43 protein-coding genes (1 of these 43 only partly in view) are annotated in these 46,984 nt (G+C 61.2%); 28 read left to right on the top strand and 15 right to left on the bottom strand.

What is annotated here, in order from left to right:
- Positions 1-53: 53 nt before the first annotated feature.
- Together GH769_RS28325 and GH769_RS28320 are read right to left on the bottom strand one after the other, a co-directional pair.
- Positions 54-1,547 (bottom strand): CoA-acylating methylmalonate-semialdehyde dehydrogenase, encoded by a 1,494-nt coding sequence (locus GH769_RS28325; RefSeq protein ID WP_014716778.1) that lies wholly within the window; start codon positions 1,545-1,547, stop codon positions 54-56.
- A gap of 39 nt (positions 1,548-1,586) precedes the next feature.
- Complete coding sequence (locus GH769_RS28320; protein ID WP_003188272.1) at positions 1,587-2,936, bottom strand: aspartate aminotransferase family protein; 1,350 nt, start codon at positions 2,934-2,936, stop codon at positions 1,587-1,589.
- A gap of 126 nt (positions 2,937-3,062) precedes the next feature.
- On the opposite strand from GH769_RS28320, the gene GH769_RS28315 reads away from it, so the two are divergent.
- The 6 genes from GH769_RS28315 (at position 3,063) to GH769_RS28290 (ending at position 9,055) form a co-directional block, all read left to right on the top strand.
- The gene (locus GH769_RS28315; protein ID WP_003188270.1) at positions 3,063-3,983 is read left to right on the top strand and encodes a LysR family transcriptional regulator; all 921 of its coding nucleotides are present in this window, start codon (positions 3,063-3,065) and stop codon (positions 3,981-3,983) included.
- Between the two features lie 88 nt (positions 3,984-4,071).
- Complete coding sequence (locus GH769_RS28310) at positions 4,072-5,466, top strand: uracil-xanthine permease family protein (protein WP_032902919.1); 1,395 nt, start codon at positions 4,072-4,074, stop codon at positions 5,464-5,466.
- Positions 5,467-5,553: 87 nt separating this feature from the next.
- Positions 5,554-6,213, top strand: coding sequence for a TetR/AcrR family transcriptional regulator (locus GH769_RS28305; RefSeq protein WP_014716776.1), 660 nt, complete (start codon positions 5,554-5,556; stop codon positions 6,211-6,213).
- A 12-nt stretch (positions 6,214-6,225) separates the two neighbouring features.
- Complete coding sequence (locus tag GH769_RS28300) at positions 6,226-6,807, top strand: YigZ family protein (protein WP_014716775.1); 582 nt, start codon at positions 6,226-6,228, stop codon at positions 6,805-6,807.
- Positions 6,808-6,863: 56 nt separating this feature from the next.
- Entirely contained in the window at positions 6,864-7,550 is a 687-nt protein-coding gene (locus GH769_RS28295; protein WP_014716774.1) for an SDR family oxidoreductase, read from the top strand.
- Positions 7,551-7,696: 146 nt separating this feature from the next.
- Entirely contained in the window at positions 7,697-9,055 is a 1,359-nt protein-coding gene (locus GH769_RS28290; RefSeq protein WP_032902915.1) for an 8-oxoguanine deaminase, read from the top strand.
- A 134-nt stretch (positions 9,056-9,189) separates the two neighbouring features.
- Here the strand turns inward: GH769_RS28290 and GH769_RS28285 are convergent, their stop codons facing one another.
- On the bottom strand, positions 9,190-10,281 hold the full coding sequence (locus GH769_RS28285) for a calcium:proton antiporter (protein WP_003188263.1): 1,092 nt from the start codon (positions 10,279-10,281) through the stop codon (positions 9,190-9,192).
- Positions 10,282-10,474: 193 nt separating this feature from the next.
- Here GH769_RS28285 and GH769_RS28280 point away from each other — a divergent pair, with 193 nt between their 5' ends.
- Entirely contained in the window at positions 10,475-11,428 is a 954-nt protein-coding gene (locus tag GH769_RS28280) for an adenosine deaminase (protein ID WP_032902913.1), read from the top strand.
- Between the two features lie 126 nt (positions 11,429-11,554).
- Here GH769_RS28280 and GH769_RS28275 read toward each other — a convergent pair whose 3' ends face one another.
- The 3 genes from GH769_RS28275 to GH769_RS28265 all read right to left on the bottom strand — a co-directional run bounded on the left by GH769_RS28275 (position 11,555) and on the right by GH769_RS28265 (position 14,878).
- Positions 11,555-12,925 carry an MFS transporter gene (locus GH769_RS28275; protein ID WP_020301941.1) on the bottom strand — a complete coding sequence of 457 codons (1,371 nt, stop codon included), beginning with the start codon at positions 12,923-12,925 and terminating at the stop codon, positions 11,555-11,557.
- Between the two features lie 201 nt (positions 12,926-13,126).
- A complete protein-coding gene (locus tag GH769_RS28270) occupies positions 13,127-13,813 on the bottom strand; it encodes a helix-turn-helix transcriptional regulator (RefSeq protein WP_020301942.1) in 687 nt (228 codons plus the stop codon).
- 135 nt (positions 13,814-13,948) lie between these two features.
- Positions 13,949-14,878: a LysR family transcriptional regulator gene (locus tag GH769_RS28265; RefSeq protein WP_032902910.1), complete on the bottom strand. Its 930-nt coding sequence runs from the start codon at positions 14,876-14,878 to the stop codon at positions 13,949-13,951.
- 117 nt (positions 14,879-14,995) lie between these two features.
- Here GH769_RS28265 and GH769_RS28260 point away from each other — a divergent pair, with 117 nt between their 5' ends.
- From GH769_RS28260 to GH769_RS28250, 3 genes are all read left to right on the top strand, one after another.
- The gene (locus GH769_RS28260; protein ID WP_003188253.1) at positions 14,996-15,289 is read left to right on the top strand and encodes a putative quinol monooxygenase; all 294 of its coding nucleotides are present in this window, start codon (positions 14,996-14,998) and stop codon (positions 15,287-15,289) included.
- A gap of 136 nt (positions 15,290-15,425) precedes the next feature.
- A complete protein-coding gene (locus GH769_RS28255) occupies positions 15,426-16,439 on the top strand; it encodes a zinc-binding alcohol dehydrogenase family protein (RefSeq protein ID WP_014716768.1) in 1,014 nt (337 codons plus the stop codon).
- Positions 16,440-16,585: 146 nt separating this feature from the next.
- Positions 16,586-16,765 (top strand): hypothetical protein, encoded by a 180-nt coding sequence (locus GH769_RS28250; RefSeq protein ID WP_014716767.1) that lies wholly within the window; start codon positions 16,586-16,588, stop codon positions 16,763-16,765.
- A gap of 8 nt (positions 16,766-16,773) precedes the next feature.
- Here the strand turns inward: GH769_RS28250 and GH769_RS28245 are convergent, their stop codons facing one another.
- Together GH769_RS28245 and GH769_RS28240 are read right to left on the bottom strand one after the other, a co-directional pair.
- Positions 16,774-17,967, bottom strand: coding sequence for a multidrug effflux MFS transporter (locus tag GH769_RS28245; protein WP_014716766.1), 1,194 nt, complete (start codon positions 17,965-17,967; stop codon positions 16,774-16,776).
- An 87-nt stretch (positions 17,968-18,054) separates the two neighbouring features.
- Complete coding sequence (locus GH769_RS28240; RefSeq protein WP_014716765.1) at positions 18,055-18,252, bottom strand: heavy-metal-associated domain-containing protein; 198 nt, start codon at positions 18,250-18,252, stop codon at positions 18,055-18,057.
- 147 nt (positions 18,253-18,399) lie between these two features.
- Here GH769_RS28240 and GH769_RS28235 point away from each other — a divergent pair, with 147 nt between their 5' ends.
- From GH769_RS28235 to cueR, 3 genes are all read left to right on the top strand, one after another.
- Complete coding sequence (locus tag GH769_RS28235; protein WP_020301945.1) at positions 18,400-18,780, top strand: hypothetical protein; 381 nt, start codon at positions 18,400-18,402, stop codon at positions 18,778-18,780.
- Positions 18,781-18,846: 66 nt separating this feature from the next.
- A complete protein-coding gene (locus GH769_RS28230) occupies positions 18,847-21,048 on the top strand; it encodes a cation-translocating P-type ATPase (RefSeq protein WP_032902909.1) in 2,202 nt (733 codons plus the stop codon).
- A complete protein-coding gene (gene cueR / locus GH769_RS28225) occupies positions 21,045-21,446 on the top strand; it encodes a Cu(I)-responsive transcriptional regulator (protein WP_014716762.1) in 402 nt (133 codons plus the stop codon). Before GH769_RS28230 ends, cueR begins: the two co-directional genes overlap by 4 nt.
- A gap of 218 nt (positions 21,447-21,664) precedes the next feature.
- Here the strand turns inward: cueR and GH769_RS28215 are convergent, their stop codons facing one another.
- Both GH769_RS28215 and GH769_RS28210 read right to left on the bottom strand, forming a co-directional pair.
- Positions 21,665-22,564, bottom strand: a complete 900-nt coding sequence (locus GH769_RS28215; protein ID WP_014716761.1) for a PA4780 family RIO1-like protein kinase — start codon at positions 22,562-22,564, stop codon at positions 21,665-21,667.
- 134 nt (positions 22,565-22,698) lie between these two features.
- Positions 22,699-23,976 carry an acetyl-CoA C-acetyltransferase gene (locus GH769_RS28210; RefSeq protein WP_032902907.1) on the bottom strand — a complete coding sequence of 426 codons (1,278 nt, stop codon included), beginning with the start codon at positions 23,974-23,976 and terminating at the stop codon, positions 22,699-22,701.
- A 113-nt stretch (positions 23,977-24,089) separates the two neighbouring features.
- Between GH769_RS28210 and GH769_RS28205 the strand changes: the two genes are divergently transcribed.
- From GH769_RS28205 to GH769_RS28190, 4 genes are all read left to right on the top strand, one after another.
- Positions 24,090-25,442, top strand: coding sequence for a 3-oxoacyl-ACP reductase (locus tag GH769_RS28205; RefSeq protein WP_032902906.1), 1,353 nt, complete (start codon positions 24,090-24,092; stop codon positions 25,440-25,442).
- Between the two features lie 2 nt (positions 25,443-25,444).
- Positions 25,445-26,293, top strand: coding sequence for a MaoC/PaaZ C-terminal domain-containing protein (locus tag GH769_RS28200; protein ID WP_020301947.1), 849 nt, complete (start codon positions 25,445-25,447; stop codon positions 26,291-26,293).
- A 303-nt stretch (positions 26,294-26,596) separates the two neighbouring features.
- The gene (locus tag GH769_RS28195) at positions 26,597-28,390 is read left to right on the top strand and encodes a collagen-like triple helix repeat-containing protein (RefSeq protein ID WP_153649951.1); all 1,794 of its coding nucleotides are present in this window, start codon (positions 26,597-26,599) and stop codon (positions 28,388-28,390) included.
- A 186-nt stretch (positions 28,391-28,576) separates the two neighbouring features.
- Positions 28,577-30,259, top strand: a complete 1,683-nt coding sequence (locus GH769_RS28190; protein WP_032902905.1) for a ShlB/FhaC/HecB family hemolysin secretion/activation protein — start codon at positions 28,577-28,579, stop codon at positions 30,257-30,259.
- A 632-nt stretch (positions 30,260-30,891) separates the two neighbouring features.
- On the opposite strand, the gene GH769_RS28185 is transcribed toward GH769_RS28190, so the two are convergent.
- Together GH769_RS28185 and GH769_RS28180 are read right to left on the bottom strand one after the other, a co-directional pair.
- Positions 30,892-31,296, bottom strand: a complete 405-nt coding sequence (locus GH769_RS28185; protein ID WP_014716755.1) for a response regulator — start codon at positions 31,294-31,296, stop codon at positions 30,892-30,894.
- 53 nt (positions 31,297-31,349) lie between these two features.
- Positions 31,350-31,547, bottom strand: a complete 198-nt coding sequence (locus GH769_RS28180) for a Flp family type IVb pilin (RefSeq protein ID WP_019818340.1) — start codon at positions 31,545-31,547, stop codon at positions 31,350-31,352.
- Positions 31,548-31,883: 336 nt separating this feature from the next.
- On the opposite strand from GH769_RS28180, the gene cpaB reads away from it, so the two are divergent.
- Genes cpaB through GH769_RS28140 form a run of 8 tightly spaced genes read left to right on the top strand, consistent with a single transcriptional unit; the run spans position 31,884 to position 39,310 of the window.
- Entirely contained in the window at positions 31,884-32,828 is a 945-nt protein-coding gene (cpaB, locus tag GH769_RS28175) for a Flp pilus assembly protein CpaB (protein ID WP_019818341.1), read from the top strand.
- Positions 32,829-32,847: 19 nt separating this feature from the next.
- Complete coding sequence (locus GH769_RS28170; protein ID WP_014716753.1) at positions 32,848-34,053, top strand: type II and III secretion system protein family protein; 1,206 nt, start codon at positions 32,848-32,850, stop codon at positions 34,051-34,053.
- Positions 34,050-35,243, top strand: a complete 1,194-nt coding sequence (locus tag GH769_RS28165) for a pilus assembly protein (RefSeq protein ID WP_032901578.1) — start codon at positions 34,050-34,052, stop codon at positions 35,241-35,243. Before GH769_RS28170 ends, GH769_RS28165 begins: the two co-directional genes overlap by 4 nt.
- Positions 35,240-36,511 carry a CpaF family protein gene (locus GH769_RS28160; RefSeq protein ID WP_014716751.1) on the top strand — a complete coding sequence of 424 codons (1,272 nt, stop codon included), beginning with the start codon at positions 35,240-35,242 and terminating at the stop codon, positions 36,509-36,511. Before GH769_RS28165 ends, GH769_RS28160 begins: the two co-directional genes overlap by 4 nt.
- Positions 36,512-36,520: 9 nt before the next feature.
- Positions 36,521-37,402, top strand: a complete 882-nt coding sequence (locus GH769_RS28155; protein WP_032901579.1) for a type II secretion system F family protein — start codon at positions 36,521-36,523, stop codon at positions 37,400-37,402.
- Position 37,403: 1 nt separating this feature from the next.
- On the top strand, positions 37,404-38,291 hold the full coding sequence (locus tag GH769_RS28150; RefSeq protein WP_019818343.1) for a type II secretion system F family protein: 888 nt from the start codon (positions 37,404-37,406) through the stop codon (positions 38,289-38,291).
- A 10-nt stretch (positions 38,292-38,301) separates the two neighbouring features.
- On the top strand, positions 38,302-39,027 hold the full coding sequence (locus GH769_RS28145; protein WP_019818344.1) for a tetratricopeptide repeat protein: 726 nt from the start codon (positions 38,302-38,304) through the stop codon (positions 39,025-39,027).
- A 10-nt stretch (positions 39,028-39,037) separates the two neighbouring features.
- The gene (locus GH769_RS28140) at positions 39,038-39,310 is read left to right on the top strand and encodes a DUF3613 domain-containing protein (protein ID WP_032901580.1); all 273 of its coding nucleotides are present in this window, start codon (positions 39,038-39,040) and stop codon (positions 39,308-39,310) included.
- Positions 39,311-39,446: 136 nt separating this feature from the next.
- On the opposite strand, the gene GH769_RS28135 is transcribed toward GH769_RS28140, so the two are convergent.
- Complete coding sequence (locus tag GH769_RS28135) at positions 39,447-40,232, bottom strand: response regulator transcription factor (protein ID WP_014716747.1); 786 nt, start codon at positions 40,230-40,232, stop codon at positions 39,447-39,449.
- 71 nt (positions 40,233-40,303) lie between these two features.
- Positions 40,304-40,807: a prepilin peptidase gene (locus GH769_RS28130; RefSeq protein WP_014716746.1), complete on the bottom strand. Its 504-nt coding sequence runs from the start codon at positions 40,805-40,807 to the stop codon at positions 40,304-40,306.
- A 71-nt stretch (positions 40,808-40,878) separates the two neighbouring features.
- Here GH769_RS28130 and GH769_RS28125 point away from each other — a divergent pair, with 71 nt between their 5' ends.
- The 3 genes from GH769_RS28125 (at position 40,879) to GH769_RS28115 (ending at position 45,752) form a co-directional block, all read left to right on the top strand.
- Positions 40,879-41,316, top strand: coding sequence for a TadE/TadG family type IV pilus assembly protein (locus GH769_RS28125; RefSeq protein ID WP_003188217.1), 438 nt, complete (start codon positions 40,879-40,881; stop codon positions 41,314-41,316).
- Entirely contained in the window at positions 41,313-44,063 is a 2,751-nt protein-coding gene (locus GH769_RS28120) for a PAS domain-containing sensor histidine kinase (RefSeq protein ID WP_032901582.1), read from the top strand. The genes GH769_RS28125 and GH769_RS28120 overlap by 4 nt, the downstream gene beginning before the upstream one ends.
- Positions 44,064-44,450: 387 nt before the next feature.
- Positions 44,451-45,752, top strand: a complete 1,302-nt coding sequence (locus tag GH769_RS28115; protein WP_153649982.1) for an IS4 family transposase — start codon at positions 44,451-44,453, stop codon at positions 45,750-45,752.
- Positions 45,753-45,903: 151 nt separating this feature from the next.
- Here GH769_RS28115 and GH769_RS28110 read toward each other — a convergent pair whose 3' ends face one another.
- Positions 45,904-46,984, bottom strand: partial view of a pilus assembly protein TadG-related protein gene (locus tag GH769_RS28110; protein WP_032903177.1) — the 3' portion only. It continues 866 nt past the right edge of the window; 1,081 of the gene's 1,947 nt are visible here — the last part of the coding sequence; the start codon falls outside the window, past its right edge; its stop codon occupies positions 45,904-45,906.

Genomic DNA, 46,984 nt, shown 5'->3' with positions numbered 1-46,984 from the left:
CTCCAACAACGTAAAGGCCGGCCCCAAGGGGCCGGCCTTTTACCTACCGAGCCTTACAGGCTGGGAAAGGCGAATTGCGACGCTTCATGGCTGGCCCGTTGCGGCCAACGCTGGGTGATCGCCTTGCGACGAGTATAGAAACGCACCCCGTCCGGCCCATAGGCATGCAAGTCGCCAAACAGCGAACGCTTCCAGCCACCAAAGCTGTGATACGCAACCGGCACCGGCAGCGGCACGTTAACACCCACCATGCCGACTTCAATCTCATCACAGAACAGACGCGCCGCTTCACCATCACGGGTGAAGATACAAGTACCGTTGCCGTATTCATGATCGTTGATGAGTTGCATCGCCGCTTCCAGGCTATCCACCCGCACTACGCACAACACCGGGCCAAAGATCTCTTCTTTATAGATACGCATCTCAGGGGTGACGCGGTCAAACAAGCTGCCACCGAGGAAAAAACCTTGCTCATGCCCGGCAACACTCAAGCCACGGCCATCAACGACCAGCTCAGCCCCCGCCGACACACCGTCTTCTATATAGCCACTGACTTTATCTCGCGCCTGCCCCGTCACCAACGGGCCCATATCCAGCCCGCAAGAAGTGCCCGCACCAATCTTCAACGCCTTGACCTGTGGCACCAGCTTGGCAATCAATGCATCCGCCACCTGATCGCCCACGCACACAGCCACCGAGATCGCCATGCAACGCTCACCGCAGGAACCATACGCCGCGCCCATCAGGGCACTCACAGCGTTATCCAGGTCTGCATCCGGCATCAGCACCGCGTGGTTTTTCGCCCCGCCCAGCGCCTGCACACGCTTGCCACGTTTGGTCGCTTCGGAATAGATGTACTCGGCAATCGGCGTCGAGCCTACAAAGCTCAAGGCTTTGACTTCAGGCGCTTCGATCAATGCGTCCACCGCGCCCTTGTCGCCATGCACCACGCTGAGCACGCCTTTGGGCAGCCCGGCTTCCTGCAACAGCTGCGCGATCAACAGCGTCGAACTCGGGTCGCGCTCTGAAGGTTTAAGGATGAAACAGTTACCGCAGACAATCGCCAGCGGGTACATCCACAACGGCACCATCGCCGGGAAGTTGAACGGGGTAATACCCGCTACCACGCCCAATGGCTGGAAGTCCGACCACGCATCAATGTTCGGCCCTACGTTGCGGCTGTATTCACCCTTGAGAATCTCCGGCGCCGAGCACGCGTACTCCACGTTCTCGATCCCACGCTTGAGTTCACCCGCGGCGTCTTCCAGGGTTTTGCCATGTTCTTCGCTGATCAACTGCGAGATCCGTGCTTCGTTCTGCTCCAGCAGTTGCTTGAAACGGAACATCACCTGGGCACGCTTGGCCGGCGGCGTATTGCGCCAGGCCGGAAACGCCGCCTTGGCTGAGTCAATCGCCTGTTGAATGGTTTCACGGCTGGCCAACGGCACCTGGTGAATCACCTGGCCGGTAGACGGGTTATAGACGTCGGCACTACGACCGCTGTCGTTGACCAGCTCACCGTTGATCAAATGCTGGATAAGGCTCATGCAGGGCTCCTGAAAAATTGTTCTATATAGAAGGAGAAATCAGTCGATCTTGTTCAGCACTTCGCCGACCGCGTCAAACAGACGGTCCAGGTCCTGCGGCTTGCTGTTGAAGGTTGGCCCGAACTGCAGGGTGTCGCCGCCAAAACGCACATAGAAACCGGCCTTCCACAATGCCATGCCGGCCTCGAATGGACGCACGATGGCATCTCCATCACGCGGGGCAATCTGAATCGCACCGGCCAGGCCGTAGTTGCGAATGTCGATCACGTTCTTGCTGCCCTTCAAACCGTGCAGCGCATTCTCAAAGTGCGGTGCGACTTCGGCTACGCTCTGCACCAGGTTTTCTTTCTGCAACAGGTCCAATGCCGCCAAGCCCGCCGCGCAGGCCACCGGGTGCGCCGAGTAGGTGTAGCCGTGGGGGAATTCCACGGCGTATTCCGGCGTCGCCTGATTCATGAAGGTCTGGTAGATCTCGCTACTGGCAATCACCGCGCCCATCGGGATCGCGCCGTTGGTGACTTGCTTGGCGATGCACATCAGGTCCGGTGTCACGCCAAAGCTGTCGGCACCGAACATCGAGCCGGTGCGGCCAAAGCCTGTGATCACTTCGTCGAACACCAACAGGATATTGTGCTGGTCGCAAATTTCGCGCAGGCGCTTGAGATAACCCTGCGGTGGCACCAATACGCCAGCGGAACCGGCCATCGGCTCGACAAACACGGCTGCGATGTTCGACGCATCATGCAGCTCGATCAGCTTGAGCAACTCATCGGCCAAGGCAATACCACCCTGCTCCGGCATGCCCCGGGAGAAGGCGTTGCTGGCCAGCAAGGTGTGAGGCAGATGGTCGACGTCCATCATCGCCTGGCCAAACAGCTTACGGTTACCGTTCACACCGCCCAGGCTGGTACCAGCAATGTTCACACCGTGGTAACCACGGGCTCGACCAATCATCTTGGTCTTGGTGGCCTGACCTTTGAGGCGCCAGTAGGCCCGCACCATCTTCACTGCCGTATCGGCACATTCAGAGCCCGAATCGGTGAAGAACACATGATTCAGGTTGCCTGGGGTCAGGTCGGTGATCTTTTCCGCCAACTGGAAGGACAACGGATGACCGTATTGGAAGCCTGGGGAGTAGTCCAAGGTGCCCAATTGCTTGGCGACCGCTTCCTGGATTTCCTTGCGCGTATGCCCGGCGCCACAGGTCCACAGGCCCGACAACGAATCATAGACCTTGCGCCCCTTGTCATCGGTCAACCAGCTACCCTCGGCGGCCACGATCAGGCGTGGATCGCGCTGGAAGTTGCGGTTGGCGGTGTAAGGCATCCAGTGCGCATCCAGCTTCAATTGGCTGGCCAGTGACGATGGGGCGTTTTCGGGCATGTTCATCAGCAAAACCTCGCAGGGCAAAAGGCAGCGTCGGGATTGAAAAAGCGTTGTTGCAGCTAAATTGCCACGGGGATAAAGTCGGTGAAATCCAACTCTTCTAACCTTCAGTCAGGCCTTCACTAAACTATGAGCAGCCGTCGTCCCGACCCTTTGGCGCAAGTCAGTGACTTCGATATTCGCCTGCTACGCATCTTTCGCAGCGTGGTGGAGTGCGGCGGCTTCTCGGCAGCGGAAACCGTCCTTGGCATCGGGCGCTCGGCCATCAGCCAGCAGATGAGCGACCTTGAACAACGGCTCGGGCTGAGGCTCTGCCAACGCGGCCGCGCCGGGTTCTCTCTGACAGAAGAAGGCCGCGAGGTCTATCAGTCTGCCCTGCAACTGCTGAGTGCCCTGGAAAGTTTTCGCACCGAGGTCAACGGCCTGCACCAACATTTGCGCGGAGAGTTGATCATTGGCCTCACCGACAATCTGGTGACCCTGCCCCATATGCGCATCACCCACGCATTGGCGCAGTTGAAGGAACGCGGCCCGGACGTGCAGATCCAGATTCGCATGATCGCCCCCAATGAAGTGGAGCAAGGCGTACTCGACGGTCGCCTGCACGTCGGTGTGGTGCCCCAGGCCAGCGCACTGTCGGGCCTGGAATACCAGCCGCTGTACAGCGAACGCTCCTTGCTCTATTGCGCGGTCGGCCACCCGCTGTTTTACGCCGACAACAAGCAACTCGACGACGAACGCATCGACAGCCAGGATGCCATCGCCCCCACCTTCCGCTTACCCGCGGAAATCCAGGCCCATTACCAGGCGCTCAACTGCACCGCCAGTGCGTCAGACCGTGAAGGCATGGCGTTCCTGATTCTCACCGGGCGTTATATCGGCTATTTGCCCGATCACTACGCCAGCCTATGGGTGCAACAAGGCCGACTGCGTGCGCTGAAACCGGCGACACGTTTTTACGATTTGAGCCTGGCATCGGTCACGCGCAAGGGCCGTCGCCCTCATTTGGTGCTGGAAAGCTTCCTCGAAAGCTTGGCCGCCACCCGCTAACTCGGGCCTTGCACAAAAAGCTGAGCACATGGACAGCTTTTTGCAAGAGCTCAAGGACCTTGAACCGTCCGCCTTGAGTTGACCCGCCATGCCCCCAGAATCCTCCAGCCCCAGCGACCTGATCTACGGCCTCAACGACCGGCCGAAACCACTGCCCGCTTTCCTCGCGGCCCTGCAACATGTATTGGCGGCGTTCGTCGGCATCATCACGCCGCCTCTGATTATTGGCTCCACCCTCGGCCTCACCGCCCACTTGCCCTACCTGATCAGCATGGCGTTGATGGTTTCCGGCGTAGGCACCTTCATCCAGGCACGCAGGCCGTTTGGCATCGGTGCCGGCATGATCTGCCTGCAAGGCACCAGCTTTGCGTTTCTCGGCGCCGTATTGTCAGCAGGCTTTCTGGTGAAGCAACGCGGTGGCAGCCCGGAAGACATTCTGGCGATGATTTTCGGCGTGTGCTTCTTCGGCGCGGCGGTGCAGATTGTATTGAGCCGCTTTATCAGCCAGTTGCGCCGCGTGATCACTCCCCTGGTGACCGGCATCGTAATTACGCTGATCGGCATCAGCCTGATCAAAGTGGGCATCACCGACCTCGGCGGTGGTTTCAATGCACCGGACTTCGGCGCTCCCGCCAACTTGGCGCTGGGCCTGTTCGTTGTATTGACGATCATCCTGCTCAACCGCTCGAACACGCCCTGGGTACGCTTGTCGGCCATCATCATCGGCCTGGCCCTGGGCAGCCTCGCGGCGTGGTTCAGCGGCAAACTGACTCCCCAGGCGTTGCCTGACCTGCCATTGGTCAGCCTGCCTACACCATTCCGCTTTGGTTTCAACTTCGACTGGAGCGCCTTCCTGCCGATTGCGCTGATTTATCTGATCAGCAGCATCGAAACCGTCGGCGATCTCACCGCCAATTGCATGATTGCCCGCCAGCCCATCAGCGGCCCTTCTTATATAAGCCGGCTCAAGGGCGGCGTGCTCGGCGATGGGGTGAGCTGCATGATCGCCGCCACCTTCAGCGCCTTCCCCAACACCACGTTTGCCCAGAACAATGGCGTGATCCAACTCACCGGCGTGGCCAGCCGTTATGTCGGTTTATACATCGGCGTGTTGCTGTTCTGTCTGGGCCTGTTTCCGCTGATCGGCGCTGTACTGCAGCAAATCCCCAAGCCGGTACTGGGCGGCGCCACCCTCGTGATGTTCGGCAGCGTGGCCGCGGCAGGCGTGCGCATCCTCGCCCAGGCGCCGCTGGACCGACGCAGCATGCTGATCATCGCCACCTCATTCGGCGTTGGCCTGGGTATCGCCGCGCAACCTAACCTGCTGCACCTGATGCCGACACTGGTGCAGAACCTGTTCGACTCCGCCATCACCAGCGGCGGTATCACCGCCATCCTGCTGTGCCTGTTACTGCCGGAGGCCAAGGCAAGTACCGCCGCCGCAAACCACAGCCCGGAACGCGACAGCCTGGAGCCGCTTTGACGGTTTTATTGCATCAGGACTTGTCTGAGGCTTGAGGGTGGGTTATCTGTGCACACGTCGTCTCTATCGATCAGCACGGAAACCTCCATGAGCCTCGAAGTTCCTGCCCACAGCAACCACGCCGGTAAACCCGCCAGCCGCATTCGGCAAAAGAACGAACAAGCGATTCTCCAGGCTGCTGAAGATGAATTCGCGCGTCATGGCTACAAAGGCACCAGCATGAACACCATCGCTGCCAGTGCCGGGCTGCCCAAGGCCAATTTGCACTACTACTTCACCAACAAGCTGGGCCTGTACGTCGCGGTGCTGAGCAATATCCTCGAACTGTGGGACAGCACCTTCAACGCGCTGACCGCCGAGGACGACCCGGCCGTGGCGCTCGCTCGCTACATCCGCACCAAGATGGAATTCTCGCGCCGCCAACCCCAGGCTTCGCGGATCTTCGCCATGGAGATCATCAGCGGTGGCGAATGCCTCACTGAATATTTCGGCCAGGACTATCGGGCCTGGTTCAGTGGCCGTGCCGCAGTGTTCCAGGCGTGGATCGACGCCGGCAAAATGGACCCCGTCGACCCTGTGCACCTGATCTTCCTGCTGTGGGGCAGCACCCAGCACTACGCTGACTTCGCCACCCAGATCTGCCGTGTTACCGGTCGCACCAAGCTGACCAAGCAGGACATGGAAGATGCTGGCACCAACCTGATCCATATCATTCTCAAAGGCTGCGGCATCAAGCCAGCCCTATAAACGAAGCGATTTATGTCTTTTACGCTCACCGGCTTTTGCGAGTTTCGTGAAGAAATACGCAAAAGTCGCTTTATCACCTTGGCGGCGCCGATTACCAGCCCGCAGGACGCCCAGGCGTTTTTCGAGCAACACAGCGACCTCAACGCCACGCACAACTGCTGGGCCTGGAAGCTGGGCGATCAATACCGCAGCAGCGATGACGGCGAACCCGGAGGCACCGCCGGGCGCCCGATTCTTGCAGCCATCGAGGCCCAGGGCTTTGATCAGGTGGCCGTCTTGGTGATCCGCTGGTACGGCGGCATTCAACTGGGCACGGGTGGATTGGCCCGCGCCTATGGCGGCGGGGCCAATAAATGCCTGCAAAATGCCGAGCGCATCGAGCTGATCAGCCGCGTCCCCCTGCGTTGCGCCTGTGGCTTCTCCGAACTGAACCTGGTGAAGCTGCGTGTCGCTGAACTCGGCGGGCTTGTGGTGGAAGAAACCTTCACCGCCAACGGCGTAGAGCTGCAACTCGCCCTGGGGGAGGCGCACATCGACACCCTGCAAACCCAGCTCGCCGACCTGAGCCGTGGGCGCATCCTGCTCGAACGCTGAAACTGCTACTGTTATGCGCTGAACTCCCTGAACCGCGATTTCAAAGGAAGCCTTTCATGTCTACGCCAAAAACCGCACTGATCATCGGCGCCTCGCGCGGGCTGGGCCTTGGCCTGGTCAAGCAACTGCTCCAGGACGGCTGGGACGTGACCGCCACCGTGCGCGATCCGAACAAGGCCGATGCGTTGAAAGCCGTGGGGCCGGTGCAGATCGAGAAGTTGGACATGGACGATCAGCAAGCCGTGATCGCCCTGGCCCAACACCTGAAAGATCGCACCTTTGACCTGCTGTTCGTCAACGCCGGCGTCAAAGGCCCGGCCAATCAGGAGCCCGGCTACGCGACCCTGGCGGAAGTCGGCCAGTTGTTCTTCACCAACGCCGTGGCGCCGATCAACCTGGCCCAGCGTTTTGTCGGGCAGATCCGCAAAGACACCGGCGTGCTGGCCTTCATGAGTTCAGTACTGGGCAGCGTGACCATTCCCGACGGCTCGGACCTGGCGCTGTACAAAGCCAGCAAGGCCGCCCTCAATTCGATGACCAACAGCTTTATCACGCAACTGGGCGAGCCCAAACCGACGGTGCTGTCGCTGCATCCAGGCTGGGTGAAGACCGACATGGGCGGCGAAAACGCCCACATCGACGTCGAGACCAGCGTGCGCGGCCTGGTGGACCAGGTAAATGCCTACACTGGCAAAGGCGGCCATCACTTCGTCGACTACAAAGGCGACACCATCGCCTGGTAAGTGGCAAAGGGTCGTTATCGACCAATTGCCGTCGATAACGATCCACGCGTAAACTGCCCACCTCGCCCTCCCCGGCGACCCTGGATCAGCAGACAGGGCAACACTGAGCTGGCAAACCTGAACCCATCATTCAGAGGAGCCGGCCAATGCCTGCGACCCGTATCTGGTTAAAAAAACCCCTCGCGATTTTCACCGCCAATGGCCTCGATGCCCGTGGCGGCCTAGTGCTGCAAGACGGTGTCATCACCGAAGTGCTGGCCCAAGGACAAGCGCCTGCACAACCCTGCGCCCAGGTGTTCGATGCCCGCGAGCATGTAGTGCTGCCTGGGCTGATCAATACCCACCACCACTTCTATCAAACCCTGACCCGTGCCTGGGGCCCGGTGGTCAACCAGCCGCTGTTTCCCTGGCTGAAAACCCTGTACCCGGTATGGGCGCGACTCACCCCGGAAAAACTCGCCCTGGCCAGCAAAGTCGCCCTGGCCGAATTGCTGCTCTCGGGCTGCACCACGGCGGCCGATCACCACTACCTGTTCCCCGATGGTTTGGAAAACGCCATTGATGTGCAGGTAGACAGCGTGCGTGAACTGGGGATGCGCGCCATGCTCACCCGCGGTTCCATGAGCCTGGGCGAAGCCGATGGCGGCCTGCCGCCGCAGCAAACGGTGCAGCAAGGCCAAGTGATTCTCGAAGACAGCCAGCGCCTGATCCGCGAATATCACCAGCGCGGTGACGGTGCGCAGATCCAGATCGCCCTGGCGCCGTGCTCGCCGTTTTCCGTCACCCCCGAAATCATGCAAGCCAGCGCCGAGCTGGCCAACCAGTTGGACGTGCGCCTACACACCCACCTGGCGGAAACCCTTGATGAGGAAGATTTCTGCCTGCAACGCTTCGGGCTGCGTACCGTGGATTACCTCGACAGCGTCGGCTGGCTTGGCCCGCGCACTTGGCTGGCCCACGGCATTCACTTCAACCCGGACGAAATCGAGCGCCTGGGCGCAGCCGGCACTGGCATCTGCCATTGTCCAAGCTCGAATATGCGCCTGGCCTCCGGCATCTGCCCCACCCTGGACCTGCTCGCCGCCGGCGCCCCCATCGGCTTGGGCGTGGACGGCTCGGCCTCCAACGACGCTTCGAACATGATCCTTGAAGCCCGCCAGGCCCTGTACATCCAGCGCCTGCGCTATGGCGCGGAAAAGATCACCCCCGAAGGTGTATTGGGCTGGGCCACCAAGGGCTCGGCGCAGTTGCTGGGACGCACGGACATTGGCGAGTTGGCCGTCGGCAAACAGGCGGACCTGGCACTGTTCAAGCTCGATGAGCTGCGCTTCTCCGGCAGCCATGACCCCATTTCCGCGCTGCTGTTGTGCGGTGCGGACCGGGCAGACCGGGTGATGATCGCAGGTCAATGGCGGGTGATCGACGGCCAAGTCGAAGGGCTGGATCTGAAAGGCTTGATCGCGGATCACAGCCAGGCAGCGCGCCAGTTGATCGCAGGCACCTAAGCCAGGTACCAATCAAAATGTGGAGCGGGCTTGCTCGCGAATGCGCTGTGTCAGTCAGTACATCTGTGACTGAACCACCGCATTCGCGAGCAAGCCCGCTCCCACATTGGGTCTGCGGCGCCGTTCAAATCGGGTTACAGCCCCAACAGCGACAGCATGATAAAGGTCGCAAACAACACAAAATGCGTCATCCCTTCTATCGCATTGGTTTCCCCGTCGTTGAGGTTGATCGCGCTGACGATCAGGGTGATAAACACCATCACCGTTTGCACCGGCGTCATCGCCATCTGGAACGGCTGCCCGGTGTAGAGCGCCATGGCTTCCATCACCGGCACCGTCAGGATCACCGTAGACAACGAAGCCCCCAGCGCGATGTTGACCACCGATTGCATGCGGTTGGCCAACGCGGCGCGCAGTGCCGTGAGGATCTCCGGCGCGGCCGAGATAGCCGCCACCACAATCGCGGTAATCACCGGCGGTGCGCCGGTCCCTTCCAGGCCCAGGTCGAGAGTCTTTGACATCACCTCGGCCAGCGCCCCAATCACGATCACCCCAAACACCAGGGTCGCAATGGAAAACGTCAGGCTGACAGACGGCGCGTGCTCGTCTTCCGGCTGTTTCTTACGGCGTTTTTCCGGATAGCTGTAGCTGAAGAAATAACTGTGCGGCCCCACCTGCATGCGCAGGAACAAGGTGTAAAGCACCACCATCGCGCCAATGGTGAAGGCCGAGTAAATTTTCCAGTCCGCTTCGGGGATAAATTCCGGCACCACCATCGACACACCCATGGCAGTAAGAATCATCACACTGTAGGTGCGCGCCGAGTCATCGTTGTAGGACTGTTCGCCATGCTTGATGCCGCCCATCAGCGCGGCCAGGCCGAGGATGCCGTTGATATCGAGCATCACCGCTGAGTAAATGGTGTCGCGCACCAGCGTCGGCGATGGCTCGTTGCTCATCATGATCGCCAGGATCACCACCTCCACCAATACCGCGGCGAGGGTCAGGATCATGGTGCCGTAGGGGTCACCGACTTTTTCCGCCAACTGCTCGGCGTGATGAGCCACGCGCATCGATGCCATCACGATAAACGCGATCAGCGCGAAGCCGGCCAGCAGCGCGACCAGTTGGCCGCTGTGGAGCATCCAGTGTTCCAGCGGATAGGCGGCGATGGCGGCAATCAGCGCCAGCAGCATGAATTTTTCTTGCTTGAGGGATGTGAGCATTCCGGGCCTTTTCATACAGCGAATCAGTCATTGATGGGGTACAGACTGCGCCGAGCCGCTAACGTTTCGTTACACCTTAGTTCAGGCCGCCCTTGCGTGGGTGACAGAAATACTCTCCTGCTGGTCAGGTTTTGCCGATTATTTCAGCCATGGCCTGTAGAATGCCGTCATTGCACCTGATGAGAATTTAAAAATGTACGATTGGCTCAACGCCCTGCCCAAGGCTGAATTGCACCTGCACCTGGAAGGCTCGCTGGAGCCTGAGCTGCTGTTCGCCCTGGCCGAGCGCAACAAGATTGCGCTGCCATGGAACGACGTCGAAACCCTGCGCAAGGCCTACGCCTTCAACAACCTGCAAGAGTTTCTCGACCTGTATTACAAGGGCGCCGATGTGCTGCGCACGTCCCAGGATTTCTACGACCTGACCTGGACCTACCTGCTGCGCTGCAAGGCCCAGAACGTGATTCACACTGAACCGTTCTTCGACCCGCAAACCCACACCGACCGTGGCGTGCCGTTCGAAGTGGTGCTCAACGGCATCGCCGCCGCACTCAAAGACGGCGAGCAGCAACTGGGCATCACCAGCGGTTTGATCCTCAGCTTCCTGCGCCACCTGAGCGAAGACGAAGCGCAGAAAACCCTCGACCAGGCGCTGCCATTCCGTGACGCGTTCGTGGCCGTGGGCCTGGACAGCTCGGAAATGGGCCACCCACCGAGCAAGTTCCAGCGCGTGTTCGACCGTGCCAGTCACGAAGGCTTCCTCACCGTCGCCCACGCTGGCGAAGAAGGCCCGCCCGAGTACATCTGGGAAGCCCTCGACCTTCTGAAAATCCAGCGCATCGACCACGGCGTGCGCGCCATTGAAGACGAGCGCTTGATGCAGCGCATCATCGACGAGCAGATCCCGTTGACCGTGTGCCCGCTGTCCAACACCAAGCTCTGCGTGTTCGACGACATGGCCCAGCACAACATCCTCGACATGCTCGAACGTGGCGTAAAGGTCACCGTGAACTCGGATGACCCGGCGTACTTCGGCGGTTACGTCACTGAGAACTTCCATGCGCTGCACACCAGCCTGGGCATGACTCAGGACCAGGCCAAACGCCTGGCGCAGAACAGCCTGGATGCGCGGCTCGTGAAGCCATAACTGAATAGACCTGGACTCAACCTGTGGGAGCTGGCTTGCCTGCGATAGCGGTGTATCAGCCAGCCTCTTATTGCCTGACCTACCGCTATCGCGGGCAAGCCCGGCTCCCACATGGCCCCATCAGCTTTAAGCCTGGGTGAGTTCTTCCAGGGTCTTGCCCTTGGTCTCCATCCCGAACAACCACACCACCAGCGCCGCCACCGCAAAGCACAGCGCACCCAAGGCAAATACCCCGCCCTGCCCGGTTATCGGGAATACCAGTCCGGTTACCAACGGCCCCAGCAACGAGCCAACCCGCCCAATCGCCGACGCAAACCCCGAGCCGGTCGCACGTGCCGAGGTGGGATACAACTCCGGCGTGTAGGTGTACAGCACCGCCCACATGCCAAACAGGAAGAACTGCATCAACAACCCCGAGGTGATCAGCAGGCTTACGTTGCCGCCAAACACTGCGCTCTGCCCATACAGAAACGCCATCACCCCGCCGCCCAGCAAGGTCACCACGCACACGGGCTTGCGCCCCCAGCGCTCGACCAACCACGCGGCCATCAAAAAGCCTGGGATTCCGCCCAGGGAAATGATCACCGTGTAATACACCGACTGAGTCACAGCAAAACCCGATTGCTGTAACAACGCACTCAACCACGACGTCAGCCCGTAGAACCCAAGCAGGGCGAAGAACCACACACTCCAGATCATCATCGTGCGTTGGCGGTACTGCGCGGACCACAGCTGCTGGAACGCGGAGAAAAACGTCCCCGGCGCACTCTCGATCCGTGGCAGGGCAATCGGCTCCGGCAAGTCGGCGCGGCCCAAGGAATCGCGCACCTTCTGCTCGATGCCAAGCAAGACCTTGTCCGCCGCCTCATGGCGCCCAGCCTGTTCCAGCCAACGCGGCGACTCCGGAATAAAGAAACGGATGGCCAGCACAAACACCGCCGGTATCGCCAACACCAGAAAGATGTCGCGCCAGCCAATCACCGGCAACAAGAAGTAAGACAACACGCCCGCGGCCACAAAACCCAACGGCCAGAAGCCATCCATCAAGGCGATGTAACGGCCGCGTCGCTTGGCGGGGATCAGCTCCGACAGCATCGACTGGGCAATGGGAAACTCCATGCCCATGCCAATGCCCAGCAGGATCCGGAACAACGTCAGCGTCTCCACCGTCTGCGCCATGGAACACAGGTAGCTCGCCAGGCCCCAGAGTACGATGCTCCACTGGAACACCGGCTTGCGCCCGAAGCGATCAGCAAGCATCCCGGACAGCGAAGCGCCCACCACCATGCCGAAAAAACTCGAACTGGCCAGCAACCCGGCCTGGGCCGTGCTCAGGCCAAACTCGGCTTTGATCGAGCCCAGCAGGAAGGTCATCATCGCCAGGTCCATGGAGTCGAAGAAAAACGCCAGGGCGATGATGATGAAAATGACTCGGTGGTAACCGCTGATGGGCAACCGTTCCAGGCGTTCCGCCGCGCTATAACCCTGCCTACCCATGCCGCACCCCTCGTATGAAAAAATCCCCTTGGCGAGTGTGCGGCATCGTTTACGCTGGCTATTGCTGAATGCGACCTGACGACAGCTGAGAGCGACGCCAGCACCTGTAGGAGCGAGCTTGCTCGCGAAGAACGTTAACGATAACGCCGGGCATCTGGATAAAACGCGGCGCCCTCAAGTTTTTCACGAGCACGCTCGCTCCTACAGCTTGGCAACGCGAGCTATGTGCTCAAGCCCCCCGTCATTGACCGACAGGGCCCGTGACTCGTTGATCACACTGATCCAGTTCGCCTGCAAAAACAGCTGCATCAAGCCCGCCCCCAACGCACCGCCCAGATGGGGTTGTTGCTGGCTCCAGTCGAAACAGTCGCAGGCCAGCGGCGATGCCAATGCCTGGGTAAAAATGCCCAGTTCCGCCAACGCTTGCACGCCCCTGGGCGTCACCTCGGTACGCTGCTCATGGCGCTCGATCCATCCGGCCTCAAGCATCCGTTGATACAGCTGCGCCGCCAGTTCACCGCCGAGGTGGCCGTGGCACCAGCGGGCGCGGCGCAGCAACGGCGGCGCTCGCAGCGCCGGTGGCAAAACATCCGGGGTGCTGCGGGCCGCGCTGGCCATGGTGGTGCTGGCCAATGCATCAATGGCGGTGCTGACATCAGCGGCCGCTAGCCTAAACAGGCGCTGGCCTCGCCGTGCCTCGATCCGCAACAGGCCGCTGCCGGTCAGCCGCGCCAAGTGTGCATTGGCTGACGCCGGCGACAAACCGGCCAGCGCTGCCAGCTCGTCTGAAGATTTCGCCGAACCGTCCATCAAGGCCCAGAGCATGGCCGTGCGTTTAGGCTCGGCGAGCAAGCTGGCGATCTGGCTGATGCAAGGTGCTGCTCCCATGTATTCACTCCCTGTTAAACCATTTTTTCTGCTGCGGTTGACGCCCAAGTATAGGTGCGCGGGCAGTAGGTTCCGCGGCGTCTGACAGTGCAGATCAGGACAGGAGACGAGTGAAACTTCCGAGCGTGGCGCAGGCTATTGACGGGAAACCATGCGTCCCGGTCGCTGCGCCGTCAATGTCGCACAGCGGGACACGAGCATGTCCCGCAGCAGATTGATGGGTTTACTCAATTGCGCACGGTGGGCGCACAGCAGGTTGAGCGGGGTGCGCTCGCCCTGCAGTTCCGGCAGGATCAAACGCAAGCGCCCGGCCAGCACATCGGTGCTCACATCCAGCCAAGACTTGTAGGCGATGCCCATGCCCGCCACCGCCCAGCGGCGCACCACATCAGCGTCATCGCTGAAGCGATCGCCGCTGACCGTCAGGCTTACGTGGCGCTTGCCATCGTAAAAACCCCAGTGGTCGTGGACGCGGCTGCCGAGCATGTACAGCAGGCAATTGTGCTGGGCCAATTGTTCCAGGTGCCGCGGCTCGCCATGCCGGGCGAGGTAACTGGGGGCGGCGCAGAGTACGCGAATATTGTCCGCAGCAATGGGCAGCGCAATCAGGCTGGAGTCTTCGGGTTCGCCGTAACGCAGGGCAATGTCCACGGGCTGACGGAACAAGTCAGCAATGCGATCACCGAGCAACAGGCGCACGTTGAGTTGCGGATGCTCCTGCTGGAACGCATCCAGCCACGGCAACAGTTGGTTGCGGCCAAAATCCGAGGGTGCCGACAATTGCAGCACACCACTGACGTGATCCTGGCCACTGGCCAATAGGCGCCGCCCTTCATCCAGCGCACTCAGTGACGCCCGTGCGTACTCCAGAAAGCCCTCACCTTCGGCCGTCAGCCGAAGGCTGCGGGTAGAGCGCGCCAGCAAGCGCGTGCCCAGTTGCTGTTCGATACGCTTGAGTGCAGCACTGGCCACCGCCGGTGACAGGTCCATGACCCGCGCCGCGGCCGACAGGCTGCCTAAGTCCGCTGCCCGCACAAACAACTGCAAATCATCAAAACGCAGCATGCATTCCCGCTCATTATCAATATTTGGTTGAAACAGCCTGCTGTTTTAGCCGCTTTTATCGGCGTGGGAAATAGCCAATCATCTGCCCATCCCGTTAGCCCGTGCCAGGAGTCGACTATGTCCACCGCTTTTAATGTCATCGCCACGCTGATCGCCAAACCCGGCCAGCACGCCACCCTGGAAACCCTGCTGCGCGGCCTGCTGGAACCGACCCGCCTGGAAGCCGGTTGCGAGCAGTACGACCTGCACCAGGACCTGCAACACCCCGAGACCTTCTACATGCTCGAGCGCTGGAGCGACGACGCTGCGCTGGCCGACCACGACCAGAGCGCGCATATCCAGAGCTTTCGCGCCAAGGCCGCCGATGTGATCGAACACTTCGAACTCAAACGCCTGAAATTTCTCGCCTGATCCCGCCTTTTTTTAGGAGCGAGCTTGTTCGCGAAAACCCCAAGGACGGCGCGCGAAACCAGAAACACCGCGTCATCGTTAACGATCTTCGCGAGCAAGCTCGCTCCTACCTTGACCGTATTCACTTGGAGTCATCATGAAAGCCATTGCCTACTACGCCTCACTGCCGATCAACGATCCAGAATCCCTGCAAGACATCGAATTACCAGCCCCCGTTGCCGGCCCCCGTGACCTGTTGGTGGAAGTCAAAGCCATCTCGGTCAACCCGGTGGATACCAAGGTGCGCCAGAACGTCGCCCCGGAAAATGGCGCCGCCAAGGTGCTGGGTTGGGACGTGGCGGGTGTGGTCAAGGCGGTCGGCAGTGACGTGACGTTATTCAAAGTCGGCGACAAGGTGTACTACGCCGGTTCCCTGGTACGCCCAGGCGGCAACAGCGAACTGCACACCGTGGATGAACGCATCGTCGGCCATATGCCCCGAAGCCTGGGGTTTGCCGAAGCGGCCGCATTGCCGCTGACCGCTATCACTGCGTGGGAGCTGTTGTTCGAACGCTTGCAGGTCGCTGAAGGCAAAGACGATCAAGGCCAGAGCCTGCTGATCGTCGGCGCTGCCGGTGGCGTGGGGTCGATCCTGACTCAACTGGCCAACCAGCTCACGGCGCTGAAGGTCATCGGCACTGCCTCTCGCCCCGAAACCCAGGCATGGGCCAAGGCTCTTGGAGCGCACATAGTGATCGACCACAGCCAGCCGCTGAGCGAAGTGTTGAAACAGGCCGGGCACGGGCAAGTCACCCACGTTGCCAGCCTGACCCAGACCGAGCATCACTTGGACCAACTGGTCGAAGCGCTGCAACCCCAAGGCAAGCTGGCGTTGATCGACGATCCCAAGGCCCTGGATGTGAGCAAGCTCAAGCGCAAGAGCCTGTCGCTGCACTGGGAGTTCATGTACACCCGTTCGATGTTCGAGACCTCAGACATGATCGAACAGCACAACCTGCTCAACCGCGTGGCCGAACTGATCGACGCCGGCACCCTGAAAACCACGGTGGGCGAGCACTTCGGCGTGATCAATGCGGCGAACCTGCGCCGCGCCCACGCCCTGCTGGAAAGCGGCAAGGCCAAGGGCAAGATCGTGCTGGAAGGGTTCTGAAAAAACGGCTGTCAGTGTCGTCCGTTATCCACGTAGGTAATGGACGACACCATTAGTCCGAGAGTTGATCCTTGTCATATTTATGAGCCCGTTCAGGTTTATATTGGCCGCCTTTGCCACGATTCTTTTACGTGAGGAAGTCAGCAATGAAAATCCTGATAAAAGCGTTAGCAAAATCCCCCGGCAGCCAATGGCAAGTTCGTCTCGACGGCGAGGCCATCACCTTTCGCAGTGAAGCCGAGGCCCGGGCCTTCGCCGACACGCTGCAGGCCCGGATCCAGGCTCCCCACCGCTTCCCCCTCAACCAGCAACGTTCCGCTGGCTGAACCGAACGTCAGACCTGCGCCTGTACGGCCCTTGCCCGTTGCAGGCGCTGGGTCGCCATGGCAATGGTCACCGCCAGCACCCCGCAGAGGCAGATGACCATGGCCATCGGCATCGCCGTGCCGTTGTGCAACACACCGACCAACGACGCCGCGCCTGCCGCCACACCAAACTGAATGCAACCGAGCAACGCCGACGCGCTGCCGGCCCGAGCCCCCTGCCCGCTCATGGCACAGGCCGAGGTATTCGGCAAAATGCAGCCCAGGCTGGCGATGCAGATAAACAGCGGCACCAGCAACGGCCATAGCGCCTCGGTGCGCAACGCGGCAATTCCCAACAGCGTCAACGCCGCCGCCACGTACACCCACACGGTGCGCGACAGCAAAAACGCCGGGCCGCGCTTGGCGAGCAATCTTGCGTTCAGTTGCGCCACCAGGATAAAGCCCGCGGCGTTGGAGCCGAACAACCAGCCGTAATGCTCGGCCGGCACGCCATAGAGCTTGATAAATACGAAGGGGGAGCCGGCGATGTAGGCAAACATCCCGGCAATCGAGATGCCGCCGGTCAAGGCATAGCCCAGGTACACCCGGTCTGACAGTAGCGAGCCGTAGCGGCGCAACGAGCCCGACAACGGCTGACGCGGCTGATCGGCCGGGAAGGTTTCCGGCAACCCGACCGCCACGGCGATGGCCGCCATCACGCTGAACAACGACAACGCCAGGAAAATCGACTGCCAGCCCCACACGCCGACCATCAGGCCACCGGCCAATGGCGCCAGGATCGGGGCCAGGCCGGTCACCAGCATCAGTTGCGAATACACCTTGGCCGAGCCCACGGCATCGCATTTGTCACTGACCACCGCCCGGGAAATCACCATGCCCGCACACCCGCCAAGGGCCTGCACGAAGCGTGCACCGATCAGCCACTCCAGGGACGGCGCATACGCGCAGGCGAAAGACGCGAGGGTAAACAGGGTGACGCCGCTGAGCAGCGGCACGCGCCGGCCAAAGCGGTCGGCCAGCGGCCCGTAGATCAATTGGCCAATAGCCAGGCCCGCGAAATACACGGCCAGGGTCAGCTGGATATGTTTTTCATCAGTGGCGAAGGCCGTGGCCATTGCCGGAAAGCCCGGCAGGTAAAAGTCGATCGCCAACGGCGCGAAGGCGCTCAAGGCGCCCAGAATCAGGATTATGCGAAGGTTCATCAGACACCCAAGTGAGTCGGCAGCTCAACAGTCTAGCCGCGCTTGGGTGCCATGAACATTACGTTAGGTGGCTAACGATCAGAAAAATCACGCCAGCTTGGCGCTGTAGCCTTCTTCGGTTATCAGGCCGATCACGTCATCTGCAGATAAGCGGCTTTCCACACCCACTTCTTTCGCTGCCAAATCCACCTTTACACTCGCCGCCGGATCCTTGCTCTGTACCGCCTGGGTCACCGCTTTAACGCAGTGGCCGCAGGTCATTCCTTCAACGCTGAATATTTGCATGACATGACTCCTTTGATGAGGTTGAGCCCAGTGTCGAGCTTGCCATGATGGCAAGGTCAAGTTCTCAGTATTTCTGCCGGGCTGGTATTCGGCGGCGACGTCGGCCAAGCTTCAACCTTCCTAGCTGTGAACCACGGAGCATTCGCCATGCGCTGGTCGTTTTTTGCCCTTGCCGGCCTGATGAGCTTGCCTGCCGCTGCGCCCCAGGCCCTCGCTGCTGAAGATTATGCGGTGCTGATTATTTCCCGCGAACGCCTGGAAGTGCCGACCCACTGCGAGATCGGCCTGTATATCCAGGACCAACTGGCCGGGCGTCTGTTCCAGGAACAGGCCACCGCCTTCAACCTTCCCCCTGGCGATGTGTCGTTGCGCCTGAAAGTGTTGCCGAGCCAGGCCCCCGGCTGTCTGCCAGGCATGCTCGCGCCACCCGCGCAGAACATCACCTTGAAAGCCGGTGACGTACGCAAATTACGCATTGCCCAGGGCCCGGACGGCATGTACCTCAAAGCCGCGGCATTGGAATACTGAAGGGGCTTGACCTTCCCCACAGGTTAAGGTTGATCCTAGTGGCAACTTCTTCTGGAGGACTGCCCCATGAATGGATCCACCACCTTTGACCTGCCCATCGGCGGCATGACCTGTGCCAGCTGTGCCGGGCGGGTCGAACGCGCGCTGGGCAAGGTGCCGGGCGTGCAACGTGTCAGCGTCAACCTGGCCAATGAACGCGCGCACATCGAAGTACAGGGCCAGATGGACCCCAGCGTGCTGATCGCCGCCGTCGACAAGGCCGGCTACACCGCCACCCTGCCCCAAAGCGAAACCGCCACCGACGCCGATCAGGCCCGGCGTCTGCGCCGCGAGCGCTGGTCGCTGGTGGCGGGCATTCTGCTGGCGTTGCCCTTGGTGCTGCCGATGCTGGTAGAACCCTTCGGCCTGCACTGGATGCTCCCCGCCTGGATACAGTTTGCCCTGGCCACGCCAGTGCAATTCATCCTGGGTGCGCGCTTCTATGTCGCCGCCTGGAAAGCCGTGCGCGCCGGCGCCGGCAATATGGACCTGCTGGTGGCGATCGGCACCAGTGCCGGCTACGGCCTGAGTATCTATGAATGGCTCACCGCCGCCCCAGGCGTGACGCCGCACCTGTACTTCGAAGCCTCGGCGGTGGTAATCGCCTTGGTACTGCTGGGCAAATACCTGGAAAGCCGCGCCAAGCGCCAGACCGCCAGCGCCATCCGCGCCCTTGAAGCCTTGCGGCCGGAACGGGCAATCCGCGTGCAGGACGGCCGCGAAGAAGACGTCGCCATCAGTGCGTTGAAGCACGATGACCTGGTGCTGGTCAAACCCGGCGAACGCTTCCCGGTGGACGGTGAGGTGGTGGAAGGCCAGAGCCATGCCGATGAGGCGCTGATCAGTGGCGAAAGCCTGCCGGTGCCCAAACAACCCGGCGACGCGGTCACCGGTGGCGCCATCAACGGTGAAGGCCGTTTGCTGGTGCGCACCCTGGCCCTGGGCGCAGAAAGTGTGCTGGCGCGCATCATCCGCCTGGTCGAAGACGCCCAGGCCGCCAAGGCACCGATTCAGAAACTGGTGGATAAAGTCAGCCAGGTGTTCGTGCCGGCCGTGCTGGTATTGGCGCTGATTACCGTCGTGGGCTGGTGGCTGTACGGCGCCTCCCTGGAAACCGCCATCATCAATGCGGTCGCCGTATTGGTGATCGCCTGCCCTTGTGCCTTGGGCCTGGCCACGCCGACCGCGATCATGGCCGGCACCGGCGTCGCCGCGCGCCATGGCATTTTGATCAAGGACGCCGAAGCCCTGGAGCGTGCCCACGCCGTGAGCGCCGTGGTGTTCGACAAAACCGGCACCCTCACCTCAGGCGCGCCCAACATTGCGCATTTGGCGGCCGTGGATGGTGACGAAGCCCTATTGTTGCAACAGGCCGGCGCCTTGCAGCGCGGCAGTGAGCACCCACTGGCCAAGGCCGTGCTGGATGCTTGCCGCAAAAGAGGCTTGGACGTGGCCGATGTGAGCGCCAGCCAATCCCTCACCGGGCGCGGCATTGCCGGTACGCTCGACGGTCGGCCACTGGCGCTGGGCAATCGCCGCTTGCTGGAAGAAACCGGCCTGGACGCAGGCGACTTGGGCCCGCGTGCCAAGGAATGGGAAGCCGAAGGCCGCACCTTGTCCTGGCTGATCGAGCAAGGTGCGCAGCCGCGCGTGCTGGGGCTGTTTGCCTTTGGCGACACGCTCAAGCCCGGCGCGTTGCAAGCCGTGCAACAACTCAAGGCGCAGCACATCAGCAGCCACCTGATCACCGGCGATAACCACGGCAGTGCACGGGTGGTGGCCGAGGCCTTGGGCATCGACGATGTGCATGCCGAAGTACTGCCCGCCGATAAAGCCGCTGCCGTGGCCGAGCTGAAAAAAACCGGCGTGGTGGCCATGGTCGGCGACGGTATCAACGATGCACCAGCCCTGGCCGCTGCCGATATCGGCATCGCCATGGGCGGCGGCACCGACGTGGCCATGCACGCCGCCGGTATCACCTTGATGCGTGGCGACCCGCGCCTGGTGCCGGCCGCCCTGGAGATCAGCCGCAAGACCTACGCGAAAATTCGACAGAATCTGTTCTGGGCCTTTGTGTATAACTTGATCGGCATTCCCCTGGCCGCCTTCGGCCTGCTCAACCCGGTACTGGCTGGCGCCGCCATGGCCTTGTCCAGCGTCAGCGTGGTGAGTAACGCCCTGCTGTTGAAAACCTGGAAACCCAAGGACTTGGAGGATCAACGCCCATGAACATCGGCCAAGCCGCCCGCACCAGCGGGCTAAGCGCGAAGATGATTCGCTACTACGAAGCCATTGGCCTGCTGAAAACCGCCCACCGCACCGACAGCGGCTACCGGGTGTACGGTCACGACGACCTGCACACCCTGACGTTCATCAAGCGCTCGCGGGACCTGGGGTTTTCACTGGAAGAAGTCGGCAAGTTGCTGACCCTGTGGGAGGACCGGCAGCGGGCCAGCGCCGACGTAAAAGCCCTGGCGCGCCAGCACATCGACGAGCTGAACCACAAGATTCGTGAGCTGGGGCAACTACGCGATACCTTGCAGGACCTGATGGAGCACTGCCAAGGCGATCACCGGCCCGATTGCCCGATCCTCAAGGAGTTGGCCGCGGGCAATTGCTGCGCCTGACAGACCGTACGCAATGATCGCTCCCACGCTCCGCGTGGGAATGCCGCTTTCGACGCTCCGCGTCACGCTTTGGGACGCAGAGCGTCCAGGGATGCATTCCCACGCAGAGCGTGGGAACGATCAATGTGGGAGCTGGCTTGCCTGCGATAGCATCACCTCGGTGTCACTGATACACCAAGGTGCCTGCATCGCAGGCAAGCCAGCTCCCACATTGTGAGTTACTGCATCCAAGGCGGCGGCGGTGGCTCGTCCGGCACTTTGCTCGGTGGCGCGTCATCCGCTGCGCGAATCGCCTGGCGACGCTCTTCATCCAGCCGCGCGGCTTCGATTTCGCGGATCACACCGCCCACATCCGCCAGTTCTTCCGGTTCGTCGAACTCACCGGTCAATACACTGGCCGGGTGCAAGGTGCCGGCTTCGTAAAGCGCCCACATTTCCTTGGCGTACTTGGTTTTCTTCAACTCCGGGGCAAAACGCCCGAAGTAGGAAGCCATGTTGCCGACATCGCGCTCCAGCATGCTGAACGCGTGGTTGTTGCCCGCCGCATCCACCGCCTGGGGCAGGTCGATGATTACCGGGCCCGTAGGCGTGAGCAGTACGTTGAACTCGGACAGGTCACCGTGCACCAGGCCGGTGCACAGCATCAGCACGATCTGGGAGATCAGGAAGGCGTGGTATTCGCGCGCCTGGTCCGGCTCCAGCACGACGTCATTCAGACGCGGCGCCGCATCGCCGTATTCGTCGGCCACCAGTTCCATCAACAGTACGCCTTCGAGAAAGTCGAACGGCTGGGGCACACGAACGCCCGCACCGGCCAGGCGAAACAGCGCCGCCACTTCCGCGTTCTGCCAGGCATCTTCGGTTTCTTTCTTGCCGAACTTGGAGCCCTTGGCCATGGCTCGTGCCTGGCGGCTGTTACGGACCTTACGGCCTTCCTGGTATTCGGATGCCTGACGAAAACTTCGTTTATTCGCCTCCTTGTAAACCTTGGCGCAACGCAATTCATTGCCGCAGCGCACCACATAAACAGCTGCTTCTTTACCACTCATCAGAGGGCGCAGCACTTCGTCGACCAGACCGTCTTCGATCAGGGGTTCAATGCGTTTAGGAGTCTTCATCAGCTTTTATTGTGGGTCCTGTATTACCAAACACGCGTGTGGAACTCGTTATACGGCAATCGGCTCGCCGGGGGGAGAGGCTACTGACCTCTGACCCCTTGAGAATGCATTCAATGGGCCAATTTTGTCGGCAATCAGCGTTCGATAATCGCCGTCACGCCTTGGCCACCGGCGGCACAAATGGAAATCAGCCCACGGCCCTTGCCCGCCGCATCCAACAATTTAGCCAAGTTGGCGACGATCCGCCCACCGGTGGCGGCAAACGGATGGCCCGCCGCCAGGGAACTGCCCTTGACGTTGAGCCGGCTGCGGTCGATCGACCCCAGCGGTGCGTCCAGGCCCAGGCGGGTCTTGCAATAGTCGGCGTCTTCCCAGGCCTTGAGCGTGCACAGCACTTGGGCGGCGAAGGCCTCGTGGATCTCGTAGTAATCAAAGTCCTGCAAGGTCAGGCCGTTGCGCGCCAGCAAGCGTGGCACCGCATACACCGGCGCCATCAACAGGCCCTCGGCGCCGTGGACGAAATCCACCGCCGCTGCTTCGCCATCGCGCAGGTAAGCCAGGATCGGCAGGCCGCGCTCCTTGGCCCACGCCTCGCTGCCCAGCAGCACCAGAGAGGCACCATCGGTCAGCGGCGTGGAGTTACCGGCGGTGAGCGTGCCCTTTTCGCTGCGCTCGAAGGCCGGCTTGAGGCTGGCGAGTTTTTCCAGGGTCAGGTCGGGGCGCAGGTTGTTGTCGCGGGTGAGGCCGAGAAAGGGCGTGAGCAAATCGTTGTGCCAGCCCTCGGCGTAGGCCGCCGCCATCTTCTGGTGGCTCTCCAGCGCAAGCTGGTCCTGCTCGGCGCGGGGGATCTGCCAGGTCTGGGCCATCAGCTCGCAGTGCTGACCCATGGACAAACCGGTGCGCGGTTCGCCGTTGCGCGGCAGTTCCGGCTTGAGGTGATGAGGGCGAAGTTGTAACAGAAGTTTTAATTTATCTCCCAGGGATTTGCTGCGGTTGGCTTGCAGCAGGATCTTGCGCAGCCCTTCATTCACACCAATCGGTGCATCCGAGGTGGTGTCCACCCCGCCGGCAATGCCGCATTCAATCTGGCCCAGGGCGATTTTATTGGCCACCAGCAGCGCCGCCTCCAGCCCGGTGCCGCAGGCTTGCTGGATGTCGTACGCAGGGGTTTGCGGTGACAGGCGCGAGCCGAGCACGCATTCACGCGTCAGGTTGAAATCACGGGAATGCTTGAGCACCGCGCCGGCGGCCACCTCGCCCATGCGCAGGCCGTGCAGGTTGTAGCGCTCGATCAGGCCCTCCAGCGCGGCAGTCAGCATCGCCTGGTTACTCGCCGTGGCATAGGGGCCATTGGAACGGGCGAAAGGAATGCGGTTACCGCCAATGATCGCTACACGGCGCAATTGAGTCATGGAAAGCTCCCTTGTGGTGGTGGGTGGAATCATCAAGCCTAGCCTAGGCTCAATCGAACGACTGCCACCCCAGGGTGGTCAACCTTTGAACCCCAGCCTTCGGAGAGCGTTCCATGTCTGACCGTTATATCGACTTCGCCAACTCAAGCCTCGGCCATCGCCTGGTCGCCGCCATTGGCCTGCCGTCACCGGTACGCCTGGAACGCTGGCAAGCCGGACGCCTGCGCCCGGTCGAAGGCGCCCTGCTGCTGGGCGGTGGCGCATTGGCAACCCAGGTGCTGGCATTTGCCAACCGACTCACCGACGCCGTCTACAGCTACGGCGCCGAAGCCTCGACAGCGCCCGCGTGGATTCCAGGACACGGCCCCAAGCTCAAGGCGGTGGTGTTCGACGCCAGTGCTTTGCAACACACCGAGCAGCTCAAGCAACTGCGCGAATTCTTCCAACCGCTGCTGAAAAATCTCGACCCCAGTGCACACCTGGTAATCCTTGGCCGAGCGCCGGAAAGCCTCAGCGACCCCTTCGCCGCTAGCGCCCAGCACGCCCTGGAAGGCTTCAGCCGCTCCCTGGCCAAGGAGCTGCGCAGCGGTGGCGTGCTGCAGTTGCTGTACGTGGGCGACGGCGCCGAAGATCAGTTGGAAGGCGCGCTGCGGTTTTTCCTCTCGCCCAAAAGCGCTTATATCTCCGGCCAGGTGATTCGCCTGGCGGCCTGCGATACCCCGGTGCAAGATTGGACGCGCCCGCTGGCCGGGCGCAAGGCATTGGTTACCGGCGCCGCTCGAGGCATCGGTGCCTCCATCGCCGAAACCCTGGCCCGCGACGGCGCCGAGGTCATTGTGCTCGATGTGCCCCAGGCCAAGGCCGACCTTGAAGCCCTGGCCGCACGCCTGAATGCGCGCACGGTGGTGCTGGATATCTGCGCTGAAGATGCCGCACGCCAACTGATCGAGCACCTGCCAGACGGGCTCGACATCCTGGTGCACAACGCCGGCATCACCCGCGACAAAACCCTGGCCAACATGACCCCGGAATACTGGGACGCAGTGCTGGCGGTCAACCTCAAGGCTGCGCAAGTGCTGACCAAGGCCCTGCTCGACAACGACACCCTGCAAAACAACGCTCGGGTGGTGTTGCTGGCCTCCATCAGTGGCATCGCCGGCAATCGTGGGCAAACCAACTATGCCGCAAGCAAGGCCGGATTGATCGGCCTGGCTCAAGCCTGGGCGCCGCTGTTGAAGGAACGTGGGATCAGCATCAACGCCGTTGCGCCTGGGTTTATCGAAACCCAGATGACCGCGCATATCCCCTTCGCCCTGCGTGAGGCCGGGCGCCGCATGAGTTCCCTGGGTCAAGGTGGCTTGCCCCAGGATGTAGCCGAAGCCGTCGCCTGGCTGAGCCAGCCGGGCTCCGGTGCGGTCAGCGGCCAGACGCTGCGAGTGTGTGGGCAAAGTCTTCTGGGAGCGTAAGCATGCAATGGCAAACGTTGGACAGCACCCCGTCTCTACTGCCGCTGTATTGGCGCGCGGCGCTCAAGCGCAAGATCACCGGCAGCACATTGCCCGAACGTGGGTTGCGCTGCCGGATAAGTGTCAATCCCGGCGCGGTTGCGGCTTATCGCAAGGTATGCGGCTTTGCTGACAGCCCGATGCTGCCCGCGACTTATCCGCATATCCTCGCGTTCGGCCTGCAACTGCAATTGCTGACGGACAAGACTTTTCCATTTCCACTGCTGGGGTTGATCCACCTGCGCAATCGCATCCGTATTCATCGGCCTTTGGGTGGAGTCGGTGACGTGAGTGTCGGTGTCTACGCACGCAATCTCAGCCCCCATCCCAAGGGGGCCACCTTTGACATCGTCACCGTTATAGAGGATGCCCTTGGGCTCTTGTGGGAAGCCGAAAGCCAAATGTTATGCCGGGGCGTGAAGCTGGAAGGCGAAGCCCTGGAGAGCGGATTGCAAACCCCAGGCACGCTCACCGAATTGACGCGCTGGAAAGCGCCCACTGACATAGGCCGCCGCTACGCACGCGTGTCTGGCGACTACAACCCCATCCACCTTAGTGCGCCTACCGCCAAGCTGTTCGGTTTTCCCCAGGCCATCGCCCACGGGTTGTGGAACAAGGCCCGCACCCTCGCGGCGCTGGCAGAACACTTGCCGGCCGCCAATATTGAAATTGACGTCGAGTTCATGAAGCCGGTGCGCCTGCCCAGTGAAGTGATATTAATAAGTAGCGCGGCCGGTTCCAGCGGAGGGTTGGAACTCAAAGGCGCTGGGGATATTCAACACATGCGGGGCAAGTGGCAGCCGATTTCCTGAAAACCCCCTGATTAATTGTATATATACACCCTAAGTTATAGCGGACCTTGAGAGGTCCGCCGCTTTTTTATAAGCCTTTGATTTTAATCATCTAAACAATCCGAAACACCCTCCCATTACACCTTTGGTATTAGTTCCTAAGCCGACTAAGCCCGGGTGTATATAAATCGTTAATACCAAGTTGAGCATTGCGTGAAAGAGTGCCCTGGCCTGAGATAGCCACACGGACAAACCTATTGTTATCCAAAGAAATAACGAGGGTTTGAAACAACCAAGGTTGTACCAGGTGCAAGGAACTCAATCATGAAAACTCAAGTCGTGTTTTGGAAAGCAAGTACCGCGCTGGCCCTCGTTCTGGCAATGAGCCTGGGCGGCTGCAGCAGCGGTGGTGGCGGGCATAAATCCAGCGTGGCGGCGTCATCGCCGGATGCGGGTGCAGGCGCCGGAGGCGGCACAGGTGGAGGTACTGGTGGCGGTGATGGCGGTACAGGCGGTGGGACCGGTGGTGGCACAGGCGGCGGTGACGGCGGCACTGGCGGTGGAACCGGTGGTGGCACGGGCGGCGGTGACGGCGGAACTGGCGGTGGAACCGGTGGTGGCACGGGCGGTGGTGACGGCGGCACTGGCGGTGGTACTGGTGGCGGCACTGGTGGCGGCACTGGCGGCGGCACCGGCGGCGGTACTGGCGGAGGTACTGGTGGCGGCACCGGCGGCGGCACTGGCGGTGGTACTGGTGGCGGCACCGGCGGTGGTACTGGTGGCGGCACTGGCGGCGGCACTGGTTCGACAACCACCCCACTGGTCACCGGCCAGATCGCCGGCACCCTTGGCACCACAGTCGGCAATGTCGGTACAGCGGTCGGTAACCTGGGTTCGACGTTGAATGGCGTACCCATCGTCGGCGCAACCGCTGGCGGCCTGGTCACCTCGGCAGGCACCGCTGTTAACAGCATCGGCACTGGCGTAACCGCCGGCTTGGGCTCACTGGGCACCAACACCAACTCCCTGGGCACCACGGTAGCAGGCGTAGGTAATGGGGTGGCCGATTTGGGCGGCGGCCTCTCGACCACCGGCCAATCACTGTCAACCACCCTCGGGGGAGTACCCGTCGTCGGCGGTGTGACAGGCGGAGTAGGCACTGCGGTAGGTGGCGTTGTGGATAAAGTCGGCACCACCGTCACCATGCTCGGCGATACCCTCAGCACGGCCAGCACCACGGGCCCACTGGGTTCATTGAACAATACCTTTGGCAGCAAAGTAGTGGTGCCTGTAGTGTCGCTGGTGGAAAACACCACCGGCAACCTGGGCAACGCAACCGGCCTGGGCGCTCCACTCAATGGCGTACTGGATAAAGTCGGTTCGGCTGTCACTGGCCTGGGTACTCAAGTCGCCAGCACTGGCGGCACGGGCAACCCGGTCACCGGTATTGTCGGCACCGTGCTCACTGGCGTCGGTGGCACACTGGATAAATCGGGCGGTTATGTGGCCCCAACCGGTGGCACCTCGGCTCCCGGCCTTCCAGAGCTGGTGGGTGGCCTGGTGGCTAACGTGGGTACCGGCCTGAACGTGGGCAACACCAACGGCACCGTCAGTGCAGCGGGTGTGACCGGTGGTGCAGTCGGCGGCACCGTTGCGTCGCTGGGCACTGTGCTGGGTGGCACAGGTGTAGCAAACACCGCAGCTACCGCACCGGTCGCCACCGTGGCGGCCAATGTCGGCGCAGCGCTCAATCCTGTGACTAGCGGCGTCACCAACCTGACGCAAACCATCGGCACGACTACCGGTGTGGGTGCTCCGGTGAATGGTTTGGTCACTCAAGTCGGCGGCGCAGTCAGCAGCTTGGGTACCAACCTGACGGCGGCCAACGCCAACCCGATCACCAACGCGGTAGGCACCACCGTCACAGCGGTCGGCGGCACCGTCGCCTCGGTGGGTGGCCTGGTGACGGGCGGCACCACTGGCGGCACCAGCGGTGGTTTGCTCGGTGGCCTGAATATCGGCACCACCGCCACAGCAACCGGCACGGCCACAACCACAGGCGGCACTACGGCCACTGGCGGTCTGGGCGGTTTGTTGAACGGCCTGACCGGCAAATAGAAATGCACCTGGCCGATTAGACGGCCTCCCCTACAGCGCCTACGCTTGGTTGAGACGAGAGACCTTTAATAAGTCTCTCGTCTTTTTTATGGGCGGCGACACGCTTTATCAATCGCCACCCTCCCGAACCGAGTCCCAGAACCCGGCGGGCCCGAAGCGCTGCTGCAGTTGACCATGGAGTGTCCTATGCGCGTGTTGACGCCGTTGTTATTGCTCACCCTCAGTGCCTACGTCCAGGCCGAGACCCTTCCCAGCTTTCTTAACAGCAACGACACTGTCCGCACCCTGCCGGTGCCCAACCTGCCCGCCGACGCCTACCGACCACCCTCGTCGAAAACCCAGGTACCTGAAGCGCCACCGACTGCCGGCCAGCCGCTGTTGATGGACACCAAGGTCACTATTCGAAAGTTGCAGATCGAAGGCGGAACGGTCTACCCGCTCGCCGAGACGGCACAGGTGTATGCGCCGTTGATTGGACGAGAAACCAACCTCGCCCAACTGATTGAAGCGACCCGTGGGATCACCCGCCGTTACCAGGAGGATGGCTACCTGCTGTCCTACGCGTTCCTGCCGCAACAGAATTTCGAAAACGGCCTGGTCCGCGTGGTACTGGTGGAGGGCTACATCAAGGACTATCAACAAACCGGCGACATCGGTTCGGTGTCGGCCTACGTCGATAAACTCGCGCAGAAGCTCCTGGCTGAGCGCCCGCTGACCCGCAAGACTTTCGAGCGCTACACCACGCTGATGAGCCGCATCCCCGGCCTCAGCGTACAGGCGCAAGTACCGCCACCGGGCACCACTGATGGCGCCACGCACATGCAGATCCAGGCCAGCCGCAAACCTTTCACCACCAGCATGAGCCTGGTGCAAAAAAGCCGTGGCGGCACGCAAGCGTTGCTGAGCGCCACCAGCAATTCCCAGACGTCCATGGGCGAGCAGCTCAGCGTCAGCGGCCTGTTCCCACCCGGCGAGGACAAAGAACACTACTACCGTGTGGACTACAACCAGTTCATCAACGCCGAGGGCACCCAACTGGCACTCGCCGCCGAACGCTATCGCGCCGACCCCAACAGCAGCGTGCAACTGGACGGCGGTTTCGAACTCAAGCCGCACCAGTCCATAGACCGCTACTCCATTGGCCTGAGCCATCCGTTCATCGCCTCCCCCACCGAGTCGCTCACCCTGGGCACGCGCCTGTACGCGGTCGACCAGACCACGCGCTATAAACTGGTGGGCTACCCGCTGCGTTTCGACATCGAATCCAACCTGCGCGCCCTGGCCTTCGAAGGCGATTGGCGCAAAGCCGACGCGCAACGCCTGCGCATCATCAGTGGTGGCCTGTACCAGGGCATAGACGGCTTGGGCGCCACAGCCCGCAGCGACCTCGGCGTGGCCAAACCCGACCTCGACTTCTTCCGCCTGCGCCTTTCCGGCGTGCAAAGCGACAAGTTCTTCGACAACTGGCAAGGCGTGTTGTCGGGTGCGCTGTACTGGAGCGACAACACCCTGCCCGACAGCGAACGCGCGACCTTCGGCGGGCAGAATTTCGGCCGTGGCTACCCGGACGACCAAGGCTCGGGCGACAAGGGCTGGGGGGTGGCGTACGAGGTCAACTACAGCTTCAACCGCACCGGCAACTGGGTGAAGATCCTGCAACCCTACGTCGTAGTCGACCGCGCCAAATCCTGGTTCAACGACCTGCCGGTCAAGGCCAACGACATGTCCTCGGCGGCGGTGGGTTTACGTTTTGGCGACAAGAAGTACTACAACATCGCGCTGGAGGCGGCCAAGCCAATGTCGGATATCGCCCTGGACAGCTTTAATCGCAGGCCGCGATATACGCTGAGTTTCAGTTATCAACTGTGATGAGGGCACCTGTAATCAACGTGGGAGCGGGCTTGCTCGCGAAGGCAGTGTGTCAGTCAATGAATCTTTAACTGAACCACCGCTATCGCAGACAAGCCAGCTCCCACAAGGGTCTGTGTTGCTCACAGAATCAGTGCCCGACACAGATCCCAGCGACCTGACAGCCGAACCCCCTCTACCTGAGCCCCCGCAATCAAACGGTGGGAGCTGGCTTGCCTGCGATGACGGCCGGACAGTCGACGACTAAGTGCCTGGCACCCCACGAGCCAAATGTGGGAGCGGGCTTGCTCGCGAAGGCGGTGTGTCAGTCAATGAATCTTTAACTGAACCACCGCTATCGCAGGCAAGCCAGCTCCCACAAGGGTCTGTGTTGCTCACAGAATCAGTGCCCGACAGATCCCTGCGGCTTGACAGCCGAAACCTCTCTACCTGAGCCCCCGCGATCAAACGGTGGGAGCGGGCTTGCCTGCGATGAGGGCCGGACAGTCGGCGACTAAGTGCCTGGCACCCCACGAGCCAAATGTGGGAGCGGGCTTGCTCGCGAAGGCAGTGTGTCAGTCAATGAATATTTAACTGAGCCACCGCTATCGCAGGCAAGCCAGCTCCCACATTTAATAAGCGGTGCCGGTCCGTTACCGACCAGGTGTAGAGAGGGGAAACAGGCTATTGAGGGTATCGAGCAAGCGAGCCAGGTAGATCGGCTTGCGAAACAGATCCAGCACCTGCAAGCGCAGCATATCGCTGACATCATCCATTTCTGCATGACCCGACATCACGATCACAGGCAAATGCGAGCGTGAGGTGTGTTCGCGCAGGCGCTTGATCAAGGAGATACCGCTTTCCTCAGGCATGCGCAGATCGGTGATGACCAGGGCGATATCGGGGTGAAGTGTCAATTCTTGCAAGGCGAAGGTGACGGAGGTCGCGGTAAAACAGACGAACCCCTCGTTTTCGAGGGATTCGGCCAACTCGATCAGCGCATCCTCCTCGTCATCCACCAATAGGATTTGTTGGCGGGATGACAAAAGGGTGCTCATGGGCGGTACCTGATAAATGAGACCACCAAGAGAACAATCGAAAGCATCGACGGTTAGGCCGCTGGCGTTAATGCAACGACTACCTTATCTAAAACGCCTTTAATTTTTTCGCCAAGCCCAGTGCCAACACCCACTATTACCAACGCAACTATCGCCACAATAATCACATATTCAATGGCCGACGCCCCGTCTCTACGGCGCAGGAATAACTGAGCGTGAATGTAAAATTTCAAGAACAGGTCAAGGATCATATGAGATCTCCTTCATGCGCCACAAAGCGCCGATACAGCTGGCCCGCACAATGATTGCCGTGTGCCACTAGAGCATTGTCAACAAATTTAACACTCACAACTGTAAGAACGAATTAATCATAAAGTATTAGTCGCCGCGCCAGCCCCACAAATCCGTTATTTACAGGCCCCGCTTTAACCGCGCAGATAAATTTTTCATTCAGTAATGGCAATTTGTCCTAGCTGGGCTACCTTCAAATAGCCAAATCGTTAGTTGTTCATCACAGCCCAGTTGCGAATTTAACTCGTTTGGATTAACGGGAATAAAAGCAGTGCAACAGGATAGGGAGCGCCGTCATGAACAGTCGTATCAGCATGGTCCTGGCTGGCTTGCTGCTTATCGGAGCCCTGGTTGCAGGGTATTGGGGCCTGGTGCTGAGCCGTCCGCCGGCACCCGCCGTAGCGCCCTCGCCAGCACCTGTCATTTCCGTTGAAAAAACCGTTGCTGTCGTGGAAGACCAGACCCGCCAGCCGGTCGTGGTGCTGGTGCACGCGGTTGCGCCTTTTGTGCCCCTCACCGCTGCCGATGTCGCCGTGGAAAAACTGCGCACCGTGCCGGCTGGCAGCCTGACCAGCGTTGACCAGGCCATCGGCCGCACGCCCTTGCGGGCCCTGGGTGCCGGCACCTGGCTCAATGATGAGAGCTTCACCGCCGGCGGCCCCCTGGCCCGCATGATTCGTACAAACGAACGCGCACTGGCCGTCGCCGTCGATGAGGTCATCGGTGCCGGTGGCCAGTTGAGCCCCGGCGATTACGTCGATGTCTTGCTGTTCTTGCGCCAGGACAATGCCAATGCCGAGCAGTCGGCGCAGGTGGTCATCCCAGCGATTCGCCTGCTCAGCGTCGGCGACCAGTTGGGCTTGGCCAACGACGGCACCCCGGCCGTACCGCCACCCGGCACCGCCGAAGAACGCGCCCAGGCTGCCCAACGCCGCACTGCCGCGCGCAGTGTGGTGCTGGCGGTGCCCGAACCCTTGCTGAGCCGGCTGATGCTCGCCTCCCAAGCCGGCACGCTGCGCCTGGCCGTGCGCAGTGCCGACGAACAATTGCTCAGCCGCTACTGGGCCGGCGAAAGCGACACCCCGGACAAGGTGCAAAGCGCCAACCGCGACCTCTACCAATTCACCCAATTGGCCCTCAGCGGCCCGCCAAAAAAAATCACCCCCGCGGTGGCCGACACCGGCCAGCGTCGGGGCGTCGAAGTGATTCGCGGCGCGGCGGCGGCACAACCTACCCCCTGATTGAACAAGGATGCCTTGAATGAGCCAACGCTACGCTCAATTGGCCTTGGCCTTGATGCTGCCGTGCCTGCCCCTGGGCATGGCGATGGGCGCATCGGGCAACTGCAACACCCTGGGCCAACTGCCCGCTGTGATCGAGGTGGGCGAAGGCTTGCAGACCGAGCTGCAATCGCCGGTAGCGATTACACGCCTGGCTATCGGCGATCCGAAAATCGCCGACGTGCGGGTCAACGGCGACCGCCACTTTCTGCTCACCGGTGTCGGCAGCGGTGCCACCAGCCTGATGGTGTGGACCGGCTGCTCGACCACGCCGCGTCAGAGCATGGTGTTCGTTAAAGGCAAGGCCACCTCGGCGCTGACCAGCCAATCGCTGTCGCCCTCCGAAGACCCGACGCTGCCCAGCCAGGTGCAGACCGATATTCGCTTCGTCGAGGTCAGCCGCACCAAGCTCAAGGAAGCCAGCACCAAGATCCTGGGCATGGGCAACAATTTCTTCCTCGGCAGCCCAAGCTTGCTGTCCCCTTCAGAGGGCATCTTCAAATTGCCGGTGAGCGCTGACAGCTTCAACATCGGGTTTGGCGGTGGCCGGGTCAAGGCACTGATCAACGCCCTGGAAAGCAGCGGCTTCGCCTATACCCTGGCGCGCCCGAGCCTGGTGGCCATGAGCGGCCAGAGCGCGACCTTCCTGGCCGGCGGCGAAGTGCCGATTCCGGTGCCCAGTGCCGGCAGCGATACCATCACCATCGAGTACAAGGAGTTCGGCATTCGCCTGACCCTCACGCCCACGGTCATCGACCACAACCGCATCGCCTTGAAGGTCGCCCCGGAAGTCAGCGAGCTGGACTACAACAACGCGATCCGGATTGAGGGCATCCAGGTGCCTGCCCTGACCGTCCGGCGCACCGACACCAGCGTGTCACTGGCCGATGGCGAAAGCTTTGTGATCAGCGGCCTGATCAGCAGCACCAACCGCTCCACCATCGCCAAGCTCCCGGGCCTGGGCGATATCCCGATCCTTGGTGCGTTTTTCCGCGACTCCAATATCAACAGCGAAGAAAAAGAACTGCTGATGATTGTCACGCCGCATCTGGTCCAGCCACTGGCTGCCAATGCGCAGTTGCCGTCGCTGCCCGGCGAAAAACTGCGCACCTATGACCCGAATTGGTTCCGGCTGTTCTTCCTGGAAAACGGCAACTTCGACCGTCGCAGTGGACTTTCCCAATGAGCGATAGCCTGAGCCAGACCTTCCTGGCAATCACCCGCAACAGCACCGACCTGGAATGGCTCCAGGGCGCACTGGCGCCCCTTGGCCAAGTGATCAGCGTGGGCGGCGGCAGCCTCGATGAATTGTTGGCACTGGTGGACGTGACCTTCGCCAACCTGGTGTTCGTGGGCCTGGACCGTGAACACCTGGTGGCTCAGAGCGCCTTGATCGAAGGCGCCCTGGAAGCCAAGCCGATGTTGGCGGTGGTGGCCTTGGGCGACGGCATGGACAACCAGTTGGTGCTCAACGCCATGCGTGCCGGTGCGCGGGATTTTGTCGCCTATGGCTCGCGCTCCAGCGAAGTGGCCGGGCTGGTGCGGCGCCTGAGCAAGCGCTTGCCGCCCACCGCGCCGAACGCCCACCTCGGTGGCCTCACCGTGCTCTACGGTGCCCAGGGCAACACCGATGGCGCCTTGCTGGCAAGCCACTTGGCGATGGTGGTGCAAAAAAGCGGCCAGCAGACGCTGATGCTCGACCTCGGCCTGCCCAGGGGCGATAGCCTGGCGCTGCTGGGCCTGGACAGCACCTTCAATTTCGGCGACGCCTTGCGCCACCTGCGCCGCCTGGACGCCACGCTCATCAACAGCGCCTTCACCAGCACCGACGACGGCCTGCGGATCCTTGCCTACGCCGCCAGCGATGAACCCTTGGAAATGACCAGCGCCGCCGAGCTGTACATGTTGCTCAGCGCCTTGCGCCAGCACTTCCAGCACATCGTGGTCAACCTCACCGGGCAAGCGGACAGCGAAGCCCTGCGTACCTTTGTCAGCCACTGCGACAAGTTGCTGTGGTGCACCGACCAGGGCGTGCTCGACTGTCGGCGTAACCTGGCGGTGCTGAACCTGTGGCGCGAAAAAGGCATGAAGCTCGACCATGCCAAGCTGCTCGTCGATCGCTACATCAAAGCCTGTGCCCCCGACACCGAAGCCCTGGAAAAAAGCTTCGGCATGGAGTGCATCGCCGTGCTGCCCCTGAGCCCAGAAGTGCGCCTGAACGCCAAAAACCAGGGGCAAAGCCTGTTCACCCTGGCCCCCCGCGAAGCCTTGACCCAAGCCCTGCGTCACCTGGGCGAGCGCCTGGCCAAACGTACCGAAGGCTTGGATAAACCCTCGACACGCTGGTTCGAACGCCTGCTGGGGGCGAGTCGATGAACGGCGAAAAACTCTTCGGCGCCCCGGCCCGTGGAAGCGCCGCGCACAACGACCATGATGGCCTGAAACTGGTGCTGCATCGCTACATCATCGATGCCATCGAAGAGTCGGGCCAGAATCTGCTGGAAGGCTCGCGCCAATCCCTGGCGCAATTTGTCATCGACAAAGTGGCCGAATACATCACGCGCATGCACCTGGCGATCTCGCGCTATGAAATGGAGCGCCTGGCCGAGGAAATCGTCGACGAGCTGACTGGCTTCGGCCCGCTGGAAGTGCTGCTGCGCGATGTGTCGATCACCGAGATTCTGGTCAACGGCCCGCACCGGGTGTTTATCGAGCGTGACGGAGTACTCCATCAGAGCGATCTGCGTTTTATCGACGCGCACCATGTAGAACGCGTCATGCAGCGCATTCTCGCGCCCCTTGGAAGGCGCCTGGATGAGTCGTCACCGATGGTCGATGCGCGCTTGCCAGATGGCAGCCGGGTCAATGCGATCATCCCGCCGATTGCCCTGGACGGCCCCTGCCTGTCGATCCGCAAGTTTCGCAAGGACATGCTCAAGAGCAGCGACCTGGTGGCGATGCAGACCATCGACCACCCTATTTTCGAGTTCTTCCAGGAAGCGGTGGGCAAGCGCTGCAATATCCTCATCAGTGGCGGCACAGGCACCGGCAAGACCACGCTACTCAATATCCTCAGCCAATTGATCAACCCCCACGAACGCCTGGTCACCATCGAAGACGTGGCCGAGCTGCAACTGGGCCACCCCCACGTGGTGCGCCTGGAAACCCGCCCGCCCAATGCCGAGGGGCATGGCGAGGTCAAGGCCAGCGACCTGATTCGCAACGCCCTGCGGATGCGCCCGGACCGCATCATCCTTGGCGAGATCCGTGGCGTCGAAGTGCTCGACGTAATGACGGCCATGAACACCGGCCATGACGGTTCCATGAGCACGGTGCACGCCAACAATGCCCAGGACGCGCTATTGCGCCTGGAAACCCTGGTGGGTCTGACCGGCCGTGTGGTGGCGGAGAAAACCCTGCGGCAGATGATCTGCGCCGCACTGGATGTGGTGATCCAACTGACGCGCCTGCCCGATGGGCGCCGTTGCGTCAGCGAGGTGGTAGAAGTGGTGGGCGTACGCGACGACGTGTATGTCACCAACACCCTGTTCCGCCTCGACCGCCGTACCGGTTTTGGCTTCCTGCGCGAAGCGCTCAACCCGGCCGGCGACAAGCTGCGGCGTGAATCGGCATTGCCGTTGTAGAGAGGGCTTATGACCGGACTTGTCTTGCTGCTCATTTGCATCCTGCTGATCAGCCTGTCCGTCTGGCTGTTCCAGCGAGGGCTGCGCCAGGCCGGTACCGATCGGGTGCTGGAGCGGCTCTCCGATGGCCAGCCGGTAGCCCAGGAGCCGAACGGCAGCTGGGTTGCGCTGGAGCGCATGTTCCAGCGCGCCGGCCTGGGCAAGCCCACCGACCGCCTGGGGTTGTGGCTGAGTGGCTGGACCGCGGGCATGTTGCTGGGCTATCTGCTGGCCGGCGGGCTAGGCCTGTTGGCCATGCTGATCCTGCCGCCGCTGCTGTTGCGGGTGTATATCGCCTGCCGCTACCAACGGCGAGTGCAGCGCATGGTCGAACAATTACCGCAGCTGCTGGACCACAGCGTGCGCAGCCTCAAGTCTGGGCGCACCCTGGCAGACGCCGTTCTGGGCGCAATCGACAGCACCGAAGCGCCGCTCAAACAGGCGATGAGCCGCATCCAGCGTAACGTGCAAATGGGCGTGAGCCTGCCGGAGTCGGTCAGCGACTTTGCCGAGTTTTACGAACGCGATGAGTTCCGCCTGTTTGCCCTGGGCCTGAAGGTCAACCACCGCTACGGCGGCAACGCCAGCGAGCTGCTGGAAAACCTGATCAAGATGATCCGCGAGCGCGAACAGGGTGCGCGCCAACTCAAGGCCATGACCGGCGAAACGCGCATGACCGCCTATGTGCTGGCGGGCTTGCCCATCGCCATGGTCGGCTACTTTTTGATGGTCAACCCCGGCTACCTGATGAGCATGTGGAACGACGGTACAGGGCGCTACCTGCTGCTGGCCGCGGTGGCGCTCGACATCACGGGCACCTTCGTCATGTGGCGCATGTTGCGGAGTATTTGAGATGGCCATCCTGATCTGCATCCTGCTGTCGCTCGCCGCCGTCGCCTTGATCGTCGGCAACCTGCTGGAGCAGAAGCGCCGTCAACGCCTGGTCAGCCAACGCCTGCAAGGCCAACTGACCCGCGAGGACAAACTCGGCAGCCTGATGCGCCAGTTGGGCGCCAGCGCCGTGGCCCAGCGCTCGGTCAGCCTGGACAACGAAACCCAGACCCTGCTCAACCGCGTCGGCTGGCGCAAAGCCAACCAGCGGTCCATGTTTGCGGCTTTCCAGATCGGCGTGCCCATCGTGCTACTGGGCTTGACCCTGCTCGGCCAGCAACTGCTGTTCCCCCATGCTGGCTCGCCCTGGATTGCCCCGGCAATTGCCCTGGGCATCGGTTACCTGCTGCCCAAACGCATCCTGGCCCTCAGCGCGAAATACCGCCAGGAGCGCATCGCTCGGGAAATTTCCACCTTCATTCCGTTGCTGCGCATCCTGTTCGAATCCGGCATGGCAGTTGAGCAATCGCTGCGGGTGTTGAGCACCGAAGCCCAGCGCTTGCTGCCAGACCTGACCCATGAACTGCGGCTGGTCCTGGCAAGGGTCGACTCGGGTCTGGAACTGTCCGAAGAGTTGGGCAAGACCGCACGCCTGCTGGCCGTGGATGAGTTCACCGACACCTGCATCATCCTTCAGCAGTTGATCCACCAAGGCGGCGGTGCGATGAAATCCCTGCTGGCCCTCAAGCAGTTGCTCGACGACCGCCGCCTGACCCGCCTGCAGGAATACATTTCGAAGATGTCCGCGAAGATGTCCGTGGTGATGATGGTGTTCCTGTTTCCCGCCTTGCTGATCGTGCTGGGGGGGCCGGCCATGATCGCCATCTCCCGAGCCTTGAATAATTTTTGAGGAGCCTGCCATGAAACCACTGATCGTCGCCTTGAGCCTGCTGATGCTGGGCGGTTGTGCCAGCAATGGCCAGGTTCCGTGGGCCGGGTTGCTGGCGCCGGGCAGTTGCCCCAAGCCCAGCGCCGACCAGGAGCTGTCGCTGAACCTGGCCGATGACATGGCCAACGAAGGCAAGCTGCACGCCAGCCTCGCCAACCTGCAGAACCTGCCCAGCACCCTGCCCCAGGTTCGTCAACGCCAGGCCCGTGCCTATCGCTTGCTGGGCCGTGCTGACGCCGAGCCGTTGTACCGCAGCCTGCTGGGCACCTGCCTGGCCGCCGACGGTGAGCACGGCCTGGGGCAACTGGCATCGGCCAAGGGCGACAACGGCCAGGCCATGGCTCACCTGCAACGTGCGGCACGGCTGGCGCCCACCGACGAAAAAATCCGCAATGACCTGGGCGTGGTGTACCTCGATCAACGGCGCCTGGACGACGCACGCTTTGAATTCATGACCGCCATCGAGCTCAAGCAAAGCGATCAACTGGCGGCAGTGAACCTGGTGACCTTGCTGATCTATCAGGACAATTGGGAGCAGGCCGCGAAAGTGGTCGGCCAACTCGGGTTGAGCCCTGATCAGGTGACCCGGGCCCAGGCACGGGCGCAACACCTCAAGGAGGCTGGCACGGCACCGCAGCGTCCAGTCAAAGATCAGGTAGCGGCGGTCAGCGACACGCTGCCGGCCTCTGTGAAATAGGGAGTCGATGATGAAATTCCACCACCTTGCCGGCCTTGCCTGCCTGGCGCTGCCCCTCCTTGCTTCGGCCATCGAAGCGGGGCCATCTTCACCCCGGCAGGCAGAAACGGAAAACTGGATGGCGCTGCAACTGAGCGGGCGTGCAGCCTCGGCCAACCCGCAAAAAACCACGCCGGCAGAACGCGAACAGGCGCTCAAGCGCTGGCTGGACAGCAACAAGCATCCAATCCCGGAGTTTTTTGATCAGAAAGTAGGCGGGACTGCGCAAAGTGGAAGCAAGTAAAGCTACTGTGGCGAGCAAGCTTGCTTGCGCTGGGGTGCGAAGCGCCCCCAAGAAAAGCCGACTCCAGCTGCGCTGTCGAGCGGGAGCAAGCTCCCTCGCCACAGAAAGATGGCTCCTGCAAGGTTTGCCTGGGCCTTTAGTGCGCAGTCACCCGCTGGCGCATCGCCGAGTTGTTCGGTGACAACGCCAGCGCCAACTGCGTGCGGTTGTGCATATGGGTCAGGCGTAATACCTGGGACACATACAGCTTGACCGTGTTCTCGGTAATCCCCAGCTCACAGGCAATCTGGTAGTTGGTCTGGCCCTTGCCCACCAGGCGGGCCACATCCAACTGGCGCGGTGACAGTTGATTGAAGATCGCCGGGATCTCCAACGGCCCGGCTTCATCGGCCGAAGGGTCCCCGTCATGGTCCTGGGGCGTCGGGTTTCGGCGCACCTTGTCCAAGTCCATATACAAGTCGTTGATGGATTCGGACAGGTACTGCAGCTTCTGGTTGAGCGTGCCCAGCTGCAGGTCTTTCTGCCGCTCCTCCAATGCCACTTCCTGGCGCTTGAGGCCCTCGAGCAATTCATCGAGGTTGATCGGCTTCTGGTAGTAATCAGCGATGCCCGCACGCAGGGCCTTGATCACATCCTGCTTGTCGGCGCGCCCGGTAAGCATGATCGCTTCGAACGCGCGATGTTTGCCGGCGATGCGTTGCAGCGCCTGCACCAGCTCGATGCCGTCCATGTCCGGCATATGCAGGTCACACAGCACTAAACCGATCTGAAGGTCTTCCTTGAAACGCTGGACAGCTTGCTCACTGGACTCGCACGGGACACAACGGTACCCGCTGCTTTCAAGAAATTCACAGAGCTCCTCTACGATTAAGGGTTGATCGTCGACTACGAGCACTTTTACTGCGGACGTAAGCTTGTTCACGCGCTACTCCATGCCTGGCAAGCCAAATGATGACCTATCCTTTCTGACGAAAATTCCTACACAACTCCTGATTAAACGTAGACGTACTTTCCGACTATGTACATAGCATTAATCAACTCGCGCGACTGATGGATCCAAAACCAGCTGCCGGCAAAACCTGTCAAAACGAAGGGCGCAAAAGGCTGTTTTGTTGACGCTTGCCCTCCCCGTTCAACGCGGTTTGAGCTAAGCCCTTGATGCATAAGTGTCCAGGCCACCATGGCGATGCCCGCACCGATCAACGCCCCCAGCAGGTACTCGATATTGGAGGCCAGCCCCAGGGCGGCGAGCAACTTCACATCTCCCGCGCCAAAGCGGCCCAACGCATAACCCGGCAAAGTCAGCACCAACGCCAAGGCCAAGGCCAGCCCCCCCTCGCTGCGAGGCGCGCCCAGCCACGTCGACCCCGCCCACAGCAGGTAGATCAACGCCAGCAGCCCAACGCCCAGGGTCAGCGTATTGGCAATCTGGCGCTGGCGAATATCCTGCACGGCACATACGCCCAACCACAGCACAATCACTAGCGTCTGGATCACGTAAAAAACATCCCTTTTGGCTGAATGATTCTATGCTGATATCAAGTACTCGCCTCAGGGTAGACGCAGTCATGAAATCGAGCCTCCCGAGAAAGCAAAAAGGTGCTGCGGCGATCGAGTTTGCCTTGGTCTTCGTGATTTTCTTTGCGGTGTTCTACGGCATGCTCAGCTACAGCTTGCCATTGCTGTTGATGCAGTCATTTCACCAGGCGGCGGCTGAAGGGGTACGCCGCAGTGTGTCCCTGGACCCCAGCACCGCAGGCTATTCGGCCCTGGTGGTGCAACGCGCCAAGGATGCCGCCCAGGCCCAATTGAACTGGATCCCCGGCTCATTGAAATTCTTGCCCGGCTATATCACCGCCACCTACACCAATAATTTGCTGACGGTGAAGATCACCTACCCCTCGGCCAATATCAAAGCGGTCCTGCCGGCCCTGGTATTGCCCGGGGTGGGCACCGTACCCAACCTGCCCACCAACCTCACTGCTACCTCGAGCCTTCAGTTTTGACGACGGGGGATAAATTGTTCGCACGCCTGCGCGGACGCAGCAGCGCCCTGGCCTTGGACGCGCCAGCAACACCCGCGCCGGGCCTGCAAGTGCAATTGGACAACCTGGGTCGGGTGCTGAGCATCTCAGGCACCTTGAGGCCTTTGCTTGCCCAGCATCTTGCCAACGCGCCCAACCCGCCCTTGCAGACCTTGCTGTGTGCCGATAGCGCACTGAGTGTCGAGGGCACGCCGCAGGAGTGGCAACGACACGGCCTGGACCTCGACTTTCAGGGCGCTGCCGGCCAGGTCCTGCATACCCGCGGCTGGATCGAGCCGGAGGGTGACGGCTGGGCCCTGCACCTGCTGGACATCACTGACCTGCTGGCCGACCGAGTACGGGTGCAGCAACGCGAACAGAACCACCAACTCGCCGCCCTGATGAGCGAACAGCTGCGCGTGTGCAGCCCCAACCGCCTGCCCCAGGTGTTCAGCGAACACCTGCGCAGCGTGGCCCAGCGCTGGCGCATCCCCTGCGTCGCCATGGCACTGCTCGACGAAGATGACCAGGGCTGGCGCATCTACAGCCACTACGCCGCCCACGACGCCCCGGCCTTATGGCAAACCGGGCAACACCTGGGCACCAGCCTGGACAGCATCAACGGCAACACGCCACTGAGCCTGGACATTGTCCAGGGGCGCAGCGACAACCCGCGCCTGCACGGTGTATTTGGCAATGCCGACGGCTTCCTGGTGCCGTACCGCGACAGCCATGGCGCCGCCGCGTGGCTGCTGTGTGGTTTTTATAACGGCCAGGCACACCACACCGGCGAGCGTGACTGGCTGAACCTGTGCGCAGCACTCGCCGCGCCGCTGCTGGGCCGCCTGCGCGAACAGCGTCACCACCAGCAACTGGAACGGGTTGAAGCCCTGCAAGGCCTGCTCGGCACTGGCTGGTGGGAACTGTTGCCCGCCACCCAGGAGATCCAACTGGCGCCACAATTGCTGCGCAACCTGAGCCTGGACGAAGGCCCCACCCGCCAACCTCTCGGCACCTGGCTCGAACTTATCCACCCCGCCGACCGCCAGGCCCTCGACAGCCGCCTGAAAGACCTGCAAGCCCTGGGCAAGCCACTGCTGACCAGCGTGCGCCTGCAACGCACCGAGTCCGAGCAGTCGCCCCTGTGGTACCGCATACAAGGCCAAGTGCTGGGCGCCGGCAATGAACGGCGCTGGATCGGCTTCATGCTCGACATCAGCGACATCCAGAACCAGCAACTGCAAGCCGCCGCCGCCCATGCGCGCCTGGACAACCTGATCGCCAGCTCACCGGCCGTCATCTATGTGCAGCGCTACGTCAACGGCGCGCTGCACCCGGCGTTTTTCAGCGCCAGCCTGTTGCCGCTGCTGGGCTGGACCTTGGCCGATTGCAACCACGACACCCTGGCGGCGCTGATTCACCCCGACGACCGAGAACGCTACTTCGAACGCACCCGCCAACTGCTGCGCGAAGGCAACGTGCGCAGCCGCTACCGCCTGCGCGACAAACAAGGCAACTACCACTGGCTGCTCGACGAAGCCAAGCTTTTGCGCGACGACCTCGGCCTGCCGGTGGAAGCCGTAGGCCTGTGGCTGGACGTCACCGAAGCGACCCTGGCCGCCGAGCAGGTGCGCCAAAGTGAAGAACGCTACCGCATCCTGGTAGAAGACTCGCCAGCGATGATCTGTCGCTACCGCCCCGACCTGATCCTCACCTTCGGCAACACGCCGCTGGCCAATTACCTGGAATGTCGGCCCGAGCAATTGCCAGGCATCGACCTGGGCCAGTGGCTGTCGGATGAACAACGCGCCGCCTTTGTACAGCGCATCCAGCAACTGACCCCGGAATTCCCGGTGAGCACGGCGGAAATCAGCCTGCAACTGCCGGGGCGCGAACATGCCTGGTGGGTGTGGTCGGACCGTGGCGTCTTCGATGAACAAGGCGCCCTGATCGAGGTGCAGGCCGTGGGGCGCGACAACACCGAAGTACGCCGCTCCCAGCAGCAACTGACCCAAAGCGCGAAAATGGCCACCCTCGGCGAAATGGCCACCGGCCTGGCCCATGAGATCAACCAACCGCTGAACGTGATGCACATGGCCGTCGTCAACGTGCTCAAGCGCCTGGGCAATGGCGATGTGCAAATCGACTACCTCACGGAAAAACTCCAGCGCATCGACGCCCAAGTGCAACGTGCAGCACGGGTGGTCGACCATATGCGCGTGTTCGGCCGCCGCTCGGAAATCGAGCAGCAACCGTTCGACCCGGCGCAGGCGCTGGAGGGCACCCTGTCCCTGCTCAGCGAAGGCCTGCGCGGCAAAGGTGTGGACGTGCGCATCAGCCCTGCGGACTTCTCGGTGCAGGTCAAAGGCTATGTCGACCAACTAGAACAAGTACTGATCAACCTGATGGTCAACGCCCGCGACGCCCTGCTCAGCCAGCGAGAAAAAGACCCTGCCCTGCGCCCCTGGATTGCCCTGCACAGCGAGCACGACAGTCGCCATGTGCGTATCTGGGTTGAAGACAACGCCGGCGGGATAGACCCGCGCTTGCTGGAGCGGATTTTCGAACCGTTCTTTACCACCAAGCCAATCGGCGTCGGCACCGGGCTGGGGCTCTCGGTGAGCTATGGGATTGTGGAAAACATGGGTGGGTGCCTGAGCGTCACCAACGGCGAGGCCGGCGCGAAATTCTGCGTCGAGTTGCCCATCGCGCAGAACTCAATCAGCTAACCACGATGCGAAGTGAGCCGCACTTGCTCTTGCTCTTGCTCTGCTTTTGATCTGAAGCGCCCCGTTAAACCACGCTGGCCGGAATTCGACAGGGATTTGGGGGGTAAACCGGCAGGGATGCCGGTTTAGCCGCCCCGCGCCATGGATGGCGCGTGGCGGCGCCCCCCCAAATCACTGGCGGATTGCGGGCACACCGAGCCTAAGCGAGGTGCCGAGTGGTGGGGCAAGAGCCTTTTGCTTACTTTTGGGCTTTTCAAAAGTGAGCCGCTGTAAAAGCCAGCCCTTTCAAGGTCTTCTGTAAAATCCCCTGAAATTCATTCAGGGGGTACCTAAACGATGTGGGCGGAAGTTCTAGCGCGTTTCGAGAAAAAAGCACCTGCCAGTGTCATGGCCAAACTGGCGCTGCAGCAGGCTATTGCCCCCGAGTGGATTGATCAGGTTTTCGAAGAACACCGGCAACGGCAGTATTCTCGTGAGCTATTGTTCTCGACCATCATCAAGCTAATGTCCCTTGTTTCATTGGGCTTGAAGCCATCTCTGCACGCCGCCGCGCGACAACTGGAGGACCTTCCGGTCAGCCTGACGGCTCTCTACGACAAGATCAGTCGTACCGAGCCTGCTCTGTTGCGCGCCCTGATTACGGGCTGTGCACAGCGCCTGGCTCCAACCATCCGGGAGCTGGGCTGCACGGCGATGCTGCCGGGTTGGCAGGTTCGGGTAGTGGACGGTAATCACCTGGCATCCACTGAAAAACGTCTGGGAGCTTTACGCAACGAGCGCGGCGCCGCTCGTCCCGGTTTTTCGGTTGTTGCATACGATCCCGATCTGGATCAGGTCGTCGACCTTCAGGCGTGTGAGGATGCCTACGCAAGCGAGCGCGTTTGTGTGCTGCCTTTATTGGCCAATGCCGAGCCAGGCCAAGTGTGGCTGGCTGACCGGCTTTATTGCACGCTCCCGGTTATGGAGGCTTGTGAGCAAGTCCAAACTTGCTTTGTCATTCGTCAGCAAGCCAAGCATCCACGCTTGATTCAAGAGGGTGAGTGGCAAGAGCCAGTACCTGTGGAAACTGGCACTGTGCGTGAGCAGATCATCCAGGTCAAAGGCGGTTACCAATGTCGGCGTGTCGAACTGACGCTTCATTCGCCAACGGACTCCGGCGACAGCAGCTTGATGTTCTGGAGCAACCTGCCTGAGAGCGTCATTGCGCAACAGATCGCCGAACTGTATCGCCGCCGCTGGAGCATTGAAGGTATGTTCCAGCGACTGGAAGCGATCCTGGAAAGTGAGATCGAAACCCTTGGCAGCCCAAAGGCTGCCTTACTGGGGTTTGCAACGGCGGTATTGGCTTACAACGTCCTGGCTGTTCTCAAACGCAGTGTTGAACAAGCTCATCGGGATACCCAGCCTGAAGGATGGGAAGCCTCGATTTACCATTTAGCGGTTCAGGTCAGGAGTGGATATGAGGGAATGCAGATTGCGCTGCCCTCGGAACATTTTCCTGTCATTCCGTTGGAAAAACTGGCTCAGCACTTATTGGCGCTTGCCAGAAATATCCAACCTAAACAAGTTGCGAAAAGCCCCCGTGGCCCCAAGGTACCCAAGCCCAAAACATGGGTTAAAGGCACCGCGGTGAATGCGCATGTTTCAACGGACCGGATAATCAAGGCTGCCAAGACGAAAAGACCTTGAAAGGGCTGGCTGTAAAAGCGGAACCCTAAGCGGCCGTTACCGCAGGTGGATATGTATTCGGTATAGGTATAACTGTGTCGACTGGCAGGCCGCTATCGCAGGCAAGCCAGCTCCCACATTTGGAACGCGGTGCGTCAGATAGACCAACAGGCTAAATCACCAGATAAGCCCGGCCCATATGGCAGGTGAGATTGGCGCCGACTTCGGCGTTGCCCAGGTTAATGCCCAAGGCGCTGAGCAAGCCATCCACAATCGGGTCTAGTATTGGCGACAATACGCTTTTGATCGCGGTGACCAGCGTATTGGTGATGGTGGAGAGTAAACCCGAGACCGCCGGCAGGATTCCACCCGGAGAGCTTCCGGCTGGGGGAACGTAATTCACTTGAATAGCCCCTAAGGTATTGACCAATCCTTTGACCACTTCTGTCGAGGGAGGAACAGATTTATAAGTGGGTGTCAGATTCATATCGTTGACTGGAGAAAACACTAGAGCTTGCTCCCCCCCGCCAACCTTTGCGTGAACAACCGATAAGGATAAGCTCCCACCTACACCAGCCTTACGTGGGCCACAGCCGAATATTCCCTTGCATGTCTGCACACCGATATCAACAAGTGCTACTGGTTTCACATCAGCTTCCACTGCTGAGGAAAATGCCTGTACCGGATCCACTTTCCCTACCGACACATCTGCAAGCGCAGTCTCAACCTGAACGGTCAGTGATTTCGCCGCATTGCTCGCACAATTGAAATCCGTGACATGACTCTTCGCGCTGGCCACCTCGATATTGATGTCCAGGCCGCTCAACAACTGAACATCCGTATGGTCACAAGGCTTTAAAATCAGGCACAAGAGTGGATCCAGCAGGCTCACCAAGTTTAAATGCAGCAAGTTATTCACGACACCTGTCACCGGCGTCGTTATAGCGGAGACCGCAGACGTCAATCCATTGATACCGTTCAGCACGGGCAGTTGAACAGACACCAAAGTCCGCACTTGCGCAGTGCGTACAAAAATCTGATCGGTCGGCGGGCTCTTTTTCAAACCTTCCTTGGCCAACAACGGATTGCCAATCGCCGACAGCTGCGGTGGCTCAATCACTTTAGTCTGGATCGAAACGTTACCGACCAACGGAATGTTCAGTTGCGCCGCCGCACTCACCGCATTCTTGCTACTGGACAACTGCGCTACCGCTTCCAGCAGTTGAAACAATTGCACGTTGCTGTTCAGCGCC

Origin of the sequence: Pseudomonas sp. CFSAN084952, assembly GCF_009648855.1 — a bacterium.
In the GTDB taxonomy this organism is placed as follows: domain Bacteria; phylum Pseudomonadota; class Gammaproteobacteria; order Pseudomonadales; family Pseudomonadaceae; genus Aquipseudomonas; species Aquipseudomonas paracarnis.
The sequence above is the reverse complement of the archived record's forward strand: the minus strand, read 5'-3'. Positions and strand labels throughout refer to the sequence as shown.

What these genes read in the sequence shown, in the direction of transcription:
- GH769_RS28200 (WP_020301947.1), top strand. Translation starts at nt 25,445, where the DNA reads ATGCAATGGCAAACGTTGGACAGCACCCCGTCTCTACTGCCGCTGTAT.
- GH769_RS28255 (WP_014716768.1), top strand. Translation starts at nt 15,426, where the DNA reads ATGAAAGCCATTGCCTACTACGCCTCACTGCCGATCAACGATCCAGAA.
- GH769_RS28245 (WP_014716766.1), bottom strand. Translation starts at nt 17,967, where the DNA reads ATGAACCTTCGCATAATCCTGATTCTGGGCGCCTTGAGCGCCTTCGCG.
- GH769_RS28205 (WP_032902906.1), top strand. Translation starts at nt 24,090, where the DNA reads ATGTCTGACCGTTATATCGACTTCGCCAACTCAAGCCTCGGCCATCGC.
- GH769_RS28215 (WP_014716761.1), bottom strand. Translation starts at nt 22,564, where the DNA reads ATGAAGACTCCTAAACGCATTGAACCCCTGATCGAAGACGGTCTGGTC.
- GH769_RS28295 (WP_014716774.1), top strand. Translation starts at nt 6,864, where the DNA reads ATGTCTACGCCAAAAACCGCACTGATCATCGGCGCCTCGCGCGGGCTG.
- GH769_RS28230 (WP_032902909.1), top strand. Translation starts at nt 18,847, where the DNA reads ATGAATGGATCCACCACCTTTGACCTGCCCATCGGCGGCATGACCTGT.
- GH769_RS28185 (WP_014716755.1), bottom strand. Translation starts at nt 31,296, where the DNA reads ATGAGCACCCTTTTGTCATCCCGCCAACAAATCCTATTGGTGGATGAC.
- cueR (WP_014716762.1), top strand. Translation starts at nt 21,045, where the DNA reads ATGAACATCGGCCAAGCCGCCCGCACCAGCGGGCTAAGCGCGAAGATG.
- GH769_RS28140 (WP_032901580.1), top strand. Translation starts at nt 39,038, where the DNA reads ATGAAATTCCACCACCTTGCCGGCCTTGCCTGCCTGGCGCTGCCCCTC.
- GH769_RS28285 (WP_003188263.1), bottom strand. Translation starts at nt 10,281, where the DNA reads ATGCTCACATCCCTCAAGCAAGAAAAATTCATGCTGCTGGCGCTGATT.
- GH769_RS28235 (WP_020301945.1), top strand. Translation starts at nt 18,400, where the DNA reads ATGCGCTGGTCGTTTTTTGCCCTTGCCGGCCTGATGAGCTTGCCTGCC.
- GH769_RS28250 (WP_014716767.1), top strand. Translation starts at nt 16,586, where the DNA reads ATGAAAATCCTGATAAAAGCGTTAGCAAAATCCCCCGGCAGCCAATGG.
- GH769_RS28305 (WP_014716776.1), top strand. Translation starts at nt 5,554, where the DNA reads ATGAGCCTCGAAGTTCCTGCCCACAGCAACCACGCCGGTAAACCCGCC.
- cpaB (WP_019818341.1), top strand. Translation starts at nt 31,884, where the DNA reads ATGAACAGTCGTATCAGCATGGTCCTGGCTGGCTTGCTGCTTATCGGA.
- GH769_RS28115 (WP_153649982.1), top strand. Translation starts at nt 44,451, where the DNA reads ATGGCCAAACTGGCGCTGCAGCAGGCTATTGCCCCCGAGTGGATTGAT.
- GH769_RS28290 (WP_032902915.1), top strand. Translation starts at nt 7,697, where the DNA reads ATGCCTGCGACCCGTATCTGGTTAAAAAAACCCCTCGCGATTTTCACC.
- GH769_RS28265 (WP_032902910.1), bottom strand. Translation starts at nt 14,878, where the DNA reads ATGCTGCGTTTTGATGATTTGCAGTTGTTTGTGCGGGCAGCGGACTTA.
- GH769_RS28270 (WP_020301942.1), bottom strand. Translation starts at nt 13,813, where the DNA reads ATGGGAGCAGCACCTTGCATCAGCCAGATCGCCAGCTTGCTCGCCGAG.
- GH769_RS28320 (WP_003188272.1), bottom strand. Translation starts at nt 2,936, where the DNA reads ATGAACATGCCCGAAAACGCCCCATCGTCACTGGCCAGCCAATTGAAG.
- GH769_RS28315 (WP_003188270.1), top strand. Translation starts at nt 3,063, where the DNA reads ATGAGCAGCCGTCGTCCCGACCCTTTGGCGCAAGTCAGTGACTTCGAT.
- GH769_RS28155 (WP_032901579.1), top strand. Translation starts at nt 36,521, where the DNA reads ATGACCGGACTTGTCTTGCTGCTCATTTGCATCCTGCTGATCAGCCTG.
- GH769_RS28170 (WP_014716753.1), top strand. Translation starts at nt 32,848, where the DNA reads ATGAGCCAACGCTACGCTCAATTGGCCTTGGCCTTGATGCTGCCGTGC.
- GH769_RS28300 (WP_014716775.1), top strand. Translation starts at nt 6,226, where the DNA reads ATGTCTTTTACGCTCACCGGCTTTTGCGAGTTTCGTGAAGAAATACGC.
- GH769_RS28165 (WP_032901578.1), top strand. Translation starts at nt 34,050, where the DNA reads ATGAGCGATAGCCTGAGCCAGACCTTCCTGGCAATCACCCGCAACAGC.
- GH769_RS28160 (WP_014716751.1), top strand. Translation starts at nt 35,240, where the DNA reads ATGAACGGCGAAAAACTCTTCGGCGCCCCGGCCCGTGGAAGCGCCGCG.
- GH769_RS28190 (WP_032902905.1), top strand. Translation starts at nt 28,577, where the DNA reads ATGCGCGTGTTGACGCCGTTGTTATTGCTCACCCTCAGTGCCTACGTC.
- GH769_RS28150 (WP_019818343.1), top strand. Translation starts at nt 37,404, where the DNA reads ATGGCCATCCTGATCTGCATCCTGCTGTCGCTCGCCGCCGTCGCCTTG.
- GH769_RS28275 (WP_020301941.1), bottom strand. Translation starts at nt 12,925, where the DNA reads ATGGGTAGGCAGGGTTATAGCGCGGCGGAACGCCTGGAACGGTTGCCC.
- GH769_RS28145 (WP_019818344.1), top strand. Translation starts at nt 38,302, where the DNA reads ATGAAACCACTGATCGTCGCCTTGAGCCTGCTGATGCTGGGCGGTTGT.
- GH769_RS28280 (WP_032902913.1), top strand. Translation starts at nt 10,475, where the DNA reads ATGTACGATTGGCTCAACGCCCTGCCCAAGGCTGAATTGCACCTGCAC.
- GH769_RS28310 (WP_032902919.1), top strand. Translation starts at nt 4,072, where the DNA reads ATGCCCCCAGAATCCTCCAGCCCCAGCGACCTGATCTACGGCCTCAAC.
- GH769_RS28240 (WP_014716765.1), bottom strand. Translation starts at nt 18,252, where the DNA reads ATGCAAATATTCAGCGTTGAAGGAATGACCTGCGGCCACTGCGTTAAA.
- GH769_RS28210 (WP_032902907.1), bottom strand. Translation starts at nt 23,976, where the DNA reads ATGACTCAATTGCGCCGTGTAGCGATCATTGGCGGTAACCGCATTCCT.
- GH769_RS28195 (WP_153649951.1), top strand. Translation starts at nt 26,597, where the DNA reads ATGAAAACTCAAGTCGTGTTTTGGAAAGCAAGTACCGCGCTGGCCCTC.
- GH769_RS28180 (WP_019818340.1), bottom strand. Translation starts at nt 31,547, where the DNA reads ATGATCCTTGACCTGTTCTTGAAATTTTACATTCACGCTCAGTTATTC.
- GH769_RS28325 (WP_014716778.1), bottom strand. Translation starts at nt 1,547, where the DNA reads ATGAGCCTTATCCAGCATTTGATCAACGGTGAGCTGGTCAACGACAGC.
- GH769_RS28260 (WP_003188253.1), top strand. Translation starts at nt 14,996, where the DNA reads ATGTCCACCGCTTTTAATGTCATCGCCACGCTGATCGCCAAACCCGGC.
- GH769_RS28125 (WP_003188217.1), top strand. Translation starts at nt 40,879, where the DNA reads ATGAAATCGAGCCTCCCGAGAAAGCAAAAAGGTGCTGCGGCGATCGAG.